72 protein-coding genes and 1 other RNA gene (1 of these 73 only partly in view) are annotated in these 55,938 nt (G+C 29.6%); 35 read left to right on the forward strand and 38 right to left on the reverse strand.

Features of this window, described 5'->3' with window-relative positions; all coding sequences use genetic code 11:
* The coding region (locus EU96_RS10710) for a TolC family protein (RefSeq protein ID WP_158465663.1) at positions 1-1,895 on the reverse strand (1,895 nt) is incomplete at its 3' end.
* 224 nt (positions 1,896-2,119) lie between these two features.
* Between EU96_RS10710 and EU96_RS07570 the strand changes: the two genes are divergently transcribed.
* Genes EU96_RS07570 through EU96_RS07560 form a run of 3 tightly spaced genes read left to right on the forward strand, consistent with a single transcriptional unit; the run spans position 2,120 to position 6,787 of the window.
* Positions 2,120-2,812: a peptidylprolyl isomerase gene (locus tag EU96_RS07570; RefSeq protein ID WP_032525927.1), complete on the forward strand. Its 693-nt coding sequence runs from the start codon at positions 2,120-2,122 to the stop codon at positions 2,810-2,812.
* 30 nt (positions 2,813-2,842) lie between these two features.
* On the forward strand, positions 2,843-5,803 hold the full coding sequence (locus EU96_RS07565; protein ID WP_032525928.1) for a peptidase domain-containing ABC transporter: 2,961 nt from the start codon (positions 2,843-2,845) through the stop codon (positions 5,801-5,803).
* An 18-nt stretch (positions 5,804-5,821) separates the two neighbouring features.
* Positions 5,822-6,787 (forward strand): HlyD family secretion protein, encoded by a 966-nt coding sequence (locus EU96_RS07560; RefSeq protein WP_032525929.1) that lies wholly within the window; start codon positions 5,822-5,824, stop codon positions 6,785-6,787.
* A 6-nt stretch (positions 6,788-6,793) separates the two neighbouring features.
* Here the strand turns inward: EU96_RS07560 and EU96_RS07555 are convergent, their stop codons facing one another.
* Both EU96_RS07555 and EU96_RS07550 read right to left on the reverse strand, forming a co-directional pair.
* Complete coding sequence (locus EU96_RS07555; protein WP_032525930.1) at positions 6,794-8,974, reverse strand: M10 family metallopeptidase C-terminal domain-containing protein; 2,181 nt, start codon at positions 8,972-8,974, stop codon at positions 6,794-6,796.
* Between the two features lie 56 nt (positions 8,975-9,030).
* Complete coding sequence (locus EU96_RS07550) at positions 9,031-10,419, reverse strand: tetratricopeptide repeat protein (RefSeq protein WP_193741292.1); 1,389 nt, start codon at positions 10,417-10,419, stop codon at positions 9,031-9,033.
* Positions 10,420-10,658: 239 nt separating this feature from the next.
* Between EU96_RS07550 and EU96_RS07545 the strand changes: the two genes are divergently transcribed.
* The gene (locus EU96_RS07545; protein ID WP_032525933.1) at positions 10,659-10,907 is read left to right on the forward strand and encodes a hypothetical protein; all 249 of its coding nucleotides are present in this window, start codon (positions 10,659-10,661) and stop codon (positions 10,905-10,907) included.
* An 8-nt stretch (positions 10,908-10,915) separates the two neighbouring features.
* Here EU96_RS07545 and EU96_RS10135 read toward each other — a convergent pair whose 3' ends face one another.
* Positions 10,916-11,065 (reverse strand): hypothetical protein, encoded by a 150-nt coding sequence (locus EU96_RS10135; protein WP_193741293.1) that lies wholly within the window; start codon positions 11,063-11,065, stop codon positions 10,916-10,918.
* 136 nt (positions 11,066-11,201) lie between these two features.
* On the reverse strand, positions 11,202-11,303 hold the full coding sequence (locus tag EU96_RS09725) for a DUF4278 domain-containing protein (RefSeq protein ID WP_011862700.1): 102 nt from the start codon (positions 11,301-11,303) through the stop codon (positions 11,202-11,204).
* A gap of 302 nt (positions 11,304-11,605) precedes the next feature.
* On the opposite strand from EU96_RS09725, the gene EU96_RS07540 reads away from it, so the two are divergent.
* Positions 11,606-11,806, forward strand: a complete 201-nt coding sequence (locus EU96_RS07540; RefSeq protein WP_032525934.1) for a hypothetical protein — start codon at positions 11,606-11,608, stop codon at positions 11,804-11,806.
* Here the strand turns inward: EU96_RS07540 and EU96_RS07535 are convergent.
* A complete protein-coding gene (locus EU96_RS07535) occupies positions 11,803-12,069 on the reverse strand; it encodes an RNA recognition motif-containing protein (RefSeq protein ID WP_032525935.1) in 267 nt (88 codons plus the stop codon). The two genes, EU96_RS07540 and EU96_RS07535, sit on opposite strands and share 4 nt — an antisense overlap.
* An 88-nt stretch (positions 12,070-12,157) precedes the next feature.
* Positions 12,158-14,491, reverse strand: coding sequence for a ribonucleoside-triphosphate reductase, adenosylcobalamin-dependent (nrdJ, locus tag EU96_RS07530; RefSeq protein WP_032526224.1), 2,334 nt, complete (start codon positions 14,489-14,491; stop codon positions 12,158-12,160).
* 132 nt (positions 14,492-14,623) lie between these two features.
* On the opposite strand from nrdJ, the gene EU96_RS07525 reads away from it, so the two are divergent.
* Genes EU96_RS07525 through EU96_RS07515 form a run of 3 tightly spaced genes read left to right on the forward strand, consistent with a single transcriptional unit; the run spans position 14,624 to position 17,714 of the window.
* Positions 14,624-15,319 carry a class I SAM-dependent methyltransferase gene (locus EU96_RS07525; RefSeq protein ID WP_032525936.1) on the forward strand — a complete coding sequence of 232 codons (696 nt, stop codon included), beginning with the start codon at positions 14,624-14,626 and terminating at the stop codon, positions 15,317-15,319.
* A 31-nt stretch (positions 15,320-15,350) separates the two neighbouring features.
* Complete coding sequence (locus EU96_RS07520; RefSeq protein ID WP_032525937.1) at positions 15,351-16,988, forward strand: peptide chain release factor 3; 1,638 nt, start codon at positions 15,351-15,353, stop codon at positions 16,986-16,988.
* 51 nt (positions 16,989-17,039) lie between these two features.
* A complete protein-coding gene (locus EU96_RS07515) occupies positions 17,040-17,714 on the forward strand; it encodes a CPP1-like family protein (protein ID WP_032525938.1) in 675 nt (224 codons plus the stop codon).
* Here EU96_RS07515 and hslO read toward each other — a convergent pair whose 3' ends face one another.
* Positions 17,715-18,617, reverse strand: a complete 903-nt coding sequence (gene hslO / locus EU96_RS07510; RefSeq protein ID WP_032525940.1) for an Hsp33 family molecular chaperone HslO — start codon at positions 18,615-18,617, stop codon at positions 17,715-17,717.
* 9 nt (positions 18,618-18,626) lie between these two features.
* Entirely contained in the window at positions 18,627-19,253 is a 627-nt protein-coding gene (locus EU96_RS07505; RefSeq protein WP_032525941.1) for an ABC transporter ATP-binding protein, read from the reverse strand.
* An 83-nt stretch (positions 19,254-19,336) separates the two neighbouring features.
* On the opposite strand from EU96_RS07505, the gene EU96_RS07500 reads away from it, so the two are divergent.
* Genes EU96_RS07500 through EU96_RS07490 form a run of 3 tightly spaced genes read left to right on the forward strand, consistent with a single transcriptional unit; the run spans position 19,337 to position 21,313 of the window.
* Positions 19,337-19,780, forward strand: coding sequence for a DUF3531 family protein (locus EU96_RS07500; protein ID WP_032525943.1), 444 nt, complete (start codon positions 19,337-19,339; stop codon positions 19,778-19,780).
* Between the two features lie 9 nt (positions 19,781-19,789).
* Positions 19,790-20,563 (forward strand): 16S rRNA (uracil(1498)-N(3))-methyltransferase, encoded by a 774-nt coding sequence (locus tag EU96_RS07495; RefSeq protein WP_032525944.1) that lies wholly within the window; start codon positions 19,790-19,792, stop codon positions 20,561-20,563.
* A gap of 6 nt (positions 20,564-20,569) precedes the next feature.
* Positions 20,570-21,313 carry a TIGR00297 family protein gene (locus tag EU96_RS07490; RefSeq protein WP_032526225.1) on the forward strand — a complete coding sequence of 248 codons (744 nt, stop codon included), beginning with the start codon at positions 20,570-20,572 and terminating at the stop codon, positions 21,311-21,313.
* 16 nt (positions 21,314-21,329) lie between these two features.
* Here EU96_RS07490 and EU96_RS07485 read toward each other — a convergent pair whose 3' ends face one another.
* From EU96_RS07485 to EU96_RS07465, 5 genes are read right to left on the reverse strand one after another with little or no spacing between them, the layout of a single operon-like run.
* Positions 21,330-21,974 carry a GDSL-type esterase/lipase family protein gene (locus EU96_RS07485; RefSeq protein WP_032525945.1) on the reverse strand — a complete coding sequence of 215 codons (645 nt, stop codon included), beginning with the start codon at positions 21,972-21,974 and terminating at the stop codon, positions 21,330-21,332.
* Between the two features lie 48 nt (positions 21,975-22,022).
* Positions 22,023-23,525, reverse strand: coding sequence for a hypothetical protein (locus EU96_RS07480; protein WP_032525946.1), 1,503 nt, complete (start codon positions 23,523-23,525; stop codon positions 22,023-22,025).
* Between the two features lie 4 nt (positions 23,526-23,529).
* Complete coding sequence (locus EU96_RS07475) at positions 23,530-24,267, reverse strand: ATP-binding cassette domain-containing protein (protein ID WP_032525947.1); 738 nt, start codon at positions 24,265-24,267, stop codon at positions 23,530-23,532.
* On the reverse strand, positions 24,264-25,157 hold the full coding sequence (locus EU96_RS07470) for a putative selenate ABC transporter substrate-binding protein (protein ID WP_032526226.1): 894 nt from the start codon (positions 25,155-25,157) through the stop codon (positions 24,264-24,266). Before EU96_RS07470 ends, EU96_RS07475 begins: the two co-directional genes overlap by 4 nt.
* A 13-nt stretch (positions 25,158-25,170) precedes the next feature.
* Entirely contained in the window at positions 25,171-26,349 is a 1,179-nt protein-coding gene (locus tag EU96_RS07465) for a pyridoxal phosphate-dependent aminotransferase (protein WP_032525948.1), read from the reverse strand.
* Between the two features lie 162 nt (positions 26,350-26,511).
* On the opposite strand from EU96_RS07465, the gene EU96_RS07460 reads away from it, so the two are divergent.
* The 3 genes from EU96_RS07460 (at position 26,512) to EU96_RS07450 (ending at position 29,665) form a co-directional block, all read left to right on the forward strand.
* Positions 26,512-27,015 carry a uracil-DNA glycosylase gene (locus EU96_RS07460; protein WP_032525949.1) on the forward strand — a complete coding sequence of 168 codons (504 nt, stop codon included), beginning with the start codon at positions 26,512-26,514 and terminating at the stop codon, positions 27,013-27,015.
* A 34-nt stretch (positions 27,016-27,049) separates the two neighbouring features.
* Positions 27,050-28,267, forward strand: coding sequence for a (E)-4-hydroxy-3-methylbut-2-enyl-diphosphate synthase (gene ispG, locus EU96_RS07455; protein ID WP_032525950.1), 1,218 nt, complete (start codon positions 27,050-27,052; stop codon positions 28,265-28,267).
* Between the two features lie 63 nt (positions 28,268-28,330).
* Entirely contained in the window at positions 28,331-29,665 is a 1,335-nt protein-coding gene (locus EU96_RS07450; RefSeq protein WP_032525951.1) for a S41 family peptidase, read from the forward strand.
* Here EU96_RS07450 and nadA read toward each other — a convergent pair.
* Entirely contained in the window at positions 29,662-30,621 is a 960-nt protein-coding gene (gene nadA / locus EU96_RS07445) for a quinolinate synthase NadA (protein ID WP_072014683.1), read from the reverse strand. The genes EU96_RS07450 and nadA overlap by 4 nt on opposite strands.
* 118 nt (positions 30,622-30,739) lie before the next feature.
* Between nadA and EU96_RS07440 the strand changes: the two genes are divergently transcribed.
* Positions 30,740-31,513 carry a TIGR04168 family protein gene (locus EU96_RS07440; protein WP_032525953.1) on the forward strand — a complete coding sequence of 258 codons (774 nt, stop codon included), beginning with the start codon at positions 30,740-30,742 and terminating at the stop codon, positions 31,511-31,513.
* A 7-nt stretch (positions 31,514-31,520) separates the two neighbouring features.
* On the opposite strand, the gene EU96_RS07435 is transcribed toward EU96_RS07440, so the two are convergent.
* On the reverse strand, positions 31,521-32,318 hold the full coding sequence (locus EU96_RS07435; protein WP_032525954.1) for a methanol dehydrogenase: 798 nt from the start codon (positions 32,316-32,318) through the stop codon (positions 31,521-31,523).
* A 31-nt stretch (positions 32,319-32,349) separates the two neighbouring features.
* Here EU96_RS07435 and EU96_RS07430 point away from each other — a divergent pair, with 31 nt between their 5' ends.
* Entirely contained in the window at positions 32,350-33,540 is a 1,191-nt protein-coding gene (locus tag EU96_RS07430) for an SAM-dependent methyltransferase (protein ID WP_032525955.1), read from the forward strand.
* On the opposite strand, the gene aroB is transcribed toward EU96_RS07430, so the two are convergent.
* Complete coding sequence (gene aroB, locus EU96_RS07425; RefSeq protein WP_032525956.1) at positions 33,537-34,628, reverse strand: 3-dehydroquinate synthase; 1,092 nt, start codon at positions 34,626-34,628, stop codon at positions 33,537-33,539. The genes EU96_RS07430 and aroB overlap by 4 nt on opposite strands.
* Before the next feature lie 125 nt (positions 34,629-34,753).
* Here aroB and EU96_RS07420 point away from each other — a divergent pair, with 125 nt between their 5' ends.
* The 5 genes from EU96_RS07420 (at position 34,754) to EU96_RS10145 (ending at position 36,874) form a co-directional block, all read left to right on the forward strand.
* Positions 34,754-35,944 carry a 5-(carboxyamino)imidazole ribonucleotide synthase gene (locus EU96_RS07420; protein WP_032525958.1) on the forward strand — a complete coding sequence of 397 codons (1,191 nt, stop codon included), beginning with the start codon at positions 34,754-34,756 and terminating at the stop codon, positions 35,942-35,944.
* A 17-nt stretch (positions 35,945-35,961) separates the two neighbouring features.
* Positions 35,962-36,146: non-coding RNA, 6S RNA (gene ssrS / locus EU96_RS09730), on the forward strand.
* Positions 36,147-36,295: 149 nt separating this feature from the next.
* On the forward strand, positions 36,296-36,595 hold the full coding sequence (locus tag EU96_RS07415; protein WP_032525960.1) for a DUF1651 domain-containing protein: 300 nt from the start codon (positions 36,296-36,298) through the stop codon (positions 36,593-36,595).
* The gene (locus EU96_RS10140) at positions 36,592-36,732 is read left to right on the forward strand and encodes a hypothetical protein (protein WP_193741294.1); all 141 of its coding nucleotides are present in this window, start codon (positions 36,592-36,594) and stop codon (positions 36,730-36,732) included. The genes EU96_RS07415 and EU96_RS10140 overlap by 4 nt, the downstream gene beginning before the upstream one ends.
* Entirely contained in the window at positions 36,722-36,874 is a 153-nt protein-coding gene (locus EU96_RS10145; protein ID WP_193741295.1) for a hypothetical protein, read from the forward strand. The genes EU96_RS10140 and EU96_RS10145 overlap by 11 nt, the downstream gene beginning before the upstream one ends.
* Positions 36,875-37,012: 138 nt before the next feature.
* On the opposite strand, the gene EU96_RS07410 is transcribed toward EU96_RS10145, so the two are convergent.
* The 4 genes from EU96_RS07410 to EU96_RS10610 all read right to left on the reverse strand — a co-directional run bounded on the left by EU96_RS07410 (position 37,013) and on the right by EU96_RS10610 (position 38,566).
* Complete coding sequence (locus EU96_RS07410; RefSeq protein ID WP_032525962.1) at positions 37,013-37,762, reverse strand: NAD-dependent DNA ligase; 750 nt, start codon at positions 37,760-37,762, stop codon at positions 37,013-37,015.
* The gene (locus EU96_RS07405; RefSeq protein ID WP_032525964.1) at positions 37,763-37,969 is read right to left on the reverse strand and encodes a hypothetical protein; all 207 of its coding nucleotides are present in this window, start codon (positions 37,967-37,969) and stop codon (positions 37,763-37,765) included.
* Positions 37,970-38,000: 31 nt separating this feature from the next.
* A complete protein-coding gene (locus EU96_RS0108980) occupies positions 38,001-38,258 on the reverse strand; it encodes a hypothetical protein (protein ID WP_032525966.1) in 258 nt (85 codons plus the stop codon).
* Positions 38,259-38,434: 176 nt separating this feature from the next.
* Entirely contained in the window at positions 38,435-38,566 is a 132-nt protein-coding gene (locus EU96_RS10610) for a hypothetical protein (protein WP_275040754.1), read from the reverse strand.
* Between the two features lie 184 nt (positions 38,567-38,750).
* Between EU96_RS10610 and EU96_RS07400 the strand changes: the two genes are divergently transcribed.
* A complete protein-coding gene (locus tag EU96_RS07400; protein ID WP_032525967.1) occupies positions 38,751-39,041 on the forward strand; it encodes a DUF1651 domain-containing protein in 291 nt (96 codons plus the stop codon).
* An 814-nt stretch (positions 39,042-39,855) separates the two neighbouring features.
* Here EU96_RS07400 and EU96_RS07395 read toward each other — a convergent pair.
* From EU96_RS07395 to EU96_RS07375, 8 genes are all read right to left on the reverse strand, one after another.
* On the reverse strand, positions 39,856-40,038 hold the full coding sequence (locus EU96_RS07395; protein WP_032525969.1) for a hypothetical protein: 183 nt from the start codon (positions 40,036-40,038) through the stop codon (positions 39,856-39,858).
* Between the two features lie 6 nt (positions 40,039-40,044).
* Positions 40,045-40,242, reverse strand: a complete 198-nt coding sequence (locus EU96_RS09740) for a hypothetical protein (protein ID WP_072014685.1) — start codon at positions 40,240-40,242, stop codon at positions 40,045-40,047.
* Positions 40,243-40,335: 93 nt separating this feature from the next.
* Positions 40,336-40,590, reverse strand: a complete 255-nt coding sequence (locus tag EU96_RS10150; protein WP_032525971.1) for a chlorophyll a/b-binding protein — start codon at positions 40,588-40,590, stop codon at positions 40,336-40,338.
* A gap of 341 nt (positions 40,591-40,931) precedes the next feature.
* A complete protein-coding gene (locus tag EU96_RS10615; RefSeq protein WP_275040755.1) occupies positions 40,932-41,060 on the reverse strand; it encodes a hypothetical protein in 129 nt (42 codons plus the stop codon).
* Between the two features lie 61 nt (positions 41,061-41,121).
* On the reverse strand, positions 41,122-41,286 hold the full coding sequence (locus EU96_RS10155) for a hypothetical protein (RefSeq protein WP_193741296.1): 165 nt from the start codon (positions 41,284-41,286) through the stop codon (positions 41,122-41,124).
* 98 nt (positions 41,287-41,384) lie between these two features.
* Complete coding sequence (locus EU96_RS07385) at positions 41,385-41,597, reverse strand: TIGR02450 family Trp-rich protein (protein ID WP_032525973.1); 213 nt, start codon at positions 41,595-41,597, stop codon at positions 41,385-41,387.
* Positions 41,598-42,007: 410 nt separating this feature from the next.
* Complete coding sequence (locus tag EU96_RS07380) at positions 42,008-42,199, reverse strand: hypothetical protein (protein ID WP_032525974.1); 192 nt, start codon at positions 42,197-42,199, stop codon at positions 42,008-42,010.
* A gap of 62 nt (positions 42,200-42,261) precedes the next feature.
* A complete protein-coding gene (locus EU96_RS07375; RefSeq protein ID WP_032525975.1) occupies positions 42,262-42,468 on the reverse strand; it encodes a hypothetical protein in 207 nt (68 codons plus the stop codon).
* A 171-nt stretch (positions 42,469-42,639) separates the two neighbouring features.
* On the opposite strand from EU96_RS07375, the gene EU96_RS07370 reads away from it, so the two are divergent.
* Entirely contained in the window at positions 42,640-43,305 is a 666-nt protein-coding gene (locus tag EU96_RS07370; RefSeq protein WP_032525976.1) for an SDR family oxidoreductase, read from the forward strand.
* 535 nt (positions 43,306-43,840) lie between these two features.
* Here the strand turns inward: EU96_RS07370 and EU96_RS0108995 are convergent.
* From EU96_RS0108995 to EU96_RS10620, 4 genes are all read right to left on the reverse strand, one after another.
* On the reverse strand, positions 43,841-44,095 hold the full coding sequence (locus tag EU96_RS0108995; protein WP_032525977.1) for a hypothetical protein: 255 nt from the start codon (positions 44,093-44,095) through the stop codon (positions 43,841-43,843).
* Positions 44,095-44,322, reverse strand: a complete 228-nt coding sequence (locus EU96_RS0109000) for a hypothetical protein (RefSeq protein WP_032525979.1) — start codon at positions 44,320-44,322, stop codon at positions 44,095-44,097. The genes EU96_RS0108995 and EU96_RS0109000 overlap by 1 nt, the downstream gene beginning before the upstream one ends.
* A 264-nt stretch (positions 44,323-44,586) precedes the next feature.
* Complete coding sequence (locus EU96_RS07365; RefSeq protein ID WP_032525980.1) at positions 44,587-44,838, reverse strand: hypothetical protein; 252 nt, start codon at positions 44,836-44,838, stop codon at positions 44,587-44,589.
* A 296-nt stretch (positions 44,839-45,134) separates the two neighbouring features.
* Positions 45,135-45,260, reverse strand: a complete 126-nt coding sequence (locus EU96_RS10620; RefSeq protein ID WP_275040756.1) for a hypothetical protein — start codon at positions 45,258-45,260, stop codon at positions 45,135-45,137.
* A gap of 533 nt (positions 45,261-45,793) precedes the next feature.
* Here EU96_RS10620 and EU96_RS07355 point away from each other — a divergent pair.
* Both EU96_RS07355 and EU96_RS07350 read left to right on the forward strand, forming a co-directional pair.
* The gene (locus EU96_RS07355) at positions 45,794-46,030 is read left to right on the forward strand and encodes a hypothetical protein (protein ID WP_032525983.1); all 237 of its coding nucleotides are present in this window, start codon (positions 45,794-45,796) and stop codon (positions 46,028-46,030) included.
* A gap of 22 nt (positions 46,031-46,052) precedes the next feature.
* Positions 46,053-46,295 (forward strand): hypothetical protein, encoded by a 243-nt coding sequence (locus EU96_RS07350; protein ID WP_032525984.1) that lies wholly within the window; start codon positions 46,053-46,055, stop codon positions 46,293-46,295.
* A gap of 20 nt (positions 46,296-46,315) precedes the next feature.
* On the opposite strand, the gene EU96_RS07345 is transcribed toward EU96_RS07350, so the two are convergent.
* A complete protein-coding gene (locus tag EU96_RS07345; protein WP_241434552.1) occupies positions 46,316-46,507 on the reverse strand; it encodes a hypothetical protein in 192 nt (63 codons plus the stop codon).
* A 97-nt stretch (positions 46,508-46,604) separates the two neighbouring features.
* Positions 46,605-46,916 (reverse strand): DUF3303 domain-containing protein, encoded by a 312-nt coding sequence (locus EU96_RS07340; RefSeq protein ID WP_011376267.1) that lies wholly within the window; start codon positions 46,914-46,916, stop codon positions 46,605-46,607.
* A 283-nt stretch (positions 46,917-47,199) separates the two neighbouring features.
* Between EU96_RS07340 and EU96_RS07335 the strand changes: the two genes are divergently transcribed.
* The 10 genes from EU96_RS07335 (at position 47,200) to EU96_RS10165 (ending at position 54,115) form a co-directional block, all read left to right on the forward strand.
* Positions 47,200-47,583 carry a hypothetical protein gene (locus tag EU96_RS07335; protein WP_032525986.1) on the forward strand — a complete coding sequence of 128 codons (384 nt, stop codon included), beginning with the start codon at positions 47,200-47,202 and terminating at the stop codon, positions 47,581-47,583.
* A gap of 96 nt (positions 47,584-47,679) precedes the next feature.
* Entirely contained in the window at positions 47,680-47,817 is a 138-nt protein-coding gene (locus EU96_RS10160; protein ID WP_193741297.1) for a hypothetical protein, read from the forward strand.
* Positions 47,818-47,939: 122 nt separating this feature from the next.
* Positions 47,940-48,293 (forward strand): DUF1499 domain-containing protein, encoded by a 354-nt coding sequence (locus tag EU96_RS07330; RefSeq protein ID WP_032525987.1) that lies wholly within the window; start codon positions 47,940-47,942, stop codon positions 48,291-48,293.
* 77 nt (positions 48,294-48,370) lie between these two features.
* Positions 48,371-48,502 carry a hypothetical protein gene (locus EU96_RS10625; RefSeq protein WP_275040757.1) on the forward strand — a complete coding sequence of 44 codons (132 nt, stop codon included), beginning with the start codon at positions 48,371-48,373 and terminating at the stop codon, positions 48,500-48,502.
* 183 nt (positions 48,503-48,685) lie between these two features.
* Positions 48,686-49,741 carry a potassium channel family protein gene (locus EU96_RS07325; protein ID WP_032525989.1) on the forward strand — a complete coding sequence of 352 codons (1,056 nt, stop codon included), beginning with the start codon at positions 48,686-48,688 and terminating at the stop codon, positions 49,739-49,741.
* A gap of 99 nt (positions 49,742-49,840) precedes the next feature.
* Positions 49,841-50,812 (forward strand): phosphate ABC transporter substrate-binding protein PstS, encoded by a 972-nt coding sequence (gene pstS, locus EU96_RS07320; protein ID WP_032525990.1) that lies wholly within the window; start codon positions 49,841-49,843, stop codon positions 50,810-50,812.
* A gap of 105 nt (positions 50,813-50,917) precedes the next feature.
* Complete coding sequence (pstC, locus tag EU96_RS07315; protein ID WP_032525992.1) at positions 50,918-51,865, forward strand: phosphate ABC transporter permease subunit PstC; 948 nt, start codon at positions 50,918-50,920, stop codon at positions 51,863-51,865.
* 6 nt (positions 51,866-51,871) lie between these two features.
* Positions 51,872-52,765, forward strand: a complete 894-nt coding sequence (gene pstA, locus EU96_RS07310; RefSeq protein ID WP_032525994.1) for a phosphate ABC transporter permease PstA — start codon at positions 51,872-51,874, stop codon at positions 52,763-52,765.
* Positions 52,766-53,575: a phosphate ABC transporter ATP-binding protein PstB gene (gene pstB / locus EU96_RS07305; protein WP_032525996.1), complete on the forward strand. Its 810-nt coding sequence runs from the start codon at positions 52,766-52,768 to the stop codon at positions 53,573-53,575.
* A gap of 393 nt (positions 53,576-53,968) precedes the next feature.
* Positions 53,969-54,115 (forward strand): hypothetical protein, encoded by a 147-nt coding sequence (locus EU96_RS10165; protein ID WP_002808068.1) that lies wholly within the window; start codon positions 53,969-53,971, stop codon positions 54,113-54,115.
* A 186-nt stretch (positions 54,116-54,301) separates the two neighbouring features.
* On the opposite strand, the gene EU96_RS07300 is transcribed toward EU96_RS10165, so the two are convergent.
* From EU96_RS07300 to EU96_RS07290, 3 genes are all read right to left on the reverse strand, one after another.
* Positions 54,302-54,604 carry a hypothetical protein gene (locus tag EU96_RS07300; protein ID WP_032525998.1) on the reverse strand — a complete coding sequence of 101 codons (303 nt, stop codon included), beginning with the start codon at positions 54,602-54,604 and terminating at the stop codon, positions 54,302-54,304.
* Between the two features lie 681 nt (positions 54,605-55,285).
* Positions 55,286-55,567 carry a translation initiation factor IF-2 N-terminal domain-containing protein gene (locus tag EU96_RS07295; RefSeq protein ID WP_241434553.1) on the reverse strand — a complete coding sequence of 94 codons (282 nt, stop codon included), beginning with the start codon at positions 55,565-55,567 and terminating at the stop codon, positions 55,286-55,288.
* 100 nt (positions 55,568-55,667) lie between these two features.
* Positions 55,668-55,938, reverse strand: partial view of a DUF2130 domain-containing protein gene (locus EU96_RS07290; protein WP_032526001.1) — the 3' portion only. The gene runs 1,049 nt beyond the window's last position; the window shows 271 of its 1,320 coding nt (coding positions 1,050-1,320); its start codon lies off the right edge, out of view; the stop codon is at positions 55,668-55,670.

Raw genomic sequence — 55,938 nt, forward strand, 5'->3', positions numbered from 1 at the left:
GGATCATTTAAGATTTTATTATTAGTATTTTCTTGATTATCTTTAGTCTTAGAATCATTTAAGATTTTATTATTAGTATTTTCTTGATTATCTTTAGTCTTAGAATCATTTAAGATTTTATTATTAGTATTTTCTTGATTATCTTTAGTCTTAGGATCATTTAGGATTTTATTATTAATATTTTCTTGATTATCTTTGGAATTTGGGTTGTTTAGAATTTTATTTTTAGGGATGTAACTATCTAAAATAGGTGAATCATTTTTATCTTCAAATTCATTTATTACTTTAATAGGTTCATTATTGGTTGAATTAATTTTTATTTCATTAAGAGAGTTAATACTCAAAGATATTTCACAGGCTTTATTAATGGGAATAATGGGTAGAGTGTAAAGACTATATTCATCAAATGAATTAAAATCTTTTTCCAGATTTTTTGTATTACATTTTTCTAATTTTGTTAACCCAGTAGATCTTTGAAGTTTCGCAATACTTATATTATAATTTTTTATTGCATCTAAGTAGTTAATTTGAGACTGTTTAAGGTCTCTTTGTAAATTTACTATTTCCCTTTGATTTGTAACTCCAGCTTTAAATCGCATTATAGAAATTTGAAGCATCTTATTATTTTTAATAATTGCTCTTGATGTTGAAAAAATGTTTTGTATTGAAGTCTCTAAATCTATATAGTTATTTTCTACTTCTTTTATAATCAAAGACCTTTCTTTTTGGGATTGATATTTAGATTCTATAGATTTGTTTTTATAAAACTTACTTAATTGTCTAGACTTGCCAGCATCAAAAACTTTCCATTCTCCAAAAAGACCTATCGAATTTGAAGTTCTTTCTTCATAGTCATCTCTATCTATTGGAGGAATAACTTCCGTTTGACCCTGATCTCTACTAATAGTAAAGGTATTAACTAAACTTATTTTGGGTAAAGAATCACCAAGCTCTTCTTTTGACTTTTCATTATTAATTTGTATATCTAAATCATAATTAACTAGAGATAGCCTGAATTTTAGTGCGCTAGCAATACTTTCTTCTAAAGTTCTCTTCCACTCACCAATAAGTACACCTTCAGAATCAGCAATAATTTTTTTTGCGTTATTTAGACCTAGTACATTAGATAATGATTTACTTGCTTTGTTTACATCCCTAATAGATTTATTAAGAAACATTTGATCTCTAGATAATTGATTTTCTGCTTCTAATACTTCTAAATTTGTAGCTACTAGTGCTTTATTTCTTAGCCTTACATCTTTTAGGCTTTGAGAAGAGATCTTAACTGCTTTTTTAGAAATATAAAATTTTTCTTGTGCTTTCTTTAAATTAATGAAATCTATTTTTGCTTTTAGTTCAAGATCTCTGCTTACAATAATAAAAGAGTTTTTTGCTTTTTCAAAAGTTTTTTTAGAGGCTTGTATTTGAGGATTTCTCTTTGGATTAATAATATCCCATCTAATAGTTGCTGAAATAGAAGCTTTAAATTGCTCACTTCTTTTATATGAGGTACCAGTAATATCTGGATTTGTATAATGATCTATATATAAATACTCAGGTAAACCATTGGAATTTAAATCTATAGTTGGGCTTTTTTGGGATATGGTAGCTAATAATCTATTTTTAGATTGTTCTACTCTTTGAAAAGCTGCTTTATATTCAGAATTATTTTTGATAATTAAATTTAATAATTCATCAAATTTAATTTTGATTATTTCTCTTTCTTTGATTTCAGAGGGCAAGGAAATTGTTGCCAATTCAACTTCCTTAGATTCATAATCATGATTTTTAGAATTGAAAATATCTTCTTTTGGATATATATATTTTCTTGAAAGTGCTTGATCATTTATCGCTATTTCTCTAGAAACTTTGCTTAAACCATAATTGTAATTCAATGATTTTGCTTGCGATGCATTTAATAGGCCATTATTAAAAGAAAAAATGCCTTGAAATAAAATATAAAAATATATAAATTTAGAGTTAACCTTGTGCAAATTTTTTTTTTTTAATTTTATACCTTATTAATTTAAATGCAATGATAATTAAAATAATAATTAAATTTTTTTATAAAGTTCAAAAATTATTTATTATTAAAATTATTTAAATAAATTTTCTAAAAATGGGTAATGAAAAATATTTAAATATTTCATATGAGGAATTAGAAAATTGGGGAGTCCTAGAAAAAGTACAAAGAGAAAAAGAGAAGGACAAGATTATAATAAACGCAAAATACCCTTCTCCTGAAGTAATTGCATCTATTAAAAAAGAATGGATGAAACACTATAATCTTCAAGATGAAAATAAATTTAAAATTTGGCTATCTTCATCTAATCTCAATGAGAATAAATTTTTATCTTTAATAATAAGAAATTGGATTTGGAAAGAATGGTGTAAGGAAAAATTTAAAGATAAGTTATATGATTATTTTGTGAGTAAGAAAAGTAAACTTGAGAGAGTCATTTATTCTTTAATTCGGGTTAAAGATAGAAATGTTGCTAATGAACTATATATGAGAATTAAGGAAAACGAAGAACCATTTTGGAAGATCGCTAAAAACTATTCAGATGGTCCAGAAAAATATTCAGAAGGAAGAATTGGACCAACAAGAATGTCAGATCTAAATCCATATATTTATAAATTATTAGAAATTAGTGAATTAGGACAATTATGGCCTCCTAAAAGATTAAATGAATGGTGGATTATATTAAAGTTAGATAGAAGAATTAAATTAGAATTAAATGAAGATTTGAAAAATAATTTATTTTTAGAACTTGGTGAAAATTATCTAAACGAAATTATAATAAATAAATAAATTAAGAATAAGTCTTGGCATTAAAGATATATGAATGAAGAAATTCAAAATTTTAAAAAATGGAAACCTTTATCAGATTTAAATACTGATATAAAGACAGATCTATTAAAAAAAATTCGACCAATATCTTTTAATATGGGAACCCTAATATGGGATTTTAATTCACTTCCTAATGGGATAATTTTAATTATTGATGGAAAGATTCGAGAGGTATATAGAAATGAAAATAAAGAGATTTATACTATCAAAAATTACCAAAATAATGAAATAGTAGGAATTACAGAACTCTTAAGAGGAGTAAATGATTGCGCATTTATTGCATCTGAAAATACAAAAGGATATTTAATTCCTTCTTTTGATTTTTTGCGTAATTTTTTAACTAATTACGAACTAATAAGCAAGTTTAAAGAAATTTCTTTCCAAGAAATTATCTCTTTATTTATTTCAAATCCAAATAGTTTTAATTTGGAATTTTTGGAATTAATCAATTTAATCAAAAAATCAGAATTTACAAAAAAGGATATTACTCTCCTTAACCCTGGTAATCAAAAAATTAAGATCAATAAAAATCAGAATTTTTTAGTAAGTACAAATAATATCGAAAATTATCCTCTTGGATCCATAATTAAAGATTCTCAAAATGTAACTGTTAAAGGAAAGTTGCCAGCAAGATTAGTTGCTTTTAGAGGTCAAGAATTAAATAATTTTTTACTAAATAAATCACAAATAACTAATTCTTTTTCTGAAAACTTAGATACAAACAACAAAATTAATATAACTGAACAATCTATTGAGGCTTTTCAAGATCTCTATGGGAACCTTAAAGAAAATATTCAATTTCCTCATCAAGAAGGAAAAGGGACCATAAATGAAACGACTGCTTGTTTGCGTATGTTATGTAGATATTATGATTTACCTTTCCGAAGAGAAGTAATAAGAAATATTCTTAATTCTTATTTAAATAAATCACCACAAAAATTTCTAAATATAGAATTCATATGCTCATTAATCGAATTGACTGGAATAAGTTCTAATCCAATTAATCCCAAAGATATTAACTACTTAAAAAGAGCAAGTTTTCCAATCTTGTCATATTACAAAAATAATTTGTCAATAATTTGGGGTTATAAAAACAAAAGATTTATTATTAGCAACCCTTCACAGGGGCAAAAATTAGTTTCAACTGAAGAATTACTAAAAGATAAAGAGTTTTTTAATACTCCAAAACTATCATTTGAAATTTTGAATAGAGAGAGAACAAAATCATTTGATTTTAAGTGGTTTATTCCTTATGTAAAAAATTATAAATATACATTTATACAAGTTATTATTGCAAGCTTTTTCTTCCAGCTTTTAGGTTTGTTTAATCCATTATTGATTCAACAAATTATTGATGCAGTTATCAATCAAGGCAATATATCAAGTCTCAATATATTGGGAATTTTGCTTGTGACTATGTCTTTAGCTCAAGCTTTGATTGGTTCTCTTAGAACATATATATTTTCTGATGTTACAAATAGGATTGATATTTCACTAGGATCAAAAGTTATTAACCACTTATTGAGATTACCAATTAAATACTTTATTAAGAGACAAGTAGGAGAGGTAAGCAGTAGGCTAAATGAACTTGAAAATATAAGACATTTTTTAACTAGCACTGCCCTTACTGCAATCTTAGATGGATTTTTTTCTTTTATCTATATAGCAGTGATGGTATTATATTCATTAAAACTTACTATAGTTTCTTTAGTAAGTGTTCCATTACTTGCACTTATTGCAATAACTTTAACTCCAATAATTAAAAATCAATTAAAAAATAAAGCAGAGGCAAGAGCAAAAGTACAAAGTCAAATAGTTGAATTATTATCAGGAATTGAGACTGTAAAGAATCAAAATATTGAACTCATAAGTGAGTGGAGGTGGAAAAAACTTTATGGTAAAGAAGTTAATTCATCATTTAAAAATATAATTACGAGTTCTTCAATATCTTATTTTAGTCAATTCTTATCCCAAGTATCTGGCCTTTTAGTTATTTGGGTTGGTGCAACTTTGGTTTTAAAAGGTGAATTGACTCTAGGACAATTAATAGCATTTAGGATTTTGTCTGGATATGTTACTACTCCACTTTTGAGGCTATCTTCGATTTGGCAAAATTTCCAAGAAACTTGCCTATCTATAGAGCGACTCTCAGACGTTATAGATTATAAAAAAGAAGATGATGAAATAGAAGATTTTGATAAGCCCCCACTACCAAGTCTCTCAGGAAAAATAGAATATAAATCAGTATTTTATACATTTCAAAAAAATCAACCAGCTATTATTTCGAACATATCATTAAATATTAAAGAGAAATCATTTGTTGGAATTGTCGGGGAAAGTGGATCTGGGAAAAGTACTTTATTAAAATTGCTTCCTAGATTAATTAATCCAGATTCGGGTAAAATTCTTATAGATAACTTTGATATCAGCAAAGTTAATCTTAAGTCTCTTAGATCCCAAATAGGTATAGTTTCCCAAGAATCAATTTTGTTTAATCAATCTGTTCAATCAAACATATCATTAGTTAAACCTGAGGCAACATTTGAAGAAATATTATTTGCAGCAAAATTAGCAGAGGCAGATAAATTTATTAATCAACTTCCAAATGGATATGGGACAATTATTGGTGAAAAAGGTTCGATTTTATCTGGAGGTCAAAAACAAAGAATTTCAATTGCAAGAACAATTTTAAAAAAACCAAAATTGTTAATTTTAGATGAATCAACAAGCTCTTTAGACTTAAAAACAGAATCTAAAATCCTCAATAATATTTTCACAAATTATAAAGAATCTACAATTATTTTTATTACACATAGGATTATGAATTTAATTAAAGCTGATAATATTTTTGTGTTGGATAATGGAATTTTAAAACAAGCAGGTAAACATAAAGACTTGATTAATGAGGATGGTATTTATAAGAATCTTTATAACCAACAATTTAAGAACTAAAGAACTTTAAAAAATTTTATGAAAATAAATCTAAGTCAGGATGAAGAATATTTCTTTTATAAATCCCCTCCACTTTGGCCAAAAATTTTGTTGAGCACTATTATAACAACCTTTGGTTTTGGTATCTTATTTGCTTGCTTTTCTAAAATTGATGAGGTCGTTGTTTCAAGAGGAGAATTACAAGCTTTAGGTGCGCAAAAACCAATTAAATCTCCATTATCTGGAGTTATTGATAAAGTTTTAATAAGAGAAGGAGAAAGCGTCACAAAAAATAAATTATTAATTACTTTTAATACAAAATCTCTCAAAGCAAAAAAAGAAGGCTTTGTGGCCAAATTAAATGAAAAAAAAATTAACTTAAATACTGAAAAAAAAATATTAAATGAACTACAAATCCTTTCACAAGTAGGCGGAATTCAAAAATTACAGTATCTTCAACAAGAAAAAAGAGTTACTGAATTAGAATATGAGATAAAACAATTGGAAGCAAATATTAAGGAAATTCAATTCAATGAGGCTGCAACAAATTTGAGGTCACCAGTAAATGGGAGAGTATTTAATCTAAGTGCTATAAGTACAGGATATGCAGCTACTTTAGGAGAAACATTATTAAATATTGTTCCAGATGGAGAAGTTGAAGCTAAAATCTATATCTCTAATAAAGACATTGGATTTGTTAAGCCAAACATGAATGCAGAAATAAGATTAGACGCATTTCCTTTTACTCAATATGGTTCATTAAAGGGAAAAGTTTTGTCAATAGGAGATGAAGTATTACCTCCAGATCAAATGAATGCAATGCCAAGATTTCCAGCCTATGTGAGATTAAATAAACAGAAATTGACTAAAGGTGATGAAACCTTTGATCTTCGCTCTGGTTATAGTGTTACTGTAAATTTGGTAGTTAGGAATAAACCAATTATTAGTTTGTTTATTGATCCAATAAATGAAGCAATAGATAATCTTAGAGGCATAAAAAATTAGAAATTATTAAACTAAGTCTGTATTTATACTATTAAAAGATAAATAGTCTTTTTTATTTGAAATTATTGCAATTAAATCATCGTTAGAATCTACATTTCCAGATGAGTTATTATCCTTAAATATGCCAAGTCCACTAATATTATTCGATGAAGTAATTGAGGTCAAATAAGTAGTAGAACCTTTCAATCTTAACTTGTCTTCAAGAAAGTCAAAGTCAGTAATATTTGCAAAATCGTCTAATAGAGAGTTTGTATAAAATAAACCTGAACTATCTCCCAAAACAAAATAATCTGATCCCCTTCCCCCGGTTAATGTGTCAACAGAATTATAGGGATCTCCATAGAATGATCCATGAATCACATCGTCCCCAACACCTCCATAAACGAAATCACTTCCTCCTCTAGCAAAAATTTCATCAGCACCATTTAAACCATAAATCGTATTTGAATATTCATTCCCAGTAATTCGGTCATTAAAGTTAGATCCTATCGCATTTTCAATAATGCAATCGCCTGTTGAATTATAAGCAATTGTAAAACCCTTGTATTCTCCATTTATCTCACTTACAAAGCCGCCACCTCCAACTTCATTTTGAAGAGTTGCGTTTCTTAAATCTATTGTTGAAGACTTAGATGCAGTTGAAGCGTCAATTGTATCTTTACCCGCAGCGTCCCAAATGCATTCATATCCCATTAAAGAATCACTCAATATATAAGAATCATCTTTTCTTGCATTATATTGATTTGGTCCATAAAGATATTGAAGATGAGCTATATCAAAAGCACCTAGACAAGTCATACATCCGCAATTAACAGGATGACTAGCATTTGCAGGTGGAGTATAACCTCCTGCTGCATACATGTTATAAGTCATTACAGTGTATGGTCCAGAATTCAAGCCATTACTTCCTGTACTGCCAGCACTAGTTACTCCAGGGAAAACATATCCATCATGAGGATGAGCAAGACCCATTGAGTGGCCTAGTTCATGCATAGCTACTGCGTATAACCAACTACCAGGGCCATAAACGTTATTAACACTATTTAAATAAGGTGCAAAATGATCCCGAACCATAGTTGTTAAACCATTATCCGCAGATCCTGTTGGGAAACTTGCACGTCCTATTAAACCTGGACCTCCTAAAACAGGACCCCAGAAATTTGAGTCAACTGAACCAAACAAAATGTTTCTAGTATCCAAACTATACGTTTTAGCCTCAGTAAAAGTAACTCTACAAACGTCTTCATATCTCTCAAATATTGAAAGATATGAGTTTCTTTCAATATTTGATAAGGGGTGAAAATATCCAGAAGTCAAAAGATTTCCATAATCGGTAAAGTTAATTGTTTCATCACTTGGTAAATAGAATTCAAGATCAGTCCACTCCCCAGAATCAGGATCAATGTTACCCCATTTTGTTCCTGTGTAATTCCCTAATAAGTAGGCATTTGATATGCTTAATTGGCTCCAAGTATTGGTTGAGTTTAGAGAGTTATTACCTTTAAAATATTTTCTTCCATGATCTTCCAAGTTATTAGTATTTAGATTGAAAACCTCCTCTCGAATAAAACCTTCACTATCTACGGAACTTAATCTAATACTATAGGAAGGTTTCCATTCAAAATTTGGAGAATGGTTTATATATAAATCATTACCTGATAAATAAAATAAATCATTATCATCATCACCCTTTCCAGAAATTAACTTATAATTGTGAGAATCTGATAGGTTGGCATCTATTGTTGAAAATGATCCTATAAAACTATTCGCATTTATATTCTCATTAAAGGCACCCTGAGATATTTTTATTTTTATTGGAGCATCATTTTTGGTATCTGTATCAGATTTGTAAGAAAATAATTTACCAGATAAGTAATCAAGATTGATATCTGATATCCAATTATCTCCAATTTCATAATAAGCAGAACTATTTTCATTTATTTCATATAAATTAAGTGGGTCGCTTTCAAAATCAGAAATTTCATATTGAGTATTTTTATTCTTTGCAATAAGTAATTTATCACTTGAAAAATCTTTCTTTAAATTATTTTCAAAATTATATTTGAAATTGATTCTCTCTGAAAAAGGATAAATATTTTTCTCATTTTCATTAATAGACATATCATTTCCGCTATCTATATTCTTATTATTTGAATTAATAATATTTTGATCCTCTTTCTTATCCATTGAATATATAACTTTTATTATTTTTGATTATTGCATAATTTATATACTTTACAAGTTTAATTAAAGCAACTCTCCTTATCATCAAACTTTACAAAAGTATTTTTATTACATACTTCTTTTATATTTAATTCTTTATTGTTCTCGTCATCAATATTAGTATTTGAATTATTAGAATTTTTTGTAGCAATTGAATTACAAATATTAGGATTTTTAGAATTTATGAATCTCAATAGTTTTTCAGTTTTATCATCATTAAGATTTTTAGAAATTGATAAATCACTACAAGCTTTATCAAAATTACCAAAATTCAAATAAATAATACCTCTGCTTCTGAAGGCCAAGCTATTATTTTTTTCAAATGTTATGTATTTACTTATATCAGCTAAAGCCTCATCATATTTTAATTGTTTAATTTTTAATAATCCTCTTCTTAAAAGCCAAATATTTGATTTTGGCTCAAGGGCTATGATTCTATCAAAGTCACTTAAAGCTTCACTATATGAATTCATTTTAAGTAGGATACCTACTCTATCGATATAAAATTCGATTATCTCAGGGTTTAATTTTATAGCTTTATCAAAATCAATTAATGCTGAATTTAAATATCCCATATCCCTTAAAAATTTACCCCTTGAATTATATGCAAATGAATTAGATGGATTTATTGAAATTGATGTATTGACTTCTTTAATAGCATTTCTAAGATCTCCAACTCCATATCTTGCGTTAGCCATTTTTAGATAAGCTTCAGAAGCGGGGTCTTTCATCTTTACAAAATTTGTTTTTACAAAGGAAGTATTTTTATTACCCTCTTGTTTACAAATTTTATTTTTGACGTTGGGTAAAATTTTTTCTTTTATAAGAGAAATCTTGTTATTATTTACATCTTTTTTATTAAAATAACTATCCTGCACACTTGGATTACTACAATTGCCAGTAATTTGAGTCAAAATTTCATCTTTACTGGAATCATTGATTCTTATTAAAAAGTTATCTTGATTATCATGAGCTTTACAAACTTCAAATTTAGTGTTTGAAAAACTCAAATCATAAGGATCACAAATTAATTCAGAGTTTTTGTTTGTTGAATCAGGTAAGTTGTATGAAGGAGAAAGAACAAGTTTTTTCTTAGGAATATCTTTACAAGTTTTTTTAATACTCTCTGAAATGATTTCGTTAATGTTTTTATCATTATTATTTATTGCAGTCCCTTCGACGTAACCCTCAAGGCAATTAATTGAATACTCTGATAATAGGAGACCATCTTTTTTCTTAATCTTGAAATTTATCCCATATTTAGTTTTTTGATTACAAATTAAGTAATCCGAAGAATTTTTTATGCAGCTTATATCTTCTTTTTTATTAAAAACTTTTTCTTTCGAAACCAAATTAATATTCTCATCAGATAAAGATTCACTTTTGACATTTGGGATAAAAAAAATCAAAAATAAAAAAAATAAATGCTGAAATTTCATAATAAATTAGGAAAAAATTTTAAATTATTGTTTAATTAGGTTCTTTTTATACTTTTAATATTAATGTGTTTACTCAAAAAAGATAGGCTTTGTTAAAACTTCAAAAATAATTGTTTGAAAAGTATTTATTAGTAAAAAATCTTCTTAAGTATTAATGTTTAAATAATTAAAAGTTGAATATCATTTGAATAATTACTTTTTATATTTTAATGAAAAAAAAGTTTTTAATAATTATTATTTTTATTTTCTCATTTAATTCAATTTCTTCAGCCGAGGTTAAGAATGAAAAAGAAGCTGCTAAATTCTTGAATTTTTATTGTCTTGAATTAGTAAAAACTATTGAAAGTTCATATTATGAGCAAGTTGAAGCTGCGAAAATAAATAATTGGGAAACTTTCATGAAAAAAGGTAGATGGATTATGGGAGTCTCAGAAGTCTATAGTAATTTATGTAAATAAAAATTCAATCATCCGAAATTCACGTTTTCTTGGAATAAACCAAATAAGTTATTACCAACGATGGCAGCGATGATTAAGACGAATGCAACTATTGCAAAAAGAGCACTTACATCTTTTATGTCATAGGGCGCTTTAAATAGAGGTTTCTTATCTGTCATGATTTTCAAATCTGGTAACGCTATATAAATAATATTAGTTTAAATCTTGTGAGAAATATTAAGTGACTTTTTAGTTTAAGATTGGACAATAAAAAAGCCACTAAAAGTGGCTTTTTCTATTTATTCGATAAATAAACTAGCTGGTATAAGCTTTGCCTCTGTAAGTTAGTTCGTTATGCTGCTTCTTAGCTGCTTCTTTGTTCTGGACGTATTTTTGTCCTCTATAAATTAGAGTCATTTTTTAAGCTCCGGTTTCGCTTAAGTCCCCGTTCCATGGCTTAAGTCGATTTGCGGCTTGCTAAACGCAAGTTGAACGTTTTGGTAGCGGTTGCTACATATTTATAATAACATCCAAAAAAAATATTTGTCTAGGTCTTTAATAAAAAAAATTAATATCTTAATGTTTTGTTTACTAGTTAAAAATATTTAAGTTTATTCTTATTCCGTTTCCTGCAGGTTACATTTTGTTCGTTTTTGATAAGGATTTTTTATTTAATCAACTTTTAAATGTAAAATTCTGAATATTATAAAATTTGTTTTATGTTTTCCAGAAGCAAAAAACCTACCGTAAAAAGATCTAACTCTGCCAATACTCAATGGACTCCATTATTTGCTGACTTACTACCATTCGCAGGCAGAATGAATGAAAAGGTTCAATTAGTAAATGCTTTGGCTTTTACTTTTATTATGGGGATCTCAATTTTTGGAATTGCGCTATGGAGACTCACAGCGCTCACTTAATTATTTGATTTTTGCAAATAATTAATTTTTGATTCTTTATTTTTAATTATTGTTATTAACCATTTAGAGGCCAGTCCCCTAGATATTGATCGGTTTTTGAGAAATCTACATATGTATATATGTAGATTTTTTTCATTTTTGGAGTTAAATTTTTCTTCAAAGTCTAATATATCCTCTTCAGATGTTCTTTTTCTTAGCTCATCCACTAAGGCATGACTAGAGGAATCATTAAATAAGTTCCCAATATTTAAGCTTAATGTCATAAATAATTTATGTCCCTATTTAAGAGTTAGCCATAAATTAAATTTTTAAAAACTAATTTATATTTTTTATTTACAAATAATTTAAAACTTAATCTTTTGGTTTAGCCAGAGGAAGAAGGCATTTATCTGAATCACAACCTGCGGGCCCTGCTTCAGATAGCTCGCCAACATCATATTTATTTAGAGCGTCAAAGAAATCGTTATTAACTTTTCTCTCTATTACTTTATTTTGCAATGATATATATTCTTCTTTACTTATTGGTTCAAAAGGTAATCTCGGGAAAGTAGCATTGGCACTAAATCGAGCTAGTAATGCTGCTGATATATATCCTTCATTATTATCTATTGCATTATAAATAGCCTTCGCTAAATCCTCGATTTCATTCTCTCTAAATTCAACTGTTGCAGAGGTATTATGCTCTGTGTAGAATTTTTGTACTTGCATATAAAAATCAAATTGAGCTAATGCTGAGAAATTATTGATATCTATCTGGTCTGCACCATCTATATTTGCCCAGCTTACTTCTGTTGGGATTTCAACTAACCATTCTGTACATCTTGGATCAAATGGATTATCAAGTAAGCAGCCATTCTCATCTTTATCAGATTGAGATGGGACAACCGAGTAACCATAATCCATGCAAGCTAAAGCAATTGGATCATTTTTCCTGAAAGTGATTCTTCTTATGAATCTTTGGGCCTTTGGAGGATGCCAGCCTGGAGCTGCTCCAGTTAGAAGACTTTTAGTCCCAGCTGGCTGAACAGTTGTACATCGGTTTGGCCTTCTTAGATTATGTTTATCACAATATTCCCAGACAGTTTCTTTTACTATTTTTCTCCACGAATCTAAGAAACTGGCTTCCTGCTTTTTGAAAGCCTTTCCTTGTTCTGTATCGGGCCTTCCTGCTTCCCACCACTTCAACCATGGTGTCCCAAAGGCATGAACACAGAAATCAAATAATCCAGTGAAGCTGACCCCTACAATGGGGTCATATTCCCTACTTTTTCTATAACGCTCAACTTCAAATTCATGATTAAGTAAGCATGCTACTGAAAGAGCTGCTGCTTTAAATGCCTTTTTCTGCTCTTCAAAATTCTTAGGGTCAATCTGATTTAAGTGAACTTCAGCCAAATTGCAGTGAAAATCATTTCCTAGGATCTCTCCACAAGGATTAAGTCCATATCTACTCATCCTGTGATTTAGTTCTTCTTCAGAAAATGGTCCATAACTACTGTTTATCCAATTTCTAGCTTCATCTTTGCCTTGTTCTGAGTAAATTTCAATAAATTCCTTTCTCAATTCATCATCTTTAAGAATGTCTGCATTTGACCTTGCTATTGCTTCTGGAGCAAATTGAATAGCCCCCTCTCCTGAATGGAATTGTTTTGTGACAGCATCCAAAATGGTTTGGTAAGAGGGTTTAGTGTGGTAAACCCTTGTATGGTTTGCCATCCTTAGAGCATCTTTTTCTGGATCTATTCTCCAATTACCATTCTCATCTTGACTCCATAGATTTTCTTTAGCCGATGCGGCCTCCTTATCATCTGAAGCAAACTGTCTCATTCCAGCACTTCTTCTTATATTTCCTGCAACTATGGTTACGGCAGCTTCGTCAATTAATAAACAACACTCTACTGTACTTAGTTTCCTACCAATCGCCTTGCCTAGAAGTGAAGCGACTCTGGAGTAGAGATCTTTCAATTTAATAGGATTTGCCATTCCACCAAAACCCTTTAATGATTCTCCGGCAGGTCTAATATCTTCCAGATTAATGTACACATCAATTGCTCTTTCAAGAGTTTCGTTGCTTGATGCCTCAAGAAGATACTTATAGCTATCTACCCAACCTCTTCTACTATCACCAACTTTAATGTGAAGATCTTTTCCTTTGATTTTCAGAGATGATTTTTCTTCTCTTTGACCTTTAGGAGTTATTCCAACTTCACTAACTGATTTAATATTTAGTTTGTTTATTACTGTAGGTAGATTATTTATAAAATGAGGTTCAATTATTGCGCCGGTTCCACAACCCATCATTGCTAAATCCATCATCAAAGCGAAAGCTTCCCAATCAATTAGATTTGTGGAAGTACAATTGTATGCTCCCGAAAAATTTTGGTTTTTGTTAATCCAAGGAGTTCCACCAATCCATAACCATCTACCGGAGGGCTGGGCTTTTTGGTTACTTTGCATCTCTCTCATTAGGTTCAATTCTTCATCAGAAAGTTTTCCTAATTCTTTCAATCCAGATAAATTTCTTTCACCTACTTCGCTCCAGTTTTCTCTTTGGCCAGAGGAAGTTTTCCTGCTGTAGGATCTGAAGAAAACAGGATAAGCAGCTGGTGCTGTCTTTGGGAAATTATCTTTTTTAAGATTATTGGAATTGCTCTCTGAAGAAGCTTTATTTGGTGCAATAGTCACAATAAAAAAACGTATGTAAAAAACCTGTACAGGAAGAATAGCTCTACCTGTGGCGTCTGCAACCATTCTTACCACTATTTAACGGTTTGTGTAAAATTATGTTTAATATGAAATTTTTGTTTAAGAAAGGATATGGAAAGAATTCCTGAACCTGAATTAATGGAAAAAAAAGATCAGGTCATTTCTTATGACGAAGCTGATTTTTCAGAAGGGGAATTTAATCTAGTTAATCAAATTAGTCAGTTTCTTTTGAGAAAAAAAATTTCTTTAAATGAAAAAGATTTAATTGTTGACTTAGGATGCGGCCCTGGAAATATTTCTGAGAAGTTAGCAATAAAATGGCCTAATACTGAAGTCGTTGGAATAGATGGTTCTAAAGAGATGATTTTGAGAGCAGAAAATAACAAAGAGATTTCTAAGAATAAAAGAAATTTAAAAAATTTACGCTACATTTGTTCTGATATCAAGGACATTAAATTAACTGATTTTTTACTTAAGAAAGAAATAAGTTTACTTGTAAGTAACAGTTTGATCCATCACATTACACATCTGGAGGATTTCTTTAACACCATAAGAAGTTTGTCTAGTAATAGCACTTTAAATTTTCATAAGGACTTAAAAAGACCATTAGATGAGAAGACTGCTCTAGAACTTAAAGCACAATGTTCAACTAAATATAATAAGATTTTGACTAATGATTATTATGCATCTTTAAGAGCTTCTTATACTTTTAAAGAGTTAAAAAATTTCACTTTAAGGAATGATCTATCTTCTTTAGAAGTATTTGAGGATGGTGATAAATATTTAATAGTCTATGGTAATCTTTAAGAACTAAGTGTAAGGACTTTATATTAGATAAATGAGCTTAGGTACTAAAATTATAAATAATAAAGATATTCTGGATGCGGTAAATAAAAGAAGAAATTTTGCAATTATCTCACATCCAGATGCTGGGAAAACGACTCTTACTGAGAAGCTTCTTTTGTATGGAGGTGCAATTCAACAGGCAGGAGCAGTAAAGGCTAGGGGCAATCAGAGAAAAGCCACTTCAGACTGGATGGAACTTGAGAAACAAAGAGGTATTTCAATTACATCGACTGTATTGCAATTTGAATATGAAAGATCAGTAATTAATCTATTAGATACGCCAGGCCACCAAGATTTCTCTGAAGATACATATAGAACATTAGCTGCTGCTGATAATGCAGTTATGTTAGAAGATGCTGCTAAAGGACTAGAACCCCAAACTAGAAAATTGTTTGAAGTTTGCAAGATGCGAAAAATACCAATATTTACTTTCATAAATAAAATGGATAGACCGGGAAGAGAGCCATTCTCTTTACTTGATGAAATTGAATCAGAACTTGGATTAAATACTTTACCTATTAACTGGCCAATTGGGAGTGGCGAGGAATTTAGAGGAGTTATAGATAGATTTTCAAGAGAGGTGATTTTATTTGATAAAGCCTTAAGAGGAAAACAATCGAATGAGAAGAAATTAAGTCTTGATGATAAAGAACTATCAAAATATGTAGAGAGAGAGTTACTTGAGATCTCTCTCGAAGAATTGGAGGTTCTTGATGAGGCAGGATCTAAATTTGAAAAAGAAAAAGTTTTTAATGGCTCTTTGACTCCAGTTTTCTTTGGATCTGCCATGACTAATTTTGGTGTAAGACCATTTTTAGATAGTTTTCTAAAAATGGCTCAAAAACCAACTTCAAGAAATAGTAATAAAGGTGATATTGAACCTGCAAGCAATGAATTTAGTGGGTTTGTTTTTAAGCTGCAAGCAAACATGGACCCAAAGCACAGAGATAGGGTTGCTTTTATAAGAGTTTGTAGTGGAAAATTTGAAAAGGATATGTCAGTTAAACATTCCAGAACTGGCAAAACAATTAGATTGTCAAGACCACAAAAAATATTTGGGCAAGATAGAGAAGTTGTTGATGATGCCTATCCTGGTGATGTTATTGGCTTAAATAATCCAGGAATGTTTTCTATTGGAGATACTCTTTACACAGGTGCTCATCTAGAATACGAGGGCATACCATCTTTTAGTCCTGAAATATTCAGCTGGTTAAGAAATCCAAATCCTTCAGCATTTAAAAACTTTAGAAAAGGTGTGAATGAACTTCGTGAAGAGGGTGCTGTTCAGATTCTTTATGACTTTGATGAGAGCAAAAGAGATCCTATACTTGCAGCTGTTGGTCAATTACAGTTGGAAGTAGTAACTCATAGGTTAAAAAGTGAATATGGTGTTGATTCAATTCTTGAATCAATGCCATATCAGTTAGCTAGATGGGTTTCTGATGGATGGCCATCTATTGAAAAACTTGGCAGAGTCTTCAATTGTAAAATAGTTAAAGATTGTTGGAATAGACCAGTTATTCTTTTTAAAAACGAGTGGAATCTAAATCAATTTATTGAAGATAATAATCACTTAAATTTAAACAAAGTTGCTCCTGTTGTTAGTGGAGTAGAACCAATTGTTTTATAAAGCCTTAATGGATTATAGAATTGGTTAATCTGTTAGTATTGGTAAAAAATTTTGGACTCAAACAGTAGTAAAAACAATAGTGACAAAACACCTTATGAAATTTTAGGTGTAGAAGAAGGCGCTGCTTTTGAGGATATTCAGAAGGCCAGAGACATTAAAGTTAAAGAGGCTGGTGAAGATTTGATATTAAAAGCAAAAATAGAATCTTCCTTTGATGAATTACTTATGGGGAGTTTGAAAGCCAGACAATCAGGAAATGTAAGTTATGAAGCTGTGAGTGCTTCAAAAAAAGAAAAACAAATTAATCAACTTAACAATAATAATTTCCCACTGCTTTCTAAGATAAAAAACTTAAATAATAACTCTAATAACTCGAGTCAATATAGTCTTCCAAAAATAACCCCCCCCTCGTTTGATAACCTTTCAATAAAAATATCTGTTGGACTATTATTTTTGATTTTGTTGTTTATCAGCCCAGATTCGAATAATAGACTTTTGCTATCTATCTCAACATTAATTCTTACTTATACTCAAATTAAATCGGGGAAAAGATTTATAGGTTCTCTAGGATGGAGTGTTACTTTTCTTTCAATAGGATTAATATTCGGCGGATTACTTGAAACTAATTCTTTCATTCAGGAAATATCAAACGATTCTTTATCAATACAAAAAATTCAAAGTTTTCCCGCAATGGTTATTTTATGGCTGGGTGTAATTTTCTTATAATTAACTTTCTATCATCGATTTAATTTCCTCATAATTTATGAGATATTTATTCTTACAAAATTCACAAACCAATTCTGCTTTACCATCTTTCTTTAGGATGTCTTCCAATTCGCTCTTATCAAGCATTTTCATTGCATTTAAACTTCTTTGTTTGGAACACTTGCATTTAAAATTAACTTCTTGGGAACGAGCTTTTTCAGATATTGATTTATCGTCAATATCGGGAAATATATTTCTTATTAATGAAAGAAGATTATCTTTTGACTGGAATAGGTCTTCGCTGAAAGAATTAATTTCTTTACATCTTTCTTCAAGCAGTGAGACTAGTAAAGGGTCAGTGCCTTTTTTTGGTAAAACTTGAGCTAATAAGCCACCACTACAAATAACACTTTTATTTTGGATTTTTTCTCCAATAAATACAGCTGAAGGAGTTTGTTCTGAATGATACAAATATGAAGCTAAGTCTTCAGCAATATTCCCATTTACTAATTCAACAGTACTTGTAAAGGGTTCTCCAAATCCACTATCTCTAATAACATTTAAATATCCTGTACCTAATGCTTTTGTGAAATCAAAAGAATATTTATTATTATCTATTTTGACAAGATCCAATTCTAAATCAGGATTACCTACATAACCCCTAACTTTCCCGTCTCTACCTGCATCAACTAGCAATCCCCTTAAAGGTCCGTCAGATCTAACTCTTAAAGTAACTCTTCCATGAATTATCTTCATCGAACTTGCCAAAAGCAGAGAAGCACTAAATGCTCTTCCTAAGATACAGGTGGTTAAATAAGAAAGACCGTGCCTTTCTTTAGCTTCTAAAGAAGATTCTGTTGTTAAGACCGCAACTAATCTTATTCCACCATTTGCGGCAGTAGCCCTAACTATCCTATCGTTCATAATTTTCTTTCAAAAGTTTTTGATTTTACCTTTCTCCAGAAGTAACATCCTAGAGGGAATTCCCTCAAATAAGGCAGGTTCATGGGTAACAATAATAATTGTATTTTTATTTTTTAGATCAAGAATTAAATTCTTTACATCATTTCTCATTGACCAGTCTAATCCAGCAGTTGGTTCATCAAGTAAAAGAACTGAGGGATTTCTTAGTAGCTGAACTGCTACAGCTAATCTTCTTTGTTCTCCACCACTAAGCTGTTCTGGTGGTTGGGTCAGGTTTATTTTTTTCAGACCGACCTTATTTAAAACTATTTCTATATTTTTTTCTCTTAAAGATTTATGGCCTATTTTTAATTCGTTTCCAATAGTTGTACCAATAAAGTATCTTTCAGGAAATTGGAATACTACTCCACAAAACCATCTTCTTTGCCTAGAAGATAAAATTTTATTCTTCCAAGTAATTTTTCCTTTTTGTGGATTTGTTAATCCGCTTATTATTTCGAGTAGGGTTGTTTTACCAGAACCACTATTGCCGCAAATTAAAATTATTTCATTTTCATGAACTTTTAAATTTAGATTGTCTATTATTTTTCTTTCACCAGTTTGAGGTTGATAAGATATTTCTTTTAAATCAAGCATTATTAATTAAGTTATAGTTATGAATTTTAATCTAGTAATAACTTACTTATAATAGCTATAGATCTAAAAAGCTATTAGTCAATATGAATATTATTTTTAGAGAAATTGATCCTTTTAATTGTTGGATATGGGTAAGGTTTTCAGAATCACCAACTCAAAATGAGAAAAATTATTTAGATGGTGTTTTTGATAGTTGGTATGTTTTAGGAAGGTTAGGGGGCTTTAATGCTCAAAATTTGCAAACTCATGAAGAGGGTTCCGATCTAAGTTGGATGTCCTACGATAATGACCAAAAAAACGAATCTCTACCAGCCTTAATGCATAATTTAGGAATTATGGAATATCAAAATCTATGGGGAAGATGTTGGGTTGATTTTGGGACATCAGACTCCCTTTCAATAGATATATTAATTAATTCTTTGAATGAGATATCAAATAATTATGTAAAAATTGAAGAGTTAATTATTGGTGGTGAAAATAATGATTGGGCTATTGAAGAACATGAAGATTTAGTTTTCAAAGATTAAGTATTTTAGATGGAAGATTTAACAAGATTAATTATTTCCCAAGAAAGAATTGAAAATATTAAGAACAATAATTTAGAACTGACTAATGAAGAGGCTCATTACATAAATAAAGTAATGAGGATAAAAAATGGTAAAGAAATATTTTTAGCTAACGGAGAGGGTTCATTATGGAAAGCTATAAAAGTTAAAAATGATTGTTTAGAGATAAGTCAATTAAAAAAACCTTACTTATTTCAAGCACAAGAGATTTACTTATTAGGAATAGCTGTTGTTATTCCAAAAAGTGGTTTTGAGGATATTTTAAAAATGTGTACTGAGATAGGAATTGATTTTATACAACCATTATTTTCAGAAAGACAGGTAAACAAAAATTTAAATTTTACTAGAAAACTTTTGAGATGGAATTCAATTATCAAAGAAGCAGTTGAGCAAAGTGAGAGATTATGGAAACCATCTATTTTAAATGGTATGGATATTATTGAATGGCTAAAAAGTAGAGATAATCAAGAAAGAGTTTCAATTTCCATAACTAGAGAAGATACTAGTTATGACTTAAATCAATGGTTAAGAAAACAGCAAGAATTTGTAAATAAAAAAGGAGGTATTTTCTGGAATGTAATTGGCCCAGAAGGAGGTTGGTCCTCTAAAGAAATTGATTTTTTTAATAAAAACAATAATTCCTTTGTTAAACTCTCTGACACTATCTTAAGAACTTCAACAGCTAGTATTAACGCATCATCAATTCTAAATCAGTGGAGAATTGATTTGAAATTAATTAATTAGATGAAAATGAGTTTGATTACAAATCAATTTTTTATAGGTTTTTGTATTAATTTTATTTTGATTTATATTTTCTGCAAGATTCCTTTAATGACAAAAGAGGGTTGGATAAGTGCAGGTATTTTAGGCACAATTTTGTGGGGATGTTTTTCTTGGCAGGGTTGGATGTCAGTTGTGATTTATTTATTATTTGGATCTCTCGTAACTAAAATAGGCTATAAATTTAAAAAAGAACAAGGAATAGCTGAAAAAAGAGGTGGGAGAAGAGGACCTGAAAATGTATGGGGCTCTGCAGCTACAGGATTATTTTTTGCTTTGATGACTAAATTTAATTTTGCCAACGAAGTTTTGTTTAAAGTAGGTTTTGCTGCAAGTTTTTCAGCAAAGTTGGCGGATACTTTTGGGAGTGAAATTGGAAAAAGATTTGGGAAAGATACATTTTTAATTACTTCACTTAAAAAGGTTGAGAGAGGAACTGAAGGAGGAATAAGTTTAGAAGGAACATTAGCTAGTATCTTGGGATCAATATTTATGGCTTTTATAATGCTCCGTCTATCAATTGTTACTACAAAATTCCACTTCATAAGTGTTGCAGTCTCGGGATTTTTAGCAACACTTACTGAAAGTATTATTGGTGCTAAATTTCAAAATAAATATAAATTAAGTAATGAATTGGTAAATGCTATTCAGACAAGTATTGCTTCCGTTTTTGCTATCGTTGCTATTATTTTATATTCATATTTTTTAAATTAAAAAATTTTGAAAAGACTTAGGATTCCTTCCATTTTGTAAGAATCTCCCAGCTCTTCAGTCTTTGAAAAATCCAGAAATGACCTTCCGAATTTAGATGAATTCCATCATTCGTAATCCAATTTTTACTCCTTTTATCAGAATACATTTCTCTAAAAGTAGGAAGAAATGGGACATTCTGATTGAGGCATACTTCCTCCATTCTCCTTTCATAAGAATTACAAAAATCATTTGAGTACCATAGACATCCTGCGAACGGCATTTTGCTTTCGTTAACTGGTGTCAGTCCAATAACAAAGACATTTGTTTGAGAGTTCATTTCATGAATTAGTCTCTCTAATCCATATTCAAATCCCTCTATATCTAATTGATGTCTTCCGTTTTTCTGACCAATTGCTGCAGTGTCGTTAAGACCAACATTTAGCAAGATTGCTTTAGGTTTATTTCTTCTCGTTTCTCCTCTAGATGACCATTCTTTTTCCCATCTAGATGAAACTTTTTCTATCCCATCTCCCCTTACGCCAAGTTGATAAATTATTGGCCCATTTTGATTATTGCACCAATCTTTTCTAAGCCTCTCACACCATCCGCCACCTTCATTATCTCCCCATCCATAAACTGAGCTATCTCCAATTACAACTAGCTGTTTTGGTAAACTAATCACTATAACCGGAAAAAATAATTACTTGATTCAACAAATTATTCTTATAAATTAAGTTAAACTATTTTTGATTTTACCATTTATTAATTCACCAACTATTGCGATGGAGCTATAAGCTATCAAAACTATGGTAACTTCTTGCCATGCGAAGGAACTTAGTGATTCTTGCAATTGCCAACCTAGACCAACACCTCCAATAACCCCAACAATTGCAGTTTCTCTAATAATTATGTCAGATCTATAAGCGCAATATGCTAAATAACTTTTTGCTTGTTGAGAAAATAAACCTAAAAGCCAACTAGTGTTTTTTGAGATTCCTAAAGATCTCATTGCAATATAATTTCTCTTATCTTGGCTATCTAGATTTGTAAAAAGTAATTTGCTTGTAATGCCAGCGTTGTGAAGACCTAATGTTAAAGCTGCTAAAGATAAAGAAGGATTATTAAAAGTTAATAGAGTTAGAAGTATTACAGGTATGGGTATTAAACGTAATAAAAATGCAAAAATTTTTATAAAAATTTTAGAAGTATTGTTGTTAAAAATTCCTATTACTAATGGAGGCAAACTAATTGCGATTCCTGTTGATAAAAGACTTAAAATTATTGTATCGAATATAAGTTTTAAGAAATCAAATAATCCAAAATTTGAGCTTGATTTAAATAGAGAACTAACAGAATTAAAATTTTCAAAATTATTATTAAAAATAAAAAAAAGAAAATAAAAAAAAGAAAATAAAATTGTTATAAAAAAAACTACAATAAAAAAAATAGATAGGATTTTATTTGTATTGTTAAATTTTATTTTTTTGTATATTACTCCAGAAAGAATTATTAAAATTGCTAAGGACCATAAATAAGTCCATAACTCTCTAAAATTCAAAGTTTGGAAAGATAAAAAAATACTAGTACCTATTCCTCCAATCCCAAAAAGTCCTAAAATCACCGTACTTCTTATTGAACACTCTAATCGATATAAACCAAAGTTTTTAAATGTATTTATTATTGGATTCCATATTAAAGTTAATAAAGAAGAAAATTTATGCGCATTTATTTGATTTATAGATTCAAAACTTTTGTAGTTAATAGTTTCTAATTGTTCAGCAAAAACTTTTGAATTTACAGCAATATAAGGAATACATATAGCTATTATTCCTATTGAAAAATTTATGCCATATATTTGCATTAATAGTATTCCCCAAACCACTTCATGAATAGATCTAATTATTGTTAGAAAAAACCTTATCATGCTATAGAAAAATTTTGGAATATTAAAGATTTTATAAAAAATATTTGAGGATAATATTCCAAAAATTGCCCCAAAAATAATACTTACTAACCAACTAAAAAAACCAATTAAGAAAGTTTGATTTAATCGATTAATTGCGGTAATAATAATTTCATTATCGATCTTGGGATTAAATGCAGAAATTAAGAATTCTTGGAATAATTTAAATCCTCCAAAATGAATATTGGTTATTAATTGATACCCTAGAGGTATGCAAACCAAAATTGGAAGAAAAGATAATGAGGTATAGTTTAATTTTAATTTATTCAACTAATTAATATATTTTGTCTAAATGAAGCTTATTTAAGTTAGTTCTTTTAATGTTAAAAAAAATTTTACCACTCCTTATTCCAATAACTTTATCGAAATCATTCAGCAAATCTAATCTATGTAATGCAACTAATGTTGTCTTTGAGGATTTTTTTGTATTTTGATCTACATTTTCTAGCAGCAGGTTTTTAATTGTTGTTATCAATTTGGGATCTAAATTATTAAAAGGCTCATCTGCAAGTAATATATTTGATCCTTGAATTAATGATCTAGCTATAGCTACCCTTTGTTTTTGCCCCCCTGATAGGCTTCTGATTTTTTTGTTGTAAATAGAGTTATCAAGTCTACATAATTGCATATATTTATGCGCCTTCTTAAAAGAACTTATATTTAGCAAATTTTTAAAAGCGAAATAAAAATTGTTTTCGGCTAGTAGTCCACAATTAACATTTTGTTCTGCTGAGAGATCTTCTATTAATCTTAAATCTTGCCAAATAGTTGTTATCTTGCGTTTCTGCTTTCTATCTAATTGCTCGAAACTTTTATTGAATAATTTAACCTCACCTTGAGTTGGCTTGATAGTGCCATTAAGCACTGATATAAGAGTAGTTTTACCTGAACCGCTTTTACCTAAAAGTGCAATTTTATCCCCTGAATTTATTTTTAAATTTACTTTATTTAGAATCAGATTATTTTTGTAATTATAAGATATATTTTTTAATTCTAAGAGAGTATTATTCATCTAATTTTATTTAATTTCCTCCCGATATCCTCTATATTTTTATACTGTTTTGCTTCTGCATTAATAAATCTTTTTGCATTGAACATATCTAATATCTGTTTATGTGATTTTTGCTTTATGTCTAAATTTAGAATTACTGATTTAAGTTGTTTTGTAAACCCTTCCCAGAATCTATTTTCAAGATCCCCTTGAGCCAACCAATGATAATCAACATATTCTGGGGTGATCCAGAATAATTCTAAATTACTTGTTCTTTTGGGATTATTTTTAAGATTGTTTTCCCAAACTTGTTTATTTAAAGCTCCAGCATCAAATGCCCCACTATTAACCAAAGCTATTGTGGCATCATGACTCCCACTAAAACCTGCTTTTTTTCCTTTAAAGTCTTTAATTTCTAACCCTGCTTGATTTAAGAAATATTCTGGCATTAATCTTCCAGACGTTGAGTTTTCAGAGCCAAAAGTAAATCTTAAATTCTTTAGTTTTTTAAGTCCTTTAATGTTTGAAATTGAGTTAAGTTCTAAATTTTTGTTTACTATAAAAACACTTTTAAATTCCTTATCGATATCTCTTTGAGCTATTACAATTGAATTAGGAGTTTGTAATCTTGCTTGAACTCCTGATAAACCGCCAAACCAAACTAAATCTAAATCTTTAGTTCTAAAACCAGTTACTGCTGCAACATAATTAATAATAGGAATGTATTTAACTTCTACATCAAGTTGTTTGGATAATTCTTTTGAAAATAAATTAAATCTTTTGTCCAAAACATCTTGGTTTTGATCAGGTATTGCTCCAACTTTTAAAACTTTGGGATTTGAAAATACAGGTGATGTAAAAATAGAAAATAATAGAGATGAACTTAGTAGGATATTTTTTAAATTAAACATACATTTAGTTATTTTAATAGTATTCAGAGATTGCTTTTTCAAGCCTCTCTAGTCCATCTTTTATTTTAATCTCTGAAGCTGCACAAGACATTCTTATACATTCGTCAGCTCCAAAAGCTTTTCCAGGTACAACAACTAATCCGTAATCTTGAAGAACTTTGTTGCAGAAATCAACAGAAGTAATTGAGGAGTTAGGTAATCTTGGAAATGCGTAAAATGCTCCATTAGGTTCTTCAATATATATCCCATTTATATTCTTAAGGCCCTCATAGAGAAGACTTCTTCTTTGATCATAATGGCTATTTATCATTGAGAAAAACTCATTATTAATTTTTAAAGCCTCTAAAGCACCTTTTTGAACAAAAGAACAAACATTACTTGTACTTTGACTTTGTAATGCTGAGGATGCTTTGATTACATCTTTGGGACCTACTAAATAACCTATCCTCCAGCCAGTCATAGCCCATCCTTTCGCAAACCCATTTATTATAAAAATCCTATCTTTTAAGTCATTTGCTAGTGTAGATAAACTGTAGTGTTTAAATTCTTTTTTAAGGATTAGTTCGTAAATCTCATCAGAAAGAATATTGATATTCGGATTCTCTCTTACTATGTCAACAATTTCCAATAACTCTTCCTTTGACATCACTCTCCCAGTTGGGTTATTGGGAGAATTGATAATAATAAATTTAGTTTTTGAAGAGATTTTAGACTTCAAATCTTTTATATTTATTTTAAATCCATCTACAGCAGAAGAATTTGTATAGATTGGGTTTCCACCAGCCAACCTAACCATCTGGGGATAACTTAACCAGTATGGAGCAGGTATGATAACTTCGTCTCCAGCATTTAATAAAACTTGGAAAAGATTATATATTGCTTGTTTAGCTCCATTTGTGACCATTACATTTTCAAATTCAATATTTAAGTTGTTTTGAATTTGAAGTTTATTGGCAATTGCTTTTCGAAGATCTAGATTACCAGCTGCGGGCCCATACTTTGTAAATCCATCGAATATAGCTTTGCTAGTGGCATCTATAACTTCTTTTGGGGCATTAAAATCAGGTTCTCCAGCGCTTAAATTGCAAATATCTGCTCCTTCTGATGCTAATTGATTTGCTTTGGCACTTATCTGCAGTGTAAGTGAAGGCTCAATTGAAAGTGCCCGTTCCGATAAATTAACTTTACTCATCGCTTTATTGCTTTTCAAATATGGCTTTTAATAATGACAAATGCATAAATTAAGAATAAGTAAAAGTATCACAGAATGGTTTAATTTAGTTCATTTTCTTAATCTATTTTATTTTCATGTTTTGAGTTCTTAAGATAAAAAATATTTAAAGTTTTATTTTTTGTGAAAAGGTTAGTTATAGGGAGAGGAAGTGTATTTGCAGATTTGTTAATAATTGGTGAGGCACCTGGAGCACAGGAAGACTTAGAAGGAAAACCTTATGTAGGTAAATCTGGTAAGTTATTAAACTCATTATTGATAAAAGCGGGGATTGACTATAAGGAGGATGTTTATTTTTGTAATGTAATTAAATGTCGTCCACCAAATAATAGAAAACCCACTGCTAGAGAAATTAATATTCATAAACCTTGGTTATTACAGCAAATAAAGCTAGTTGATCCAAAATTTATATTACTTACTGGTTCGACTGCTATGAGAGCTATTTTAGAAGTTAAAGATCCTATAAGTAATTTAAGAGGTCAATGGATTAAAAAAGATGGGAGGCAAATTATGGTAATTTTTCATCCATCTTATTTGTTGAGATTTCCTTCAAAAGAAATCAATAAACCTTATCATCTAACTTTAAAAGACCTAGAGAATGTAAGTGGTAAACTGTATGCCTTATAATTTAGTAAATCCTTTTTGAATATCAAGAATTTTAATGTCATTAACTCAATCAAAAGAGGTTAATAGTCTCTCCAAAAGATATTCAACTCATATTGAGAGGAGGATAACTAGAACAGTAATGGTTGGTGATATAGCTATTGGAAGTGATTATCCAGTAAGAGTTCAATCGATGATAAATGAAGATACTATGGATGTCGAAAATGCTTACTTAGCTATCAAAAGGCTACATGATGTGGGTTGTGAAATAGTGAGATTAACTGTTCCATCTCTAGCACATGCAAAAGCCGTAGGAGATATTAAAGAAAAATTATTGGGAAATAATATCAACACTCCCTTAGTAGCTGATGTTCATCATAATGGTATGAAAATTGCAATGGAGGTTGCAAAACATGTTGATAAAGTAAGAATTAATCCTGGATTATTTGTATTTGAGAAATCAGACCCTACAAGAACTGAATATACCGATGAGGAATTTGAAACTATTAAACAAACAATACTTAAAAGATTTACCCCTTTAGTAGAAGTTTTAAAGGCTGAGAACAAAGCTCTAAGGATTGGAGTTAATCATGGTTCTCTATCTGAGAGAATGCTTTTTACTTATGGAGATACTCCATTGGGAATGACAGAATCTGCGATGGAGTTCGTCAAAATTTGTGATGAGCTTGATTTTCATAATATAATAATTTCTATGAAAGCCTCTAGGGCTCCAGTGATGATGGCAGCCTACAGGATGATTGCAGATAGACTTGACTCAGAAGGATATAATTATCCATTGCATTTAGGAGTGACGGAAGCTGGAGATGGTGATTATGGAAGGATTAAAAGTACTGCCGGAATCGGAACGCTTCTAGCAGAGGGATTGGGAGATACCATTAGAGTTTCTTTAACAGAAGCTCCTGAGAAGGAAATTCCAGTGTGCTATTCAATTTTGCAGTCTTTAGGATTAAGAAAAACGATGGTTGAATATATAAGTTGCCCTAGTTGTGGGAGAACTCTTTTTAATCTAGAAGAAGTAGTAGACAAAGTTAGAAATGCCACTTCACATTTAACTGGTTTAGATATAGCAATAATGGGATGTATCGTAAATGGGCCAGGAGAAATGGCAGATGCTGATTATGGTTATGTTGGGAAAGGTAAAGGAACAATTGCTTTATATAGAAGGAAAGAAGAGATAAAAAGAGTACCTGAAGACGAGGGGGTTAATGCTTTAATTCAACTTATTAAGGATGATGGGAAGTGGATTGACCCTTAAGAACTTGCCAAATTATGAAATTTTAAATAAATTTTTTATAATATAAAAAAAATAATTAATTCTTTGAAGATAACAAAATTGCCTAAAAAAAAAATTATAATTTTATTTGCGACAACTTTTTTTGGGATATTTTTCAATAATTTTGCAGAAGCAACTGTTTTAAATAATAGTTATAAAGAAGTAATTGATAATGTTTGGCAAATTGTATATAGAGATTTTCTTGATTCAAGTGGTAAATTTCAAAAGTCTAATTGGATTAAGCTAAGAAAAGAGTTTTTATCAAAAACATACTCAGACAGTAATGAAGCATATGATGCGATTAGAGATATGCTATCGAACTTAGATGATTCCTACACAAGATTTTTAGAACCTAAGGAATTTAATCAAATGAGAATTGACACCTCTGGAGAATTAACTGGGGTTGGCATCCAAATAGTTAAAGACAAAGAATCTGATGATTTAATAATTATTTCTCCTATAGAAGGTACTCCTGCTTATGATGCTGGAATTAAAGCTAGAGATAAAATATTATCTATAGATGATATTTCTACTGAAGGGATGAATATAGAGGATGCTGTGAAACTAATAAGAGGTCAAAGAGGTACTAAAGTTAAGCTTGAAATTCTTAGAGGTTCTAAATCTTTTTTTAAGGTTTTATCAAGAGAAAAGATTGAAATAAAAACTGTTTCAAGTAAAGTCAATAAAACCAAAAACGGGTTGTTAATCGGTTATTTAAGAATTAAACAATTTAATGCAAATGCATCAAGAGAGGCGAGAGATGCTATTAAGGATTTAGAAACAAAAAAAGTCGCAGGTTATGTTCTTGACTTAAGAAGTAATCCTGGAGGGTTACTAGAATCAAGCATTGACATCTCAAGACATTTTATTAATAAGGGAATAATAGTAAGCACCTTAAGTAAAGATGGTTTAAAAGAAACAAAAAGAGGAAATGGTCAAGCTCTAACAAAGAAGCCCTTAGTTGTCTTAGTTAATGAGGGCTCTGCTAGTGCTAGTGAAATAGTTTCTGGTGCAATAAAAGATAACAATAGAGGGATATTAGTTGGGAAGAAAACTTTTGGTAAAGGACTAGTTCAATCTATGAGAACTTTAGTTGATGGTTCAGGTCTAACTGTTACGGTCGCCAAGTATTTAACTCCTAACGGTACTGATATAAATAAATCTGGAATTGTTCCGGACCTACAAGTAAAAATGAATATCAACCCTATTCTTCAAAGAGAGATTGGAACTAGAAAAGATAAACAATATAAAGCAGGTGAAAAAGAGCTAATAAATATCATTAAAAGGAAAAATCAGATAGGTCAGTTTAATCCTGCCACTACAAACCTAAATACATTTTTAAAAATTAATAATGGAAATAAAGTATTTTCATTAAATTAATTACTCATATCCAACATTCTTTTTATTGGTATATAGGCTTTTCTAATTATTTCAGGGTCGAGTTCGATAGATGGTGAATTATTTTTCAAACAATCAAGAATTTTTTCTAAAGTATTTAATTTCATATATGGACACTCGTTACATTTACAACCTTCTATATCTGGAACTTCAATAAAGACTTTATTAGGTTCTTTTTTCTTCATTTGATGAATTATTCCAGGTTCAGTTAATACCATGTAAGTTTTAGATGGATCTTTGCTGACAAAATCAAGTAATTTACTGGTTGATCCAATAAAGTCTGAGAGAAGAAGTAAATTCTGACTACATTCAGGATGAGCAATAACTTTTGCTCCAGGATTTTGGTGTTTTAATTTTAGTAGAGCTTCTTCACTAAATGATTCATGTACAATGCAGCTGCCAGGCCATAATTTGAGATCTCTTCTTGAATTTTTCTGAACCCATCTCCCAAGATTCTGATCGGGAGCAAAAATTATCTTTTTATCTTCAGGTATCTTTTTAACTAATGAGACTGCATTACTGCTTGTACATATTAAATCACTTTGAGCTTTTACTTCCGCAGTACAATTTATGTAACTTACGACATAGTGGTCTGGATTCTCTTCCCTAAACTTTTGAAATTTATCTGAGGGACAATCGTCTGCTAATGAGCATCCTGCGTCAATATCTGGCAATAAGACTGTCTTATTTGGGCTAAGTATTTTTGCGGTTTCGGCCATAAAGTGTACCCCGCAAAAAATTATTATATCTGCATCATTATTTGCAGCTTTCCTAGATAGATCTAGTGAATCTCCAATAAAATCTGCAATTTCTTGAATTTCTGGAGCTTGATAATAATGCGCCAAAATAATGGCATTGGCTTCTAGGCAACGCTCCTTTATTTCAGAAATCAAATCCTCTTCTTTTTGAATCGATTTCTGTTTTGCAGTAGAAGTTATACTGGTCAGGATTTAGAATATCTCTTAATAGATTATATGCCTTTAAACAGAAAAAATTCTGACAAATTTAAAAATTGCTATTGTTGGTGACTGTCATGGTCAATGGTCTGAATTAGACTTGAAAGTTTTATCGATTCTTAAACCAGATATTGTTTTATTTGTTGGCGATATTTCTGATGGGAGTGTCAAAATAATTAAAAAAATAAATAAGATTCAAATCCCAACTTTTGTGATTTTAGGTAATCATGATAGAGGGAAGGATTCTACAGGTGAAATTCTCTCAAAGCAGATAAGAGTTCTTGGCGGAAAATATTTTGCATGGGATTTGAAAGTTTTTAATAATCAAATAAATTTACTATCTGCAAGACCATGTAGTTCTGGCGGTGGTTACTATCTTTCACAAGAAGTAAAAGGAGTTTATGGTCCTATCAGCGAACAAGATTCAATAAATAAAATTATCAAATGTTCTGAAAATTCCATTGAAGATATACCTTTAATAATTATGTCTCATGCTGGCCCTTCAGGTTTAGGTTCTGAACCTGGAAGTATATGTGGGAAAGACTGGAAATTACCCTCTCTAGATTGGGGAGATAGAGATTTGTCGGTTGCTATTTCACAAATACAAAAGAAAAGAAAAGTTGATCTTGTGATTTTTGGTCATATGCACAATCGGCTTAAAAGAAATCTTGGTTTAAGAGAAATGTTTAAAATTGATAGTAAAGGAACATTTTATTTTAATACTGCTGTAGTTCCAAGATATAAAACTGTTGAAGATGGAAAATTGTTAATTAATTTTTCATGGATTGAGTTTGAAGAAAAGAAATTAAGACATGTTTCTCATCGATGGTACTCAGAGTTAGGAGAAATTTGTGAAGAAGAAAAATTTTTTTGATCATATTTTAAGTGTTTTTGGGTTTTTCATATCTTGAAAATAATGTTTGAGATAAAATATATCCCGCAATTCCTGCTGCAGTAAATGCTAAGCCGTTTTTAAATAAAGGTAATAAATCATTCGTTCTGGTGATTATCGGTGCTAAACCAAAGATTCCAAATAACATTCCCCATAAAGGAGAAAGAAGAGCTAAAAATCCAATTGATATAACTTGACCTTCTTTCCTTGGGGCAGATGCGAATCCTGCTACTAAACCTCCAAGGATAGAGGTACATAAAGTCCATATATATTGCTCTTTGGGCAGACCTGGGACAACTTGACATCCTCCTCTCTTAAGACAAATCTTTACTGAATTAATTGCATCTAGTACTGCTCCATCTTCACCATGATCTTTTACATAATATTGATTACCAAATCTTGTTTGAAGTTCAACCCAAAATAATCTTGGCATAAAATTAAAATAAGCCTCTCCGACGTTAAAGTTAAGCAAATTACCACCTCTGGGATCTGCAACTATTAATAAACTCGTCTCATCTAGATCCCAATAGTCTTTTATCGCGCTACCAGGAGAACTCTCAAACTGAGATAAATATTTAATTTTCCATCCACTTTCAATTTCTAGCTTGTTTAGATTATCCTCTAAAGATTTTTTCTGATTGGGACTCAATGTTTTAGCTAAATCAATTACAGGTGTTTTTTCTTCTGGTAAAAGATTTGGATTATTTATAGCGAAAACGGGTTTATGTGAAGTTAAAACTACTATAGTTAGAAATATTCCTAATAAATAGTTAATCTTTGAAGGCATAAATAAGTTTTGTCTCTTTATATTTTCGCCGATGAATAGCTTACCCGCGAATAATCCAGATTGGTTAGTAAAAAAAATAATAAAAATGGGCGGGACTATAAGTTTTTATGACTATATGAATTTTGTTTTAAATGATCCTATTAATGGTTATTACGGCAGCGGTAAAGCTGAGTTAGGCTTTCGAGGAGATTTTGTTACATCACCCTCTTTATCTGATGATTTTGCTTTTTTGGTTGGTAAACAAATAGAAGATTGGTTGATTCAGTTCAAAAATAGTTTTTTATCTAATCAGAAATTAGCTGTAATTGAATTTGGAGCAGGAGATGGAAGCTTTATGAGTGGATTAATTAAATATTTTTTAGAAAATAACAAGAATTTTTTGGAAGGAGTTTCTTTTGTAATTATTGAACCTAATGAAGGGATGGTAGAAAAACAAAAAATTAAATTGGACGAATTTTTAAACTTAGGTATTGATATTTTATGGAAAGGTTTGGAAGAAGTAGAGGAAAATAATATAAATGGAATAGTTCTTGCAAATGAGGTTTTAGATGCTTTGCCAGTAGAGAGAATAACCTTCTCAAAAGGAAAATTACTTCGACAAGCAGTTTCTATAGACAAAACATCTCATAAATTATATTTTGATGAAATGCCAATTACAAGTGAATTGGGAAAAAGTATTGAACTTGCTAAAAGTGAGTTGGGAATTACTATCCCGCCTGAAGACGCTCTTGAAGGATGGACAACAGAATGGCATATAGATAACTCAAAATGGTTAGAAGCTATTTATGGAAAAATTAACAATGGTATTTTATTGATAATTGATTACGCTAAGGAAGCTAAAAAATACTACTCCTCTAAGAATTCTGATGGGACGATAGTTTCCTATGGAAATCAAAAAATGACAAATAATGTCCTAGATTCTCCTGGAAATTGCGATTTAACATCTCATGTGTGCATAGAAACTTTAATTAATGATGCTGAGACTCTTGGATTTAATACTGTTGGACTAACTAAACAAGGTGAGGCTTTGTTGGCACTTGGATTGGCAGAGAGACTTTATGGTATTCAGAAGGAATTTATGGAGGATTTATCAAATGCTCTTTTAAGAAGAGAGGCATTACTTAGACTCGTGGATCCTGTATGTCTAGGCGATTTTAAGTGGTTTGTTTTTAATAAGTTTAAGGAGAAGGAAATGAATATAAATTCAACCTGTTTGCGTTAAGAAAAAAACTTTAAAAATAATGAATCCTCTACGTCGTCATATATATCTACTTCACCAATTTCTTTCGGTAATATAAATCTCATTTTGCCATCACGAACTTTTTTATCGCCCATAAGTATTGTTAGAACCTCTTCTTTCTTTATTTTGGGGATCTCGGTAGGAAGATCGTAACTCTTCAAAAGATTCTTCTGTCTCTCTAATTCTTCTTTAGACCATAACCCTTTATCAATTGCTATTTCCCCTGCAATATTCATACCAATTGATATTGCCTCACCATGAAGAAATTTGCCGTATCCACATAAATTTTCAATAACGTGACCAAAAGAATGACCATAATTCAATATTGCTCTAACACCATTTTCATGTTCGTCTTGAGAAACAATATGAGACTTTGTTTTTATTGAACTATTAATTATTTTAATTAGATATTCATTCTTGAGATTTATAAGTTCATTCTTGTTTTTTTCAATTTCTAAGTATTCGAAAAGTTCTTTGTCTCTTATTACTCCATATTTAATGACTTCGGCTATTCCAGCGTTAAATTCTCTTTTAGGCAAACTTTTTAAAGTTTCTGGATCAATGAAAACTGCTCTAGGTTGATTGAAAGCTCCAATTAAATTCTTACCTTTTGGATGATTTACTCCTGTTTTTCCTCCCACAGATGAATCAACCATTGATAACAATGTTGTTGGAATCTGAATATATTCAATACCTCTCAGCCAAGTAGCAGCTGCAAAACCACTAACGTCTCCAACGATTCCTCCTCCAAGGGCAATAATTATTGAATTTCTATCTAAGCCAAATTCAAATGCAACATCATATATTTCACTTAAGGTTTTTAAGTTTTTATATGATTCTCCAGCCTTTATAAGGAACATTTTGGCCTGAAATTGATTATCTTTTAAATTATTTAAGAATTTTTCACCATACAAATTTGATATTTCTTCATTTGAAATCACAAGTATTTTTCTATTCTTTGTTATTCCAATTTTTAAAAGTTCTTCGCTGATATTATTCAGTATCCCTGCTTCTATAGTTACTTCGTATGACTTATCACCTAATGGGACTAATATTTTTCTATTATTCACAATTGATTACCTAGTTAAAATTTATAAATATTTGGTATTAAATACTTTATATATTAGCAAAATCTAAGCTCTAGATACTTAAAAATTCAGTTGTTAAGAATTAGAAATGGTAATAAAATCATGCTATGAGTTTAAAAAAAAATATAAACGATATTAAGAAAAATTATTCCCTAGGAATAATTGGAGGTGGTCAACTGGCTTTGATGTTAACTGAGGCAGCAAAAAAAAGAGATTTAGAAGTATGCGTGCAAACAAAATCTTGTGATGATCCTGCTGGCTTAAAGGCAGATCATGTCATAGAAGCTGATCCTTTAAAGATAAGAGGTAATAAATCATTAATTAATGAGTGTGAAAAAATAATTTTTGAAAATGAATGGATAAAAATTGATAAATTAAATTTAATTGATAATAACGATATTTTTGTCCCAAGCCTTAATGCAATTAAGCCATTAGTAGATAGGTTTTCTCAAAAAAAATTAATAGATAGAATGAATATTCCCTGTCCAAAATGGATAAGTATTGAAGATTTTAAAAATCTCTCGGATGAAGAAATCAATAACTGGACTTTTCCTCTAATGGCAAAATCAAATAAAGGTGGGTATGACGGCAAAGGGAACAGAAAAATAAGGACAAAAGAAGATTTAGATTCTTTTTTAACAGAGAATAATTCTGATGAATGGTTAATAGAAGAATGGATAGAGTATGAAAAAGAACTGGCTCTTGTTGGTTCGAGAGATAGGACCGGTAAGATAAGATTCTTTCCAATAGTTGAGACATTCCAATCAAACCATGTTTGTGATTGGGTTCTTGCACCTGGAACAAATGAATATGATTTGAACTTATTTGCAATAAATATTTTCTCTTCAATAGTCAATGAACTTAATTATGTTGGAGTTTTAGCTATTGAATTCTTCTATGGAGATAATGGTCTTTTAATTAATGAAATAGCTCCTAGAACACATAACTCAGCTCATTTCTCTATTGAAGCTTGTACCTCAAGTCAGTTTGATCAATATGTTTGCATTTCTTCTGGGATAATGCCACCTGAAATTAAAATGAACTGTGAAGGGGCGATTATGATCAATCTACTGGGATTAAAAAAAAATTTCCCAATGACAATTGAAACAAGAGTCAAAATGTTATCTGAAATTGAGGGTTCTAATATTCATTGTTATGGCAAATCTCGAGAAATTCTGGGAAGAAAAATGGCTCACATTACATTTTTATTAAATGGTAAAACGCATTCAGAAAGATATGATGAAGCTCAAGTTTTATTAACTATGGTAAGAGACATTTGGCCATCTCCAAATGGATAAAAAAATGAGTTAAAGTTAGGTTACTGGATCTTTGGTTAAGTTCTTCTTTATGTGCTCTGATCTGACTCTCTTTCGACATGAGGAGACTGTCGTGATGCGGTAGTAAACCGATCTTGTAATCGGAAACGAAAGCCCACTTTGAATCCTCTTCTGGCATTTCCAGGTCGATGCAGCAGAGAACTGACGGGGATCCGGTGTTGCCTATCAAAATCCTTGCTATAACAAGCTTTTGGTAGGTATTTTATTTTTGTGAATTTGGTTTGCAGCACTATATTAGTGGTTATCTGTCAAGATACTTGACGATTCATTCCATATGTACTTATATTACTAGTACATATGTATTATCTAGGAATGACTTTAGGAGGGGCTAATGTTTGGACTAATTTTTCTTACGGTTATCGTAATGAGTCTCCAAGTGGTTGGTTGCTTAGTCCAGACCGCAGTAGATTAATTTTATTTACAATGAATAAAAAATCTCCAAGAAATAGAATGAGAATTTTTGCTCATACATATTATGCAAATAATCTTGGAGAGCCAGCGGCAATTAAATCATCAACTCAAATGTATTTGGACAACGCCTGGGATAAATGGCATGACCTTCAATTAGAAGGTTGGACTTTTGAAGAACTTGAATTACCTGAATCAGCATGATTAATTTAAATCCAATCAAAAAAAAACCATCAAAAGTAGATAGAAAGTTATCTATCCAAGACCCCTCAAAATTATTAGCAGAATTTTTTAATGGTGTTGTTATTGAACTTGATGAAGAATATGAATATGACTCATAAGGAATTGATAGATCAAGTTTCCGCAAATTTATTTAAACAAAGCGGAAAGCTAGAAAGCAGAAGATCTTGGTTGGCAATTAGAAATTATCTCGAGCAATTGGATACCGAACAACTTAGAGCCATGCTTAAAGAACAAGGATGATTTAAAAACTTTATTTATGAATTATTTATTTGGATTTTATTTTTTTCTTAATCCTTAGAAAACTGTAAGTTCCAAAACCAACCAAAAACATGTCCAAGTAAATATGCCAAGTAGGAAAAATCTTGTGTATTAGTTCCATTAGCTTTTTATTGCCAATTGCCAATAAGGATAATCTAAATTTGATTTTTCTCTAATTAATTGTAATTTTCTAGAATTTATTTTTAATACAATTCCATCTGTTGGATATTTTTCAAATAGCTTACCTTCTATCCATTGTTTTCTAAATACTTGGACTTGGCTAGTGAAATTACAAGAAATATCATGAGGTATTGTAAAACCTAGCTTAGAAAGACTCTTTTTTGACTCATATTGGTTAAGTGTTGAATTAAGTATTTGAAATGAGCAAAAGCTGAGGTTTTCAGAAAATCCTTCTTTAGCCCTAAGAAATCCAGAAGCGATTCTTTGGGAGATATTTGGAGTTTGGTTGGGTGCATATAGTTCGCCTCTAACTTGAAGAATTCCTTTTATAGGGAGATGATTAGGAATGTCTTTAACTTTTATAATTTTATTTGTAATTTCAGTGCCTTTTCTTGAAATTGCTTTCTCTAAGTTTCCATTTCTATATTGCAAAGCAACAGCACAACCATCAATTTTAGGCTCAATTAATAATCTAGTATCTGGTAATAATCCTTTCAAAAATTTATCTATTGAATCTTTCTCTAATGAAGGCAAAACTAGCTTATTTTTCTTTTTAAAGTAATCACAATTAGGATTTGTTCTTAATAAATTCTTTTCAAGTTGGTTGAACTGCTTATCAGAGATTAAAGCATTACCATTTCTATAATTATCGTCATACCATTCAATTCGTTCCTCTAAATAAGTCTTCATTTAATACGATTGATTAAGTTTTTGGCTAGGGATCCAACTTGGTTTATCCATAATCCATTTTTCTCTATCTTCAAATTTAACAGTCCATAAAAGAAATGAAGAAATTTGTTTTAAAGATATTCCAACTATATATCTTGTTTTTGGACTTATTGATATAAATCCAATTAATGATATTAGTAAGATTAGTTTGAACAAAAACTTAATCATTCAAAAACTAAGCATAATTTTTGCAAACTTTTTAATTTTTGCAATTCTTATAACCTTCAATCTTTGCTAGCTCGTCAACGGTCAAACCTGTCTCTTTTAATAGGGTTTCTCCGATATCGTCTTTATTAAATTTAGTTAATGCTCCTTTAGTAGAGTACATAATGCATTGGTTTTTATATTTTGCTTCTTTGACAACAGGAAACAAATAAAAACCAAATAAGACAATAAAAGTACCATAGGTTATCACTTTTCTATGGTTTTTCCACCATTCATAAAATTTGTTGGACACGAAAATAAATAAATAACTAATTATATTTTAAATTGATTGTCAACTAATTAATTTAATAATTAAAGGACTACTTAATTGATTGTTTTTCCATTAATGGATCTAACCCAAGAATAATATCTTGATTTTCTAATCCTTTGTTCTTTGGAGACCAATCTATCTGCATTTTCTAAGGGTGATTAACCTTTATCAACTTTTGTTGATATTGATATGCCAAAACCTTTTGCTTCGATTTTTGCTGTACCACCTTCTAAAAAAAATAGAAAAGACCAACCTTTATTCCATCCTAAATAGAAGGGATTACGATACATTTTATTTTTTCGATTTACTATTTAATGATATTTCCCTATTGGAGGTACTACTGGTATTCATTATTACCAAATGAAAAATACAAGTTCTAAAAAGTAATTTTTGTATTCAAATAATACTTGGGAAAGAATACTTGACGCTGAAGAGTAGTATACATATACTATTAGTACAGCTGTATTATCTAATATGACATCAGGAGTCGCTAATGTTTGGACTAATTTTTATCGCAGCAGCCTTATTGACCCCCCAACTGGCTGGTTGTTTAACCAAAAAAGTGGTTTATTGATTTTTTTTGAAAGTTATAAGAAATCTGTATCTTATAACTTAAAAGTCTATACTTACCTTTTCTATGCAAATGAATTAGGTGAACCAGCCCAACTTAAAAAATCAAGACTTCATTCAATTGAATGTGCTTATGAAACATGGAATGAATTAATTTCTGGGGGTTGGCAAATTGTTACTAATAAATTCCAGTAATCATGATTAAGGTAAATTCGGCAAAATGAGAATATCTAAAAGAACCTATTCTAAAAAGAAAAAGTACAAAAATTTGTACTACTTGTAATCGCTTTCGCTAAAGAACTACTTAAACGTTTGCTACTGTCTTGATCTGTCCAAGATACGAAAAACGTTTACCAAAGAGTAATTATTTATTTAAAGGTTGTGAATATTTGCAAATAAATAGGACTATATTTTCTCCTGAAGCAAATTAATTATTCTCTAAATAAATTTTTCATTGTAGATATATTTAATTATGTAAACAAAGCATTATTTTATACAACTTCAAAAAAACTTTTTAAGTAATTTTTAGTCATGATTCAATTTTACTTCTCCATATTTCTATTGGTTGTGCTAACCTTTTTTGCACTTTTGTTAGATGCACCAGAATTGGCTTCTTTAATTCAAACCTTTTAGGAAGCAATAAATATGTTTTCAATTATTTTTTATCACCCAAAACTTCTTTAAGATTATCAACAGATAAAAATTAATTTTTATAGTAAATAATAAAATCAGCATTTTTACTGATTTACCTTCGTTATAAGTTAGTTGTAGGTTTAATTTGTTGAATTGGAGGAATCTAATGATTGACAGTCCACCAGAGGAGTTGGATTATAAAATCTAAATCTAGATAAAACTAAAGCTAAGTTTGGAATGTATCTCTTCTTCGAGATTCATTCCTTTTTGATTTTAAAAAACTCTGAAATTTAAGAATATTAAATTTTAAAATAAAATAATATATTCTTATTTAATTAATATTTTATGTCACGGGCACTTTATTAAGTGGCTAATTTTACCTGAATCCAAAACCAGTTTTTTGATCTTTCTTTTCTTCCCATTCGTTCATAATTAGCTTTAAAAAACTTTTAACTTCTAAATTCGTAGCACCAGTATCTTTTTGAAGATTTTTACAGATATTATTTATTTGCTTATAGGCATTATCAATTAATAATGTTTTTTGATCTGGATTAGACATAGAATTTTAAAAAGCTCCGTTACAGTTAAATTCACTGCAATTAATAACCCTCATAATGTTCATTATGAAGTTATGAAATTTTTCATCATAAAAAAATCCCCAGGTCGTAAATATAGCAAAACAAGAGAAAGCAAAAGCAGCATATTGGAGCCAGTGTATTCCGTAGCTGTCTAATCCATTTTTATCAAAATCAGAATTACTCAAAGTTTTTTTTCTTATTATAAAAATTTTTTTACAAATTAGATTGTTTTAGAACGAGAAATTTAATTTGCCGAAAATCTTAAATATATTTATCGCTTAAATAAACCCAGGAATTATCCATCCAAAAAAACCGTAGTTTATTATTAATGCTAAAAAACCAACCATAGCTAATCTACCATTTGTTATTTCGGCATTTTTCCAATATTTACCCATATAGTTTTTAATTTTTTTTGCATTATTATCTATTGAATAATTTGGTTCTAAAGGTTCCTGTAACCTTTTGATTGTATATAAAGAAAATTGGATTGTAATTGAAATGATTACAACTATAAAACTAGTAAGAGCATCCATTTTTATTTTTCATCTGTGATATTTGAATCAGCCAAAGAGTAAATAACATTAGTTTATATTAAACATTTCCTTATATCTGCTTTATGGCAAAGGAAACCTTAGCTGTAATTATTAATAAATGTAACATAGTTAATAAAAAATAGTATGAATTCTTAGTTTATTTTTGGATTTCAAATTTAAAAAGACTAAAGTGTTACGTTTATGTATTGCTTTAGGAAGTAGAGAAATTCACAAAAGCATTTGCTTTTAAATAGGATTTTCTAAATTAAGAGAGTATTAAACAATTTTGTATGGGAATATATCTTCAATTAATATTGACTTGCAAATAATAACTTTAACAACTAATTACGATTATTTTGTTTGATTTCGGGAAGATAAAATTTATTGCCTAATGTATAACCTATTGACATAAGTACGAAACCAATAAGTTGAGGTAAATGTGAATTTGCAAGAGAGATTTTTTCAATCATTTCTTAATCTATAAAATATTATGTTAGTAAAAATTTTTTAATTTTGTAAATCTATTTTTTATTATGATTCTTTAATTTCTCCAGATTTTTTTAGAGAATTCACAAGCCTTTCCTTTTCTGTTTTTAAATTTTCTAATGCAGATTTTGTGAATTGCTCTTTAGCCTCAAATTTTGCTGAACTTATAACTTTTTTATTAGGAAGTTTTTTCTTAGGTTCTGGATTCATATCAAATGGCTTTTTAAAAATATTAGAAGATATTTTTCTGGTATTAGGTATGATTTTTTACAGTTTGCGGGTTAATAATATTTGTTTACATAAATAAATTAATTTTTATCTTTTGGAAGCCTTAACCAACCTGAAGTCCATTCGGATTTTAGTTTTTCCCATGAGATCCTTTTAATATCTTTTTTATTTTTGGTAGGAAAAATATCAACCCATCTATCTTCCTTTTTACCACCATAAGCTTTAACTTGAAAATGCCTATTGCCATTAATAGTCTCTGGTGCTGTCCAACATAAAGGAGGAGGCCATTTCATGAATAATTTAAAAAAACTATGAAAAACTAGAGATTGCCATGACCAGTTAAAACTAAACCATAATATGCAATCGTACCAAGAATTAAAATTATACCTAGTATTCTAATAATCATTATGTAATTAATTTATTTTTAATATTATATTCAAGAATTTTTATTTAAATAAATTTCTTCAAATTTTTATATTATTGAGTTTAAGTTTTGAAAATATTTTAATTTTGCCTTGTTTTATTTTTAACTAAAGAGCGGCAAGATTTTGGATGCCATTCATTTTGAATTTCCCCAATGAAATCATATATAAATGAAAAGGGACATCCAGTTTCTTTTTAAAGTTCTGAAAGCTTTTCTTTGATGGATTCATATACATTCGTTATTATCCCAATTTTTTCTTCTTGGGAGGGAGCCCATTTTTTATTCTCCATTAATATTTTTTGAATTATTTTCCACAATATCGTAGTAGGTTATGTCTCCATAATCTGCATCTGAACAACATAAATCTCCATATAGTTCCTCTAACAAATCGTATGCATCTGAATAGTTATCAAAACTTTTAGCGGTTAATTCGTCAACTTTTCCATCAATTCTAATTATTTTGTAGGTCATATTTTACTTAGATGCAAAAAATAAATTTTTTGATTCATTAGATCATCTTATAAATAAAAATTTTATTTAGGAGTATTGGTTGGGTAAAGCTTCTGAATTTTATTTTTCTGAATTTCTATTTTTCTTTGTTCATATTTTTTTGCCATTATTTTTCTGATAAATAATTGTGGGATAAGCCAAACTAATGCAATAGCAATAGCCATGAAAACAGGATTTCTCCAGGTTAACCTAATAATCTCTTGTATAAATTCTTGATTAATAATTTCCATAATTTAAATTTTGATGATAAAAATATCTTCGCTTTCTTTTAGAAATCTTTTAAATATCAAAAATAATTATAACCTTAAAAAATCATATCAGGAATTTTATAACTTTTTTCTTTTTCCAGTTTGTTTTTTTTATATTTGGATTTAGATTAATTTTTTATTTTTAGTTTAAAGATGTCGACTTATCTAATTACAGGATCAAATAGGGGTATTGGATTAGAATTATGTAAGCAAATTCATAAGAGGGGAGATAATGTAATTGCAACGTGTAGGAAAGCTTCAAAAGAACTTAGAGATTTAGGAGTGAGAATTGAAGAGAATATAGAAATTTCTTCTGATGAGTCGATAACAAATTTGTGTAAAAAATTATCTGGAGTTAATTTAGATTGCTTAATTCATAATGCAGGAATTTATGAATTTAATTCTTTCGAAAACTTAGATAAAAAAAGTATTTTGCGTCAATTTGAAGTCAATGCATTGAGCCCAATATGTATGACTCAATCACTTAAACCTCTTTTAAAAAGATCTTCTAAAGTTGCTTTTATCACAAGTAGAATGGGATCTATTGAAGATAATACCTCTGGAAGTTCTTATGGTTACAGGATGTCTAAAGTCGCCTTGTCCATGGCTGCAAAATCACTTTCTATAGATTTATTAAAAGAAGATATTTATGTAGCTATTTTGCATCCCGGGTTAGTGAGTACAAGAATGACTGGCTTTACAAGAAATGGAATTAGTCCTGTAGAATCAGCAAATGGCCTTTTAAAACGTATTGATTCTTTAAATAAAAAAAACTCAGGTAAGTTTTGGCATGCCAACGGAGAAGTTTTACCCTGGTAATATCTTTACCTTTGTATTGAAGAGATTTATATCGTTAATTTGTTAAAAAACTTTTAAATTTTTAACGAATTTCTTTTCTTCTTTAATTCTTTTAGTTATGTTTAGAAAAACATTAGTAAAGGAGGTGATTCATTGTCGTATCTACCGAAAAATGCGGTTATCAAAGGGACCGTGAATTCAGTATCTTCATCACATTCATCGGTCTCTTTTTCTTTAATTAAGAAAAAAGGTTTTATTATCAATAGATTTATATAAATTAATCACTTAATAATCAAAAGCTCTGCATCTCGAGTATTTGCAGAGCTTTTTTTATTAATTTAAATAGTCTTTCAAAATGTAATCTATCTTTTTTTTCCGAAATAAATTAAGGCTAAAAAAGATAAAGTGCTTACCAAAGCGATTAAATACCACCCAGTTGTAGAGTCGCTAGTTACTTCTGTCATTTATTTTGATTTTTGTCTGAGGAATTGATTATTTGAGAAAAAATCACAATTGATAGCATTAAAAAAACTAAAAGGATGTAAGTTACGTTCATTTATAAAAAAATGCTAATTATCAAAAAAATTATTCCTAGAACTACCGTAACAATTGCGCCATCAACTAATAAGTCTTTCCATGTATAACTTTTAAGCATCCTTGTTTTATCTTCCTCACTCATAAGGTTCTTCAACCACGTCCAATCTAAAAGCTGTGTCAATGCAAAACCAAAAATTAAATGACCAATCAAAATGCCTATTAGATCAACTCTAGAAATATTTTTGGTGAAACTTGTAATAATAAAAAAGTCCACTAGCTTTTGTCTTTATTAGATAAGGCTCCACCTTCTTCTTTGTATTTTTCCCAAGCTTCACTTATTTTTGCTTTAGAAAAATTTTGTTTCCCCTCAGAGAATTTATTTTTGAGATTATTAAAACTATTGGAAAACTCTTTCTTTGTTGGTTCATCAAGAAAGTTTGATGTCAATTTCCATAAATACCAGCTACTAGCTAGTAGAAGAATTAATCCCAGTAATTGCATATTAGTTTTTTACTATGCTACAACCTTTTAAATGGTTTCGATAAATTAATTTATTTAATACCTATAGAAATATTTTTCTTTAGATCTAAATTAAAACTTTAACCAGTGAAAAAAAATTCTATCTAGCAACCAAATAGTTAACCCCCCTTCCAGGAAAGCTAACCAATACATCCCATAATCTGAAAACCCCATTTGTTCTTTGACTGTTTTAATTAATTTTTTATGAGCTTGAATTAGATTTTTCATTAATAAATCAAATTTATTTTAAACCTGCTGGATTTCTTTAATTAAAAAACCCTTTCCATAACAAGAAAGACAGGTTTGAGTTTCATCTAATGAAATTCTTAGAAAACCTGCTCCATTACATCTAAAACAATTTACTTGAGTATTTGAATAGAGTTTTGACTTGATTTTAGCAGCACGATTTAAGCATGAAACAGTTTCTTTACGACCATTTGCTTTAGCAGCTTTGTTTAAAAGCTTTTTGTAGTTGACTTTAAGTTCTTTAGTATTCATCTTTTAGCTGGTGCTATTTTTCAAATATAGGTAAAAGGAATAAATAAATAATTTAAATAAAACCTTTGAAATTACCATTTATATTTCTAATCTGATCTCTTGTTGAGATTTTTTTAATATAACTGATATTTATTTTTAATGTTTAAGAAAGGAGTACAATTTTGTATCTTTTAATAGAAGATTTATATTTGATTAAATAATCTCAGATAGTTTAAAAAATATTTTTTACTTTCAGATGAGTAAATTTATAAATAGGATTGTTTCTTAATTATATCTTTGATAGCTCAAAAATATTATTATCCAGCCTTTTTAAGATTTTTTACTAAAAAATCATTTTCGTTAGTAAGAACATCAAGCTTTGATTTCTTAAATTCTTCTTTAATTTCGATAGTCAAATTTTTTTTTATTTTATTGGAATTCATAAATTTAAAATTATTTTAAAAAAATGACAATCTGAATCCTACCAATCCCTAAAACAAAATGTGGGATCATTTGTCAAAAAAACGAAAATATTTTATTTTGCACATAGAAGATTTAATTCAATCAACATATTGTGGAAAACCCTGTTGAAAAACACTAAAAAAGTGGATAACTCTCGGGGAGCATTATCAAAACAAGCTTTTCTTGAATAATTTTTAAGTATTTATACTCCATTAAGAAAAGTTTAAATATAGTTTAAAAGGCATCATAATCTATTGTTATAACAGTGGGATCATTACTTTTAAAGTTAGAAAATGTATCTTTACCTGAAAATAATGTTGAGAAAATAATAAAAAAATTTATTTTTAATGATGTATCAAATTGACAATTAAAGTTAAGAAAAATAAAAGGAAACTTGATTTTTTTTATTTTTGTCTCATCCATTGAAATTAAGTCTTGATTCGGTTTTCTCTATGGAAATATTTCTCAAATCTAAAATTAATCAAATAAATTAAATTAAGTTAAAAAATTTAAAATGTCAGAGGAAAAAAAGGATTCAAAAAAATGTTCTGGAAAGAAAAACATTATGTTTGCCTATGGATTTATTCAACTTGGATCTAGTTTTGTATCTGCAATAGCTTTAGCTGCAATAGCTTTTGGATTCTGTTCAGTAAAAAAAGAGTCTAAACTTTTTAATCAATGTGTTGTCGAAATTATTGAAGACGGTGGGAGTAAATCTGATGCAGTGAGATATTGCAATGGGGGTAATTAAAAGTCCCACTCATAACAATTAAATGAATTCAACATGTGATTTGATTATTGACTCTTTAAAAGACGAGCCAATTGGAGAAACTCATCACTTTACTTGGTTTATATCAGATATTGGAATTGTTGCCCTATTTAAAGGAGACGAGAAATTTGAAACTTATAATTCAAATGTTGAAACTGAGGCCAATAAAATAGCTTTGGATATAAGCAAAGAAGAAAAGGAGTATCTCAATATTAATGAGATACAATTTTTCTTATTTTATTCATAATTTATAATCTATTTCAGGATTTAGTAAGATGGCTCAAAGTTAAAGCTTGGCTCTTTAATATTATTTTCGCTAATTAACTCGTACGTGAGTTCTTTATTTAGGGCATTTATATAGGATGTATAAAGTTTCCCCCAAACAAATTCGAATTCATCTTTATTTAAATTCTTGAAAAGAATTTCTCCTTTAAAGTAAATGTGATAAGAATCATTCATCATGGAAAATCAATCTTTTCCTTTTTAACGCAAAGAGTTCTGTATGTAGTATTGTCTGCTACTAAAAAGAAATTTATAAATGGAATGAGAAATACTCTTAAACCATTCGTGTATTCATTTTTTGTTTTTTGAATAATCCGACTGTCTCATCTAGATCCATACATGGCTGAATACTTATATCCATTAACCTTCTCCAAGGATGCCATTGCTTCCAAATTGTCTCAAGGGAATCAGCGCTAACTACAGAATGACCTATCCCATTTTGAACCATAAAAATCCAAGAATGAACCTCATAGTTTTCAGGTCTGTTTTGAGGACCGCCTGATTCGTACCAATTAATTAGCATTTCTGCCCCTTCTTCTTGATCCTCGCCATCAGTAAATTCGTAGGAAATCAAATACCTTTGCATATAATTTATTATTAAAATCTCTAAACTATTTTAACTCTAGATTTAGATATTGCCTTCCAATTTAATAAATGCTATGAAGTTTATAGAAGTGATTGTTTTAAATGACAGAAAGATTTGGAAAAATTAGAAAAAATGTCTTAAATAATATATCTTTTATAAATAAGAGAATTTTGAAGTGTTTTCAAAATCATGATCTATTCGTATAGTTCCTGGTGATAGATAATAGTTGATACTTTTTAAAACACAATAAATTAGTTACTATGTTTATGCTGAAGAGATTTTAATGAAAAATAAAAAGGATAATAGTGATCCAATTGATAATTTAGAGTATGAAAAAGTTCTTGAAGAAGAAATAATTAATTCATACGAAAGTAAATTTCATAAAGATACCGAACAAAATAGTAAAAAGATTAAATTTTACAGACTTAAAAGAAGTCCATTAGAGATAGTAAATAGGTTATTTTTCTTTTTCTTTATTGGAAGCTTTCTTTTTTCGTTGTTTTTAGCTTATTCAGAAAGTAAGTTGTGGTTCATACTTTATGTAATAAGTGCTTTGTCATGCGTTTTCTATACTCCTAATAGAAAGGCACTTAAAGAATTAATAGCAGCTTGGCCAAATATAGAGGATCTCATCAAAGGGAGAAGTTTGTGGAAAAAAGGGAAGTAAATAGATTATGAAACCGTTAATTTCATTTAAAAAATGGTTATTGAATATTCTGGTGCCATACATAGAGGGCACAAACAAGAAAAAAGAGGATAAAAAATGAGTCTAATAAAGGTTGGAATTATTGTTGAGATTTTTTTGTTTGTGGCAGTTTTTTTATGGGTTGTGAAACTAAATAGTAAACAAGCTAGACAACCATCTCTACCAATAAAAATAATTAAAAATCTAAAATTTTAGAATTTTGATTACAAAATAAGGAATCTTTATAAAGAGATCAAATTTATGGGCAAATTCTTTACTTATCTTCTCTCACTTTGTATGTGAAATCGGTTAGAACATTTACATTGTTTTTAAATAATATGGTTTCCTCTATTCAAGGTCTTGCTCCAATAACCAATCCATTAAATAGTGTCTTAATAGAAAAGAAACTAATAAATGTTGATCAGAAGTTTATTCAACTCGTTTCTCTAGCAGAAGGGTTACCTCGTACAGAAGTTATTGAAAGTGGAAGCAATTATTGGAGAGGTGTTTGTAGAAGCTTGATTTTTAGATTTCCAGATGACCTCGAAATTTTGAAGCTTGATTCAAGAAGTTATGTAGATAGATCTAAAGGAATCATTCAAATAAGATCTGCGGCTAGATTAGGTCAATCAGATTTAGGTGTTAATCTCAGAAGAGTGGAATATTTGTTTAATCAATTAGAGAAAATTTAATTAATCTGCTTTTTATAAATATAAGGTTCTTTTTACTAAATAGGTGTGCTTTAATTCATAAGAATATTTGAAATGCCATGGTAAAAATAATCTTAGTTGGAATTATTATTGCGCTTGTATATTCTCAACCTGATCTTCGTCTTACAGTCGCTGATTGGTTAAAGGTAGCTTCTGATTTTCTAGTTGAATCGGTAAAAGTAAAACCTTGAATTAATTTTTAATCAAGCACTAGTTAAGACCTGAAACAGTAATCATTTGTTTAATGCAAACAGCTACGAAAATAAATATTATTATCCTGCTAAATATATATTTCACCTAAACAAATAAATAGTTTTAGGAACATAATAGGAAATTTTTTTGAAATTTTTGAATAGTTAACGATAATAAGGGATATGAAGCTTAGATTATTTGAGTTCTATTTTATTAAAGACTACTTAAGGCCTTGGTTTGGACTTATTTATTCTTTATTCTTTCTGTTTTTTTTAGGTGCAATCGGCTATCGAATAACAGAGGGATGGGAATGGAGTGATTGCTTATGGATGGTTCTGATCACAATAACCACTATTGGTTTTGGAGAAGTTCAACCTTTAAGTCCTGAAGGCAGGTTCGTTACTGTCTTAGTAATCGTTGGCGGATTGATCTTTATTCAATTTACCTTTCAAAAAGCTGTTAGATTATTCGAATCCGGCTATTTTCAAAGAGTAAACGAATTACGTTTTAAAAGACTTCTTAGAAAAATGGAAAATCATGTAATTTTGTGCGGATATGGGAGGGTAGGTCAGGAAATATCTAACCAAATAAAAACGCAAAATATTCCAATTATTGTTGTTGAGAGCGATGAAGATAGAAAAAAGATTGCTGAAGAAAATGGTTTAGAAGTACTTTGTGCTGATGCAACTCTTGATGAGACTTTAAAACTGGCAGGATTAGAAAAATGCAAAAGTTTAGTTGTTACCTTACCTAATGATGCTGCTAATTTATATGTGGTTTTAAGTGCTAAAGGGATAAGAAGTTCTATAAGAGTAATAGCAAGAGCAGGTACTGAAGAAGCTGCAAGTAAATTAAGATTGGCTGGTGCAAGTATAGTTGTAAGTCCTTATATAGCTGCAGGAAGAGCAATGGCATCAATGGCTTTAAGACCTATTGCTATTGATTTTCTTGATCTGCTCGCAGGAAGTGAATGTGAAATTGAAGAATTTGAATTAAGTAATGATATTAGTCTTTTTGAAACTGCAGAGAAAAGATCACTTTCTGAACTTGGAATAGGCAAAAAGAGTGGTGCAAAAATTTTAGCCATTAAGGAAAACGAAAAATTAGTAACCAACCCTGGAGGTAACTTTATACTTCAACCAGGACAGGTATTAATAGCATTTGGTAGTAAAGAACAACTAAATATTTTGAACGGTTTGTTGGGTAATCTTGTTGTAGCAGTAGAGCTACTAAAATAGATATATCAAAATAATTTGATATATAAATCTTTCAATTTTTAAATTTCCTTAATGCTGTAAATTAACTTTATATTTAACAAACTTATTTCTCATTACTCAGTGAGCATTTTCAAAAATACCCTCATTTTCTCTGCTGCAATTTCATTAATACTTTCTCCATCTGCGATGGCATCAAAAAGATTGAGCGGAGCAGGTGCTACATTTCCCTCGAAAATTTATACTAGATGGTTTTTTGATTTAGCTAAATCTGGTGGACCAAGGGTTAATTACCAAGCAGTTGGTTCTGGCTCTGGAAGAAAAGCTTTTATAGACCAAACCGTAAACTTTGGTGCATCAGATGATCCTATGAAAGATTCTGATATAGAGAAAGTTACTAGAGGACTTGTTCAAATACCTATGGTTGGTGGAACTATTGCTTTTGGTTATAACTATGATTGCGATTTGAAACTTACTCAAGAGCAAGCAGTACGAGTTGCAATGGGTATGGTTAAAAACTGGAAAGAATTAGGCTGTAAATCAGGAAAGTTAACTTGGACACATCGTTCTGATGGTTCAGGAACTACTAAGGCTTTCACAAACTCTATGGAAGCATTTTCACCAACATGGACTTTAGGAACTGGTAAATCAGTTAAGTGGCCAGCAGGCGTTGGAGCAAAAGGTAATTCTGGTGTTGCAGGTGTAATTCAAAACACTCCAGGCGCAATTGGTTATGTAAATCAGTCTTATATAAAAGGTAATGTTAAAGCTGCTGCACTTCAAAATCTTTCAGGGGAGTTTCTAAAACCATCTGCAGAAGCAGGAGCTAAGGCTCTTAATGGTATTACTTTAGATGAAAATCTTGCGGGTAAAAATCCTAATCCAACAGCAAAAGGAGCGTACCCTATCGCTTCATTGACATGGATACTTGCTTACGAAAAAGGTAATGGTAGAAACACAAAAGCAATCAAACAAGCCTTTAATACATTGTTAAGTGATGAGTATCAAGATAAGGCTTCATCCCTTGGATTTATCCCCTTAAAAGGGGATATCCTTTTGAAATCAAGAGCTGCCGTTGAAAAAATAGGTAGTTAAAAAATTTAATAGATGTCAAATTATCATGACTTTCATATACCTTTAAGTCCTCTTAAAGTCTTTTACAGCATTTAGTAGTAGATTTATAGAGATATTGTTTTTTTAATGGAAGAGAAATTAACTCTTTTCAAGAATCGTAAAAGATTCGGTATCGAAAAAAATATAGATATTATCTTCAAGAATACTGCCCTAGTCTTGTCTAGTTTCGTAGCAATAATACTTTTAGGAATTATTTTAGTAGTCTTTTTCCAGTCATTTGAATCCTTTTCAAGGTATGGTTTGAAGTTTTTAGTAACCTCTGAATGGAACCCAGTAAAAGATGAATACGGAGCTTTTACTGCAATTTATGGCACATTGGTAACTTCATTTCTTTCGTTATTAATAACTATTCCTTTGGGAGTTGGAACTGCAATATTTATTACTGAGGACTTTGTCCCAAAAGTTTTTAGAGAAATAATAGGTTCTTTTGTTGAATTATTAGCAGCTATTCCATCAGTTGTATTAGGACTCTGGGCAATATTTGTTATGGAACCTTTTTTTAGAGCCTTTTTTGTCTTTTTACATAATTTCTTTGGTTGGATACCTTTATTTAGTACAGAACCTTCAGGCAGGAATTCCTTATTAGCAATATTGATTTTAGTTGTAATGCTTTTGCCAATAGTGACCTCCATTGCAAGAGATTCACTTAATCAAGTTCCTAAAAAGCTTAGAAATGCAGCCTATGGAATTGGAGCAAGTAGATGGAAAACAATATTTTCAGTAATTTTGCCAGCAGCGTTATCAGGAATTATGGCAGGTGTTCTATTGGCTTTAGGTAGGGCAATGGGTGAAACTATGGCTGTCACAATGATTATTGGTAATTCCAATGCATTTAGTTGGTCTCTATTATCTCCTGGATATACCATTTCCTCCATGCTTGCAAATCAGTTTGGTGAGGCTGATGGAAGTCAGGTTTCATCACTTTTCTATGCGGCTTTTGTACTGATGATCCTATCTTTACTGGTTAATATCTTTGCGCAATGGCTAGTTAAGAAATTTAGTCTCAAATATTAGATAATTATGAATTCACTCTATTACCAGAAAAGATTATCAAGAAATATAGGAGATAAATTCTTTACTTCTTTATCAGTAATTTGTGCATTGATAGCAATACTTCCTTTAATTTTTCTAGTGACTTATATCCTTTACAAAGGTGGATCTCAAATCACACCGGAATTATTTACTTTAGAACCAAATCCTCCTGGAGATGATTTAGATGCAGGAGGTATTAATCCTGCATTAGTAGGGACATTAATAATTACTACCATTGCTTCAATTATTGCCATACCAGTAGGTGTTGGCGGTGGGATATATCTAGCGGAATATTCCAGAGGTGGTGCTTTTTCAAGATTTATTAAATTTGGGGTAAATGTTTTAGCTGGAGTCCCCTCAATTATTGCTGGAGTATTTATTTATGCCTTAATTGTTTCTACAAAGATCTTATTTGGAAGTATGTATAGCGGTTTGGCAGGAGGTATGGCGCTTTCAATATTGATGTTGCCTAGTGTGATAAAAACCACTGACGAAGGTTTAAAGTTAGTTCCTAATGAATTAAGATATGCGTCTCTTGGTGTTGGAGCAAGTATGTATACAACCATATTGAAAGTTACATTGCCTTCTGCCTTTAGATCTATTGCTACTGGTGTTGTACTAGGAATTGCAAGGGCTGCAGGCGAAACAGCACCTTTGATCTTTACAGCTTTATTCTCTTACTACTACATAACAGGCTTTGGAGACTTGTTTTATGAGATGGGTTCTTTGGCTGTATTGATATACAACTTTGCTCTTGAACCTTATGATGCACAGAATAAATTAGCCTGGGCAGCTTCCTTTATTCTTGTTTTATCGATACTATCAGTAAATATATTTTCAAGGATATTAGCCGCTTTTACTGAGAAAACTAAGAGGGTATAAATGATCAAAACTAATAAAAAAATAGCAAAGAATATCATTTTATCTCTTGAGAATGTCTCTATTAGCTATGGAACTTTTGAAGCAGTAAGAAATGTTTTTTGTAATTTTAAAAAAGGAGATATAACCTCCCTTATTGGCCCTTCAGGTTGTGGTAAATCAACTGTTCTTAGATCACTAAATAGGATGAACGATTTGATTCCTAATTGTTCACTTAAAGGAACTGTGCTGTTTGATGGAACTAATATTTACGATAAAAGAGTAGATCCAGTTGAAGTGAGACGAAGAATAGGAATGGTTTTTCAACAACCTAATCCTTTTCCTAAATCTATCTATGAAAATATTGCATTTGGGGCAAGAATTAATGGCTTTACGGGAGATATGGATGAATTAGTCGAAAGTTCACTAAGAAAGGCTGCTTTATGGGATGAATGTAAGGATAAATTGAATGATAGTGGTTATTCTTTATCTGGTGGGCAACAACAAAGATTATGTATTGCTCGAACCATCGCAATTGAGCCTGAAATAATTCTAATGGATGAACCATGCTCAGCTTTAGATCCAATCTCTACTTTAAAAATAGAAGAGACGATGCATGATCTTAAAAAGAATTACACAATAATAATCGTGACCCATAATATGCAGCAGGCTTTAAGAGTTAGTGATATGACTGCTTTCTTTAATGCAATTGAATACGAAGATGGTGATGGAGGAAAGGTTGGCTACCTCGCGGAATTTAATTCGACAAAGAAAATTTTTAACTCTCCAAAAGAAAAAATTACGCAGGAATATATATCTGGTAAATTTGGTTGATGTTGAATTTTTACCTTTAAAAGAAAAAAATTTCCCTTTAATACGTCCTAGGGGTAGACAAACAGTATAAATACCTATATAGTTAATTTCGAATTAGCAAGTCAATCCTTGAAAAACTTTCCATTTCTACCTTTCTTGATTTTTGCAGGGGCTCTTATAACAACTGCAACAATAGGTTTGCCTGTATTTACTTCATAATTTTAAAGTAATTCTTTTTGTTTAATCTTATGGTTTCAATAATAAATAAAGAATTAATTGGAAGTCCTCATAAAACATTAATAAAAGGAAATTTATTTGACTTTATGAAAAAAAGAGAGAATATGAATTTGTGTGTGAGTGAAAAATCTGTATTAAAACCATTATTAAACGTGGTCAATTTCTAATTTATTTTTCATGGATAAAACTAAAGAACAGTTAGAAAAACTAAGAGAAGTAGCAGAAGCATCTCTTACAAAAACGGATGAACTTCAGAAAGTTCTTGCTCAAATTGAAGCTTTAATGTCTAGAGAAGAATCACAAACATTATCAAAGAAGAAATAATAAATTAAAAAAATTATTTTTAGGTTTTGTAATTTTAATTACACCTCTTTAATTAATTTGTAGATATTAATTTAGTTAAGCAGAACCCGTTCCAAAGTTTTCTGTTAGGTCTCGAGGTCTTACCTTCTTCTAGTAAAAGACCTCTGCATTTCATATTTTTTTATCTGAATTTTACGCTCTGCATATTTAATTGATAATTTTATAGATTTCTTTCTTACATACATTTACATCGAAATATGCAGTATTTACTTGTTCTAACCCTGTTTTTTCAGTAACTTCAACTTTTGCATTGCATTCGTCTTGTTTAAGAGCCATGTAACTTGGTTTTTTATCGTTTATATCTAATTCAATTAGAGATTCAGTATCTTCTTTATATTGCTCCATTACAAGTGTAAGGGCCTCTATCTCTACGGAAAAATTTTCATTTGCTTTGCTCACAAATGGATTAATCAGCATTGGGAATAAAATCAAGGCTATTAATTTTTTCATATTTATAAATAGGGTTTATTTTTTTTATAACGTGAAATGTATGCTAAGGGAAGGGTCATTAGCTTTTTTGTTTTTCTATTTATTTGTTCTTAAATTAAGAAATTACTGATTAATTGTAAATTAATTGATGAAAATGTTTAACGCGAATTTTAAGTATAAATTTATATATTTAAATAAATAATTTAGTCACATTAGTAAACTTTTTAATTAAAAATTTGCATATTAATAATTTCTTCTTCAGTAAAATTTCCCATTTTTTTAATTGATTTTTATCGGGATATACTCCTGTTAGGTATCCAAATGCAGGAAAATATAAAGTATTTTATTCGTATCGATTGCAAAATATATAAAAGATAATTTATCGACCTTGGTTTTTAAATAGAGTTTTGGATGATAATGTCCACAATTATTCTGATTTTTATTATTTGATATATTTAAAGGTTCATTGATGTAAATGATTTTTTTTTTTTTTTTTATCAAAAAATTTTATATTTTTAAAATTACAACCAATAACATTGTTTCCAAGGAAAATTTCCTTATTAGTTTTTAGAAGTAAAGGAAGCTCTTGTACGTTTGTTTGAAAGCTTTTTCTTATTGAATATTTACTATAGATAAATCCACCAAAATTATTAACTTTTTCTTCTGTGGTTTATTTTCAAATGGGATTAAAAATAAAATTTTTTAAGATTTACGAATAAGTCTGTTTTTAAAATAATTTATCTTTACTTTTTCTTCAATTTGTCTAGAACTGGTTTTGGTACTGACTTTATTTTTATTTAGAGTAACTATTTCATCGGATACGTTTTTACCAGTTTCAAAATAACTCTTAATTTTTTTGAATTCTTCTTCATTTAATCTTTTTGTCGCCCCTTTTGCATTTATTCCAAGTTTCTTACAGGCTAATAATATCTTATTACTTTCGACATTAAGATCTTTAGCAATAGTGAAAATTGGAGTGTTCATAGACATTATTTTTTACTATATAATTTATTATTAATAATATATTTATAAAATAGTAATTTACTTTATTTTAACTAAAATTAATTTCAAAACTTTTTTTATATTAGGCGGCTTCATTTTCGAAATTATTTAAATCATTAAACTTTTTTTTCATGGTTGGGTTATTTTTGGTTAATTTCTTTACCGTTAAATCTTGAGATTTGATGTCAGCGGATAAAAGGTGTTTTTTCGAGAGAATTAAAGCATCCTTAGTTTTTTGTAAATGGTTTATTGATTTATCAATTTCTGAAATCGCATCATTAAATCTATCTTGGGCCAGTGATACATTTTTGCCAACTGCATTCTTAAATTGCTCAAGAGTACTTTCAAAATTA

Origin of the sequence: Prochlorococcus marinus str. MIT 9302 (assembly GCF_000759975.1) — a bacterium.
Taxonomy (GTDB): Bacteria; Cyanobacteriota; Cyanobacteriia; order PCC-6307; family Cyanobiaceae; genus Prochlorococcus_A; species Prochlorococcus_A marinus_M.

Coding starts and splice junctions, on each gene's coding strand:
- EU96_RS07570 (WP_032525927.1), top strand. CDS start 2,120: ATGGGTAATGAAAAATATTTAAATATTTCATATGAGGAATTAGAAAAT.
- EU96_RS07565 (WP_032525928.1), top strand. CDS start 2,843: ATGAATGAAGAAATTCAAAATTTTAAAAAATGGAAACCTTTATCAGAT.
- EU96_RS07560 (WP_032525929.1), top strand. CDS start 5,822: ATGAAAATAAATCTAAGTCAGGATGAAGAATATTTCTTTTATAAATCC.
- EU96_RS07555 (WP_032525930.1), bottom strand. CDS start 8,974: ATGGATAAGAAAGAGGATCAAAATATTATTAATTCAAATAATAAGAAT.
- EU96_RS07545 (WP_032525933.1), top strand. CDS start 10,659: ATGAAAAAAAAGTTTTTAATAATTATTATTTTTATTTTCTCATTTAAT.
- EU96_RS10135 (WP_193741293.1), bottom strand. CDS start 11,065: ATGACAGATAAGAAACCTCTATTTAAAGCGCCCTATGACATAAAAGAT.
- EU96_RS09725 (WP_011862700.1), bottom strand. CDS start 11,303: ATGACTCTAATTTATAGAGGACAAAAATACGTCCAGAACAAAGAAGCA.
- EU96_RS07540 (WP_032525934.1), top strand. CDS start 11,606: ATGTTTTCCAGAAGCAAAAAACCTACCGTAAAAAGATCTAACTCTGCC.
- EU96_RS07535 (WP_032525935.1), bottom strand. CDS start 12,069: ATGACATTAAGCTTAAATATTGGGAACTTATTTAATGATTCCTCTAGT.
- EU96_RS07525 (WP_032525936.1), top strand. CDS start 14,624: ATGGAAAGAATTCCTGAACCTGAATTAATGGAAAAAAAAGATCAGGTC.
- EU96_RS07520 (WP_032525937.1), top strand. CDS start 15,351: ATGAGCTTAGGTACTAAAATTATAAATAATAAAGATATTCTGGATGCG.
- hslO (WP_032525940.1), bottom strand. CDS start 18,617: ATGAACGATAGGATAGTTAGGGCTACTGCCGCAAATGGTGGAATAAGA.
- EU96_RS07505 (WP_032525941.1), bottom strand. CDS start 19,253: ATGCTTGATTTAAAAGAAATATCTTATCAACCTCAAACTGGTGAAAGA.
- EU96_RS07500 (WP_032525943.1), top strand. CDS start 19,337: ATGAATATTATTTTTAGAGAAATTGATCCTTTTAATTGTTGGATATGG.
- EU96_RS07495 (WP_032525944.1), top strand. CDS start 19,790: ATGGAAGATTTAACAAGATTAATTATTTCCCAAGAAAGAATTGAAAAT.
- EU96_RS07490 (WP_032526225.1), top strand. CDS start 20,570: ATGAGTTTGATTACAAATCAATTTTTTATAGGTTTTTGTATTAATTTT.
- EU96_RS07475 (WP_032525947.1), bottom strand. CDS start 24,267: ATGAATAATACTCTCTTAGAATTAAAAAATATATCTTATAATTACAAA.
- EU96_RS07470 (WP_032526226.1), bottom strand. CDS start 25,157: ATGTTTAATTTAAAAAATATCCTACTAAGTTCATCTCTATTATTTTCT.
- EU96_RS07465 (WP_032525948.1), bottom strand. CDS start 26,349: ATGAGTAAAGTTAATTTATCGGAACGGGCACTTTCAATTGAGCCTTCA.
- ispG (WP_032525950.1), top strand. CDS start 27,050: ATGTCATTAACTCAATCAAAAGAGGTTAATAGTCTCTCCAAAAGATAT.
- EU96_RS07435 (WP_032525954.1), bottom strand. CDS start 32,318: ATGCCTTCAAAGATTAACTATTTATTAGGAATATTTCTAACTATAGTA.
- EU96_RS07430 (WP_032525955.1), top strand. CDS start 32,350: ATGAATAGCTTACCCGCGAATAATCCAGATTGGTTAGTAAAAAAAATA.
- EU96_RS07420 (WP_032525958.1), top strand. CDS start 34,754: ATGAGTTTAAAAAAAAATATAAACGATATTAAGAAAAATTATTCCCTA.
- EU96_RS07415 (WP_032525960.1), top strand. CDS start 36,296: ATGACTTTAGGAGGGGCTAATGTTTGGACTAATTTTTCTTACGGTTAT.
- EU96_RS10140 (WP_193741294.1), top strand. CDS start 36,592: ATGATTAATTTAAATCCAATCAAAAAAAAACCATCAAAAGTAGATAGA.
- EU96_RS10145 (WP_193741295.1), top strand. CDS start 36,722: ATGACTCATAAGGAATTGATAGATCAAGTTTCCGCAAATTTATTTAAA.
- EU96_RS07410 (WP_032525962.1), bottom strand. CDS start 37,762: ATGAAGACTTATTTAGAGGAACGAATTGAATGGTATGACGATAATTAT.
- EU96_RS07405 (WP_032525964.1), bottom strand. CDS start 37,969: ATGATTAAGTTTTTGTTCAAACTAATCTTACTAATATCATTAATTGGA.
- EU96_RS10610 (WP_275040754.1), bottom strand. CDS start 38,566: ATGTATCGTAATCCCTTCTATTTAGGATGGAATAAAGGTTGGTCTTTT.
- EU96_RS07400 (WP_032525967.1), top strand. CDS start 38,751: ATGACATCAGGAGTCGCTAATGTTTGGACTAATTTTTATCGCAGCAGC.
- EU96_RS07395 (WP_032525969.1), bottom strand. CDS start 40,038: ATGTCTAATCCAGATCAAAAAACATTATTAATTGATAATGCCTATAAG.
- EU96_RS10150 (WP_032525971.1), bottom strand. CDS start 40,590: ATGGATGCTCTTACTAGTTTTATAGTTGTAATCATTTCAATTACAATC.
- EU96_RS10615 (WP_275040755.1), bottom strand. CDS start 41,060: ATGATTGAAAAAATCTCTCTTGCAAATTCACATTTACCTCAACTTATT.
- EU96_RS10155 (WP_193741296.1), bottom strand. CDS start 41,286: ATGAATCCAGAACCTAAGAAAAAACTTCCTAATAAAAAAGTTATAAGT.
- EU96_RS07385 (WP_032525973.1), bottom strand. CDS start 41,597: ATGAAATGGCCTCCTCCTTTATGTTGGACAGCACCAGAGACTATTAAT.
- EU96_RS07380 (WP_032525974.1), bottom strand. CDS start 42,199: ATGACCTACAAAATAATTAGAATTGATGGAAAAGTTGACGAATTAACC.
- EU96_RS07375 (WP_032525975.1), bottom strand. CDS start 42,468: ATGGAAATTATTAATCAAGAATTTATACAAGAGATTATTAGGTTAACC.
- EU96_RS07370 (WP_032525976.1), top strand. CDS start 42,640: ATGTCGACTTATCTAATTACAGGATCAAATAGGGGTATTGGATTAGAA.
- EU96_RS0109000 (WP_032525979.1), bottom strand. CDS start 44,322: ATGCAATTACTGGGATTAATTCTTCTACTAGCTAGTAGCTGGTATTTA.
- EU96_RS07365 (WP_032525980.1), bottom strand. CDS start 44,838: ATGAATACTAAAGAACTTAAAGTCAACTACAAAAAGCTTTTAAACAAA.
- EU96_RS10620 (WP_275040756.1), bottom strand. CDS start 45,260: ATGAATTCCAATAAAATAAAAAAAAATTTGACTATCGAAATTAAAGAA.
- EU96_RS07355 (WP_032525983.1), top strand. CDS start 45,794: ATGTCAGAGGAAAAAAAGGATTCAAAAAAATGTTCTGGAAAGAAAAAC.
- EU96_RS07350 (WP_032525984.1), top strand. CDS start 46,053: ATGAATTCAACATGTGATTTGATTATTGACTCTTTAAAAGACGAGCCA.
- EU96_RS07345 (WP_241434552.1), bottom strand. CDS start 46,507: ATGAATGATTCTTATCACATTTACTTTAAAGGAGAAATTCTTTTCAAG.
- EU96_RS07340 (WP_011376267.1), bottom strand. CDS start 46,916: ATGCAAAGGTATTTGATTTCCTACGAATTTACTGATGGCGAGGATCAA.
- EU96_RS07335 (WP_032525986.1), top strand. CDS start 47,200: ATGAAAAATAAAAAGGATAATAGTGATCCAATTGATAATTTAGAGTAT.
- EU96_RS10160 (WP_193741297.1), top strand. CDS start 47,680: ATGAGTCTAATAAAGGTTGGAATTATTGTTGAGATTTTTTTGTTTGTG.
- EU96_RS07330 (WP_032525987.1), top strand. CDS start 47,940: ATGGTTTCCTCTATTCAAGGTCTTGCTCCAATAACCAATCCATTAAAT.
- EU96_RS10625 (WP_275040757.1), top strand. CDS start 48,371: ATGGTAAAAATAATCTTAGTTGGAATTATTATTGCGCTTGTATATTCT.
- EU96_RS07325 (WP_032525989.1), top strand. CDS start 48,686: ATGAAGCTTAGATTATTTGAGTTCTATTTTATTAAAGACTACTTAAGG.
- pstC (WP_032525992.1), top strand. CDS start 50,918: ATGGAAGAGAAATTAACTCTTTTCAAGAATCGTAAAAGATTCGGTATC.
- pstA (WP_032525994.1), top strand. CDS start 51,872: ATGAATTCACTCTATTACCAGAAAAGATTATCAAGAAATATAGGAGAT.
- pstB (WP_032525996.1), top strand. CDS start 52,766: ATGATCAAAACTAATAAAAAAATAGCAAAGAATATCATTTTATCTCTT.
- EU96_RS10165 (WP_002808068.1), top strand. CDS start 53,969: ATGGATAAAACTAAAGAACAGTTAGAAAAACTAAGAGAAGTAGCAGAA.
- EU96_RS07300 (WP_032525998.1), bottom strand. CDS start 54,604: ATGAAAAAATTAATAGCCTTGATTTTATTCCCAATGCTGATTAATCCA.
- EU96_RS07295 (WP_241434553.1), bottom strand. CDS start 55,567: ATGAACACTCCAATTTTCACTATTGCTAAAGATCTTAATGTCGAAAGT.